Source organism: Rhodococcus sp. NPDC059968, assembly GCF_042738615.1.
Lineage (GTDB): Bacteria > Actinomycetota > Actinomycetes > Mycobacteriales > Mycobacteriaceae > Rhodococcus_F.
Genome location: NZ_JBHWUE010000052.1, coordinates 1 through 55,343, shown reverse-complemented (window position 1 = coordinate 55,343; position 55,343 = coordinate 1). Strand labels below are relative to the sequence as shown.

57 protein-coding genes and 2 pseudogenes (1 of these 59 running past the window's edge) are annotated in these 55,343 nt (G+C 68.1%); 33 read left to right on the top strand and 26 right to left on the bottom strand.

Annotation, left to right across the window (positions count from 1 at the left end; genetic code table 11):
* The 5 genes from ACFWAY_RS32955 to ACFWAY_RS32935 all read left to right on the top strand — a co-directional run.
* Window positions 1-2,507: the 3' portion of a molybdopterin-dependent oxidoreductase gene (locus ACFWAY_RS32955; protein ID WP_378453333.1), read on the top strand. 1,639 nt of this gene lie to the left of the window's left edge; the window shows 2,507 of its 4,146 coding nt (coding positions 1,640-4,146); the start codon falls outside the window, past its left edge; it ends in the stop codon at window positions 2,505-2,507.
* A gap of 86 nt (window positions 2,508-2,593) precedes the next feature.
* Window positions 2,594-2,998: a molybdopterin-binding protein gene (locus tag ACFWAY_RS32950; RefSeq protein WP_009476721.1), complete on the top strand. Its 405-nt coding sequence runs from the start codon at window positions 2,594-2,596 to the stop codon at window positions 2,996-2,998.
* Entirely contained in the window at window positions 2,995-3,804 is an 810-nt protein-coding gene (gene modA / locus ACFWAY_RS32945; protein WP_378513497.1) for a molybdate ABC transporter substrate-binding protein, read from the top strand. Before ACFWAY_RS32950 ends, modA begins: the two co-directional genes overlap by 4 nt.
* Window positions 3,801-4,607, top strand: coding sequence for an ABC transporter permease (locus tag ACFWAY_RS32940; protein WP_005263520.1), 807 nt, complete (start codon window positions 3,801-3,803; stop codon window positions 4,605-4,607). Before modA ends, ACFWAY_RS32940 begins: the two co-directional genes overlap by 4 nt.
* Complete coding sequence (locus ACFWAY_RS32935; protein WP_378453335.1) at window positions 4,604-5,683, top strand: sulfate/molybdate ABC transporter ATP-binding protein; 1,080 nt, start codon at window positions 4,604-4,606, stop codon at window positions 5,681-5,683. Before ACFWAY_RS32940 ends, ACFWAY_RS32935 begins: the two co-directional genes overlap by 4 nt.
* Window positions 5,684-5,704: 21 nt before the next feature.
* On the opposite strand, the gene ACFWAY_RS32930 is transcribed toward ACFWAY_RS32935, so the two are convergent.
* Window positions 5,705-7,249, bottom strand: coding sequence for a DUF4185 domain-containing protein (locus ACFWAY_RS32930; protein WP_378513506.1), 1,545 nt, complete (start codon window positions 7,247-7,249; stop codon window positions 5,705-5,707).
* Between the two features lie 212 nt (window positions 7,250-7,461).
* On the opposite strand from ACFWAY_RS32930, the pseudogene ACFWAY_RS32925 reads away from it, so the two are divergent.
* Window positions 7,462-7,710 (top strand): annotated as a pseudogene (locus ACFWAY_RS32925) (hypothetical protein); the annotation flags it as partial.
* Window positions 7,711-7,874: 164 nt separating this feature from the next.
* A complete protein-coding gene (locus tag ACFWAY_RS32920) occupies window positions 7,875-8,285 on the top strand; it encodes a PaaI family thioesterase (protein WP_378453336.1) in 411 nt (136 codons plus the stop codon).
* An 8-nt stretch (window positions 8,286-8,293) separates the two neighbouring features.
* Here the strand turns inward: ACFWAY_RS32920 and ACFWAY_RS32915 are convergent, their stop codons facing one another.
* Window positions 8,294-9,592: an MFS transporter gene (locus ACFWAY_RS32915; protein ID WP_378453337.1), complete on the bottom strand. Its 1,299-nt coding sequence runs from the start codon at window positions 9,590-9,592 to the stop codon at window positions 8,294-8,296.
* Between the two features lie 10 nt (window positions 9,593-9,602).
* Entirely contained in the window at window positions 9,603-10,544 is a 942-nt protein-coding gene (locus ACFWAY_RS32910; protein WP_378453338.1) for an NAD-dependent epimerase/dehydratase family protein, read from the bottom strand.
* A gap of 145 nt (window positions 10,545-10,689) precedes the next feature.
* On the opposite strand from ACFWAY_RS32910, the gene ACFWAY_RS32905 reads away from it, so the two are divergent.
* From ACFWAY_RS32905 to ACFWAY_RS32895, 3 genes are all read left to right on the top strand, one after another.
* A complete protein-coding gene (locus ACFWAY_RS32905; RefSeq protein WP_378453339.1) occupies window positions 10,690-11,385 on the top strand; it encodes a TetR/AcrR family transcriptional regulator in 696 nt (231 codons plus the stop codon).
* A gap of 67 nt (window positions 11,386-11,452) precedes the next feature.
* Complete coding sequence (locus ACFWAY_RS32900; protein ID WP_009476712.1) at window positions 11,453-12,058, top strand: YqgE/AlgH family protein; 606 nt, start codon at window positions 11,453-11,455, stop codon at window positions 12,056-12,058.
* A gap of 87 nt (window positions 12,059-12,145) precedes the next feature.
* Window positions 12,146-12,322, top strand: a complete 177-nt coding sequence (locus ACFWAY_RS32895; protein ID WP_179220060.1) for a hypothetical protein — start codon at window positions 12,146-12,148, stop codon at window positions 12,320-12,322.
* Here ACFWAY_RS32895 and ACFWAY_RS32890 read toward each other — a convergent pair.
* Entirely contained in the window at window positions 12,310-13,092 is a 783-nt protein-coding gene (locus ACFWAY_RS32890) for a Mut7-C RNAse domain-containing protein (RefSeq protein WP_378453340.1), read from the bottom strand. The genes ACFWAY_RS32895 and ACFWAY_RS32890 overlap by 13 nt on opposite strands.
* 9 nt (window positions 13,093-13,101) lie before the next feature.
* Window positions 13,102-14,388, bottom strand: a complete 1,287-nt coding sequence (locus ACFWAY_RS32885; protein ID WP_378453341.1) for an MFS transporter — start codon at window positions 14,386-14,388, stop codon at window positions 13,102-13,104.
* Between the two features lie 68 nt (window positions 14,389-14,456).
* Between ACFWAY_RS32885 and ACFWAY_RS32880 the strand changes: the two genes are divergently transcribed.
* Complete coding sequence (locus ACFWAY_RS32880; RefSeq protein ID WP_378453342.1) at window positions 14,457-15,134, top strand: FadR/GntR family transcriptional regulator; 678 nt, start codon at window positions 14,457-14,459, stop codon at window positions 15,132-15,134.
* 32 nt (window positions 15,135-15,166) lie between these two features.
* On the opposite strand, the gene ACFWAY_RS32875 is transcribed toward ACFWAY_RS32880, so the two are convergent.
* Both ACFWAY_RS32875 and ACFWAY_RS32870 read right to left on the bottom strand, forming a co-directional pair.
* On the bottom strand, window positions 15,167-16,138 hold the full coding sequence (locus tag ACFWAY_RS32875) for a DUF1648 domain-containing protein (RefSeq protein WP_378513496.1): 972 nt from the start codon (window positions 16,136-16,138) through the stop codon (window positions 15,167-15,169).
* A 22-nt stretch (window positions 16,139-16,160) separates the two neighbouring features.
* Complete coding sequence (locus ACFWAY_RS32870) at window positions 16,161-16,562, bottom strand: SdpI family protein (RefSeq protein WP_005249154.1); 402 nt, start codon at window positions 16,560-16,562, stop codon at window positions 16,161-16,163.
* Between the two features lie 115 nt (window positions 16,563-16,677).
* On the opposite strand from ACFWAY_RS32870, the gene leuS reads away from it, so the two are divergent.
* Window positions 16,678-19,542, top strand: a complete 2,865-nt coding sequence (gene leuS / locus ACFWAY_RS32865) for a leucine--tRNA ligase (protein WP_378453344.1) — start codon at window positions 16,678-16,680, stop codon at window positions 19,540-19,542.
* A gap of 43 nt (window positions 19,543-19,585) precedes the next feature.
* Here leuS and ACFWAY_RS32860 read toward each other — a convergent pair whose 3' ends face one another.
* Window positions 19,586-19,816 carry a hypothetical protein gene (locus ACFWAY_RS32860; protein WP_378513495.1) on the bottom strand — a complete coding sequence of 77 codons (231 nt, stop codon included), beginning with the start codon at window positions 19,814-19,816 and terminating at the stop codon, window positions 19,586-19,588.
* Window positions 19,817-19,895: 79 nt separating this feature from the next.
* Here ACFWAY_RS32860 and ACFWAY_RS32855 point away from each other — a divergent pair, with 79 nt between their 5' ends.
* The 4 genes from ACFWAY_RS32855 to ACFWAY_RS32840 all read left to right on the top strand — a co-directional run bounded on the left by ACFWAY_RS32855 (window position 19,896) and on the right by ACFWAY_RS32840 (window position 21,934).
* The gene (locus ACFWAY_RS32855) at window positions 19,896-20,342 is read left to right on the top strand and encodes a hypothetical protein (protein ID WP_378513494.1); all 447 of its coding nucleotides are present in this window, start codon (window positions 19,896-19,898) and stop codon (window positions 20,340-20,342) included.
* A gap of 54 nt (window positions 20,343-20,396) precedes the next feature.
* On the top strand, window positions 20,397-20,846 hold the full coding sequence (locus ACFWAY_RS32850) for a DUF5990 family protein (RefSeq protein ID WP_378453346.1): 450 nt from the start codon (window positions 20,397-20,399) through the stop codon (window positions 20,844-20,846).
* Window positions 20,847-20,969: 123 nt separating this feature from the next.
* Entirely contained in the window at window positions 20,970-21,479 is a 510-nt protein-coding gene (locus tag ACFWAY_RS32845; protein ID WP_378453347.1) for a DUF5994 family protein, read from the top strand.
* Window positions 21,476-21,934 carry a DUF5994 family protein gene (locus tag ACFWAY_RS32840; protein ID WP_378453348.1) on the top strand — a complete coding sequence of 153 codons (459 nt, stop codon included), beginning with the start codon at window positions 21,476-21,478 and terminating at the stop codon, window positions 21,932-21,934. Before ACFWAY_RS32845 ends, ACFWAY_RS32840 begins: the two co-directional genes overlap by 4 nt.
* A gap of 3 nt (window positions 21,935-21,937) precedes the next feature.
* Here the strand turns inward: ACFWAY_RS32840 and ACFWAY_RS32835 are convergent, their stop codons facing one another.
* Window positions 21,938-22,885: a DMT family transporter gene (locus ACFWAY_RS32835; protein WP_378453349.1), complete on the bottom strand. Its 948-nt coding sequence runs from the start codon at window positions 22,883-22,885 to the stop codon at window positions 21,938-21,940.
* 36 nt (window positions 22,886-22,921) lie between these two features.
* A complete protein-coding gene (locus ACFWAY_RS32830; RefSeq protein WP_378453350.1) occupies window positions 22,922-23,551 on the bottom strand; it encodes a TetR/AcrR family transcriptional regulator in 630 nt (209 codons plus the stop codon).
* Window positions 23,552-23,805: 254 nt separating this feature from the next.
* Here ACFWAY_RS32830 and ACFWAY_RS32825 point away from each other — a divergent pair, with 254 nt between their 5' ends.
* The 7 genes from ACFWAY_RS32825 (at window position 23,806) to ACFWAY_RS32795 (ending at window position 31,855) form a co-directional block, all read left to right on the top strand.
* Window positions 23,806-24,639, top strand: coding sequence for an SDR family NAD(P)-dependent oxidoreductase (locus ACFWAY_RS32825; protein ID WP_378453351.1), 834 nt, complete (start codon window positions 23,806-23,808; stop codon window positions 24,637-24,639).
* Entirely contained in the window at window positions 24,636-26,708 is a 2,073-nt protein-coding gene (locus tag ACFWAY_RS32820; RefSeq protein ID WP_378453352.1) for an acetate--CoA ligase family protein, read from the top strand. Before ACFWAY_RS32825 ends, ACFWAY_RS32820 begins: the two co-directional genes overlap by 4 nt.
* A gap of 21 nt (window positions 26,709-26,729) precedes the next feature.
* The gene (locus ACFWAY_RS32815; RefSeq protein ID WP_378453353.1) at window positions 26,730-27,929 is read left to right on the top strand and encodes an acyl-CoA dehydrogenase family protein; all 1,200 of its coding nucleotides are present in this window, start codon (window positions 26,730-26,732) and stop codon (window positions 27,927-27,929) included.
* A 4-nt stretch (window positions 27,930-27,933) separates the two neighbouring features.
* The gene (locus ACFWAY_RS32810; protein WP_378513493.1) at window positions 27,934-28,662 is read left to right on the top strand and encodes an enoyl-CoA hydratase/isomerase family protein; all 729 of its coding nucleotides are present in this window, start codon (window positions 27,934-27,936) and stop codon (window positions 28,660-28,662) included.
* A 74-nt stretch (window positions 28,663-28,736) separates the two neighbouring features.
* Window positions 28,737-30,149, top strand: coding sequence for an MFS transporter (locus tag ACFWAY_RS32805; protein WP_378453355.1), 1,413 nt, complete (start codon window positions 28,737-28,739; stop codon window positions 30,147-30,149).
* A 159-nt stretch (window positions 30,150-30,308) separates the two neighbouring features.
* On the top strand, window positions 30,309-30,683 hold the full coding sequence (locus ACFWAY_RS32800; RefSeq protein ID WP_005262400.1) for a nuclear transport factor 2 family protein: 375 nt from the start codon (window positions 30,309-30,311) through the stop codon (window positions 30,681-30,683).
* Window positions 30,684-30,751: 68 nt separating this feature from the next.
* The gene (locus ACFWAY_RS32795; RefSeq protein WP_378513492.1) at window positions 30,752-31,855 is read left to right on the top strand and encodes a DUF6777 domain-containing protein; all 1,104 of its coding nucleotides are present in this window, start codon (window positions 30,752-30,754) and stop codon (window positions 31,853-31,855) included.
* A 22-nt stretch (window positions 31,856-31,877) separates the two neighbouring features.
* Here ACFWAY_RS32795 and ACFWAY_RS32790 read toward each other — a convergent pair whose 3' ends face one another.
* The gene (locus tag ACFWAY_RS32790; RefSeq protein ID WP_378453357.1) at window positions 31,878-32,687 is read right to left on the bottom strand and encodes a CPBP family intramembrane glutamic endopeptidase; all 810 of its coding nucleotides are present in this window, start codon (window positions 32,685-32,687) and stop codon (window positions 31,878-31,880) included.
* A gap of 184 nt (window positions 32,688-32,871) precedes the next feature.
* Between ACFWAY_RS32790 and ACFWAY_RS32785 the strand changes: the two genes are divergently transcribed.
* Together ACFWAY_RS32785 and ACFWAY_RS32780 are read left to right on the top strand one after the other, a co-directional pair.
* Window positions 32,872-34,017, top strand: coding sequence for a TIGR03364 family FAD-dependent oxidoreductase (locus ACFWAY_RS32785; protein WP_378513491.1), 1,146 nt, complete (start codon window positions 32,872-32,874; stop codon window positions 34,015-34,017).
* A gap of 41 nt (window positions 34,018-34,058) precedes the next feature.
* A complete protein-coding gene (locus ACFWAY_RS32780) occupies window positions 34,059-34,760 on the top strand; it encodes a phosphonatase-like hydrolase (RefSeq protein WP_378453359.1) in 702 nt (233 codons plus the stop codon).
* 22 nt (window positions 34,761-34,782) lie between these two features.
* Here ACFWAY_RS32780 and ACFWAY_RS32775 read toward each other — a convergent pair whose 3' ends face one another.
* Entirely contained in the window at window positions 34,783-35,538 is a 756-nt protein-coding gene (locus tag ACFWAY_RS32775) for a GntR family transcriptional regulator (protein WP_378513490.1), read from the bottom strand.
* A gap of 122 nt (window positions 35,539-35,660) precedes the next feature.
* Here ACFWAY_RS32775 and ACFWAY_RS32770 point away from each other — a divergent pair, with 122 nt between their 5' ends.
* Window positions 35,661-36,686, top strand: a complete 1,026-nt coding sequence (locus tag ACFWAY_RS32770) for an alpha/beta fold hydrolase (protein ID WP_378513489.1) — start codon at window positions 35,661-35,663, stop codon at window positions 36,684-36,686.
* Here ACFWAY_RS32770 and ACFWAY_RS32765 read toward each other — a convergent pair.
* The 3 genes from ACFWAY_RS32765 to ACFWAY_RS32755 are packed head-to-tail and all read right to left on the bottom strand — an operon-like array spanning window position 36,604 to window position 38,632.
* Complete coding sequence (locus tag ACFWAY_RS32765) at window positions 36,604-36,933, bottom strand: hypothetical protein (protein ID WP_378513488.1); 330 nt, start codon at window positions 36,931-36,933, stop codon at window positions 36,604-36,606. The genes ACFWAY_RS32770 and ACFWAY_RS32765 overlap by 83 nt on opposite strands.
* Window positions 36,930-37,775 (bottom strand): DUF692 domain-containing protein, encoded by an 846-nt coding sequence (locus tag ACFWAY_RS32760; RefSeq protein ID WP_378513487.1) that lies wholly within the window; start codon window positions 37,773-37,775, stop codon window positions 36,930-36,932. Before ACFWAY_RS32760 ends, ACFWAY_RS32765 begins: the two co-directional genes overlap by 4 nt.
* Window positions 37,772-38,632, bottom strand: a complete 861-nt coding sequence (locus ACFWAY_RS32755; RefSeq protein ID WP_378513486.1) for a TIGR04222 domain-containing membrane protein — start codon at window positions 38,630-38,632, stop codon at window positions 37,772-37,774. The genes ACFWAY_RS32760 and ACFWAY_RS32755 overlap by 4 nt, the downstream gene beginning before the upstream one ends.
* A 149-nt stretch (window positions 38,633-38,781) precedes the next feature.
* Here ACFWAY_RS32755 and ACFWAY_RS32750 point away from each other — a divergent pair, with 149 nt between their 5' ends.
* Window positions 38,782-39,432, top strand: coding sequence for a maleylpyruvate isomerase family mycothiol-dependent enzyme (locus ACFWAY_RS32750; RefSeq protein WP_378513485.1), 651 nt, complete (start codon window positions 38,782-38,784; stop codon window positions 39,430-39,432).
* A gap of 3 nt (window positions 39,433-39,435) precedes the next feature.
* Here the strand turns inward: ACFWAY_RS32750 and ACFWAY_RS32745 are convergent, their stop codons facing one another.
* The 5 genes from ACFWAY_RS32745 to ACFWAY_RS32725 form a co-directional block, all read right to left on the bottom strand.
* Window positions 39,436-39,777, bottom strand: coding sequence for a hypothetical protein (locus ACFWAY_RS32745; protein ID WP_378453364.1), 342 nt, complete (start codon window positions 39,775-39,777; stop codon window positions 39,436-39,438).
* Between the two features lie 153 nt (window positions 39,778-39,930).
* On the bottom strand, window positions 39,931-40,599 hold the full coding sequence (locus tag ACFWAY_RS32740; RefSeq protein WP_378453365.1) for an SDR family oxidoreductase: 669 nt from the start codon (window positions 40,597-40,599) through the stop codon (window positions 39,931-39,933).
* 55 nt (window positions 40,600-40,654) lie between these two features.
* Window positions 40,655-41,065: a TIGR03668 family PPOX class F420-dependent oxidoreductase gene (locus ACFWAY_RS32735; RefSeq protein WP_378513484.1), complete on the bottom strand. Its 411-nt coding sequence runs from the start codon at window positions 41,063-41,065 to the stop codon at window positions 40,655-40,657.
* Window positions 41,065-41,646 carry a hypothetical protein gene (locus tag ACFWAY_RS32730; protein ID WP_378513483.1) on the bottom strand — a complete coding sequence of 194 codons (582 nt, stop codon included), beginning with the start codon at window positions 41,644-41,646 and terminating at the stop codon, window positions 41,065-41,067. The genes ACFWAY_RS32735 and ACFWAY_RS32730 overlap by 1 nt, the downstream gene beginning before the upstream one ends.
* Before the next feature lie 47 nt (window positions 41,647-41,693).
* Window positions 41,694-42,314 (bottom strand): LysE/ArgO family amino acid transporter, encoded by a 621-nt coding sequence (locus tag ACFWAY_RS32725; RefSeq protein WP_378453368.1) that lies wholly within the window; start codon window positions 42,312-42,314, stop codon window positions 41,694-41,696.
* 72 nt (window positions 42,315-42,386) lie between these two features.
* Here ACFWAY_RS32725 and ACFWAY_RS32720 point away from each other — a divergent pair, with 72 nt between their 5' ends.
* The 3 genes from ACFWAY_RS32720 (at window position 42,387) to ACFWAY_RS32710 (ending at window position 44,733) form a co-directional block, all read left to right on the top strand.
* On the top strand, window positions 42,387-43,262 hold the full coding sequence (locus tag ACFWAY_RS32720; protein ID WP_378513482.1) for a LysR family transcriptional regulator ArgP: 876 nt from the start codon (window positions 42,387-42,389) through the stop codon (window positions 43,260-43,262).
* 45 nt (window positions 43,263-43,307) lie between these two features.
* A complete protein-coding gene (locus ACFWAY_RS32715; protein ID WP_378453451.1) occupies window positions 43,308-44,306 on the top strand; it encodes a PHP domain-containing protein in 999 nt (332 codons plus the stop codon).
* 61 nt (window positions 44,307-44,367) lie between these two features.
* The gene (locus ACFWAY_RS32710) at window positions 44,368-44,733 is read left to right on the top strand and encodes a hypothetical protein (protein ID WP_378513481.1); all 366 of its coding nucleotides are present in this window, start codon (window positions 44,368-44,370) and stop codon (window positions 44,731-44,733) included.
* Between the two features lie 2 nt (window positions 44,734-44,735).
* Here ACFWAY_RS32710 and ACFWAY_RS32705 read toward each other — a convergent pair whose 3' ends face one another.
* Together ACFWAY_RS32705 and ACFWAY_RS32700 are read right to left on the bottom strand one after the other, a co-directional pair.
* Window positions 44,736-45,545 (bottom strand): MBL fold metallo-hydrolase, encoded by an 810-nt coding sequence (locus ACFWAY_RS32705; protein WP_378513480.1) that lies wholly within the window; start codon window positions 45,543-45,545, stop codon window positions 44,736-44,738.
* Between the two features lie 41 nt (window positions 45,546-45,586).
* Window positions 45,587-46,354 (bottom strand): thiazole synthase, encoded by a 768-nt coding sequence (locus ACFWAY_RS32700; RefSeq protein ID WP_378513479.1) that lies wholly within the window; start codon window positions 46,352-46,354, stop codon window positions 45,587-45,589.
* A 199-nt stretch (window positions 46,355-46,553) separates the two neighbouring features.
* Here ACFWAY_RS32700 and ACFWAY_RS32695 point away from each other — a divergent pair, with 199 nt between their 5' ends.
* Window positions 46,554-46,763: a hypothetical protein gene (locus ACFWAY_RS32695; RefSeq protein WP_378513478.1), complete on the top strand. Its 210-nt coding sequence runs from the start codon at window positions 46,554-46,556 to the stop codon at window positions 46,761-46,763.
* A gap of 20 nt (window positions 46,764-46,783) precedes the next feature.
* On the opposite strand, the gene ACFWAY_RS32690 is transcribed toward ACFWAY_RS32695, so the two are convergent.
* From ACFWAY_RS32690 to ACFWAY_RS32675, 4 genes are all read right to left on the bottom strand, one after another.
* Entirely contained in the window at window positions 46,784-48,952 is a 2,169-nt protein-coding gene (locus ACFWAY_RS32690) for a tetratricopeptide repeat protein (RefSeq protein ID WP_378453452.1), read from the bottom strand.
* 38 nt (window positions 48,953-48,990) lie between these two features.
* Complete coding sequence (locus ACFWAY_RS32685) at window positions 48,991-50,001, bottom strand: glutamate ABC transporter substrate-binding protein (protein WP_378453375.1); 1,011 nt, start codon at window positions 49,999-50,001, stop codon at window positions 48,991-48,993.
* Window positions 50,001-51,347 (bottom strand): hypothetical protein, encoded by a 1,347-nt coding sequence (locus ACFWAY_RS32680; protein ID WP_378513505.1) that lies wholly within the window; start codon window positions 51,345-51,347, stop codon window positions 50,001-50,003. The genes ACFWAY_RS32685 and ACFWAY_RS32680 overlap by 1 nt, the downstream gene beginning before the upstream one ends.
* A gap of 141 nt (window positions 51,348-51,488) precedes the next feature.
* Entirely contained in the window at window positions 51,489-52,892 is a 1,404-nt protein-coding gene (locus ACFWAY_RS32675; protein ID WP_378513504.1) for an amino acid permease, read from the bottom strand.
* A 647-nt stretch (window positions 52,893-53,539) separates the two neighbouring features.
* Here ACFWAY_RS32675 and ACFWAY_RS32670 point away from each other — a divergent pair.
* Entirely contained in the window at window positions 53,540-55,087 is a 1,548-nt protein-coding gene (locus ACFWAY_RS32670) for an amino acid permease (protein WP_378513477.1), read from the top strand.
* A gap of 38 nt (window positions 55,088-55,125) precedes the next feature.
* Window positions 55,126-55,343 (top strand): annotated as a pseudogene (locus ACFWAY_RS32665) (pyridoxal 5'-phosphate synthase lyase subunit PdxS); the annotation flags it as partial.

The following is a 55,343-nucleotide window of genomic DNA, read 5'->3' as shown; positions in this document are numbered from 1 at the left end:
CGAGCCCGCCCGGCAACCGCACCGATCGCAACCCCCTCCGCTACCTCAACGACGGCGTGAGCCAGAACCTGCTGTCGGCTCCCGACGGTTCACTCCCCCGGCTCGCGTTCGCCACCGCGAGCGGTAAGGCCGCGTTCTTCCCGCGCCCGCACATGCTGCCCGCCGAGATGCCCGACGACGACTACCCCTTCGTCCTCAACACCGGTCGCCTGCAGCACCAGTGGCACACTATGACGAAGACGGGCAAGGTGGCCAAGCTCAACAAGCTGAACTCAGGCCCGTTCGTCGAGATCAATCCCGCTGATGCGCAGAAGCTTTCGATCGCCGACGGCGACAAGGTGGAGGTGGCGTCCCGGCGCGGCCGCGCGGTACTTCCCGCCGTCGTCAGCGACCGCGTCCTCGCCGGAGGCTGTTTCGCCCCGTTCCACTGGAACGACTCGTTCGGCGAGTACCTCAGCATCAACGCCGTCACCAACGACGCCGTCGATCCGACGTCCTTCCAGCCGGAGTTCAAGGCGTGCGCCGTGTCCCTGTCCCGGGTGGCCCCGGTGTCGGTGCCGGAGATCCCGGAAACCGGTGGGGCGCTCACCCTGGCGCAGGGTTCGCCCGCCGCCGAGATGAGTCGCATCCTGGGCCTGGACGACTCCGCCTCCCCCACCTTCGACGAACACGAACGCACGTACCTCGCCGGGCTGCTGTCGGGGCTGCAGTCCACCGAGATCCAGGGCGTTCCGGTCCTTCCGCGAAGCGCACCGATCTCCGGGTCCAAACGGGTGTGGCTGGACGGTCTGATGGCGGGGCTGTTCTCCCGTTCCCATGTTCCGCAGAGTGCCGTGGTGCCGGACGCGAGTTCCGCGAACGCTGAATCGGTCCAGCACCCCGTGGTGGTGGTGTGGGCGTCGCAGACCGGCAACGCCGAGGAGTTCGCCGCCGAATGTGCCGAACAACTCGAGGCGGCCGGGCACGGCACCCGCCTGATGAGCATGGACGACTACGACGTCGCGGGCCTCGCCGACGTCCGCGACCTCCTGATCATCACCAGCACGTTCGGGGACGGCGACGCCCCCGACAACGGCAGCAGCTTCTGGTCCGCGCTCAGCAGCGACGAGGCCCCGACGCTGTCGCAGACCAGGTACGCCGTACTGGCTTTCGGCGATTCCAACTACGACGACTTCTGCGGGCACGGTAGGCGGATCGACGCCCGGCTGGAGCAGCTGGAGGCGAAGCGCCTCACCGAGCGTGTCGATTGCGAACCGGACTACGAGGATCAGGCACGCCAGTGGCTGACCCAGGTCCAGAAGCTTGTCCGGGAGCGTGCGGCGGCCGGCGGTGCGACCGTGGCGGCGGCCGCATCCGCGCCGGCGAGGCCCGCCGCGAAGAAGGCGGCGACGTTCACGCGGAAGTCCCCGTTGGTCACGCGCTTGACGAAGAACATTCCGCTCAGCGCGGCGGGATCGTCGAAGGACGTGCGGCAGTTCGGTTTCGAGGTGAGCGATCCGGAGTTCTCTTATGATGCGGGCGACGCTCTCGGTGTCTGGCCGACCAACAGCGACGCCGTCGTCGACGAGTGGCTGAAGGTCACCCGGTCGATCCCGGACACGCCCGTCACATTGTCGGACCTGCCGGAGATGACGCTGCGCGAGGCGTTGCGCACGAAGCTCGAGATCACGAAGGTGACCCCAGAGCTGCTCCGGTTCGTGCAGAGCCGCACCCAGGACACCGAGCTGGCGCGGCTACTGCGCCCGCAGAACAAGATCGCGCTCCAGCAGTGGCTGTGGGGGCGGCAGTCGATGGACGTGCTGGCGGAGTACGGGGTCGACGCCGACGCCGACGAGTGGCTGAGCGTCCTCAAGCGCCTCCAGCCGCGGTTGTACTCGATCTCGTCGAGCCCCAAGGTCGACCCGGGTGAGGTGCAGCTGACCGTCTCCGCGGTGCGCTACGACCACGAGGGCAAGAACCGCTCCGGGGTCTGCTCGACGTTCCTCGCCGATCACTGCGACGAGGCGGACGTGCCGATCTTCGTGCAGAAGTCGGCGCACTTCCGTCCCCCGCAGGCCGCCGATGCGCCGATGATCATGGTCGGTCCCGGCACCGGCATCGCTCCGTTCCGCGGATTCCTGCACGAACGCCGGGAATTGGGTCACACGGGCAAGAACTGGATGTTCTTCGGTGAGCAGCACGAGGCTACCGACTTCTACTACCGCGAGGAGATGGAAGCTATGCACCGCGACGGATTTCTCACCCACCTCGATGCAGCGTTCTCCCGGGACCAGCGGCAGAAGATCTATGTGCAGGACCGCATTCGCGAGCACGGCGCCAAGCTCTGGGGCTGGATGCAGGAGGGCGCGTCCCTGTACGTCTGCGGCGACGCCAGCCGCATGGCGAAGGACGTGGACGAGACGGTCCGTGAGGTCGTCCGCACCCACGGGCGCCTGGACGAGGAGGACACCGAGCTGTACATGAAGCAGCTCGCGACCGACAAGCGTTACGTGCGGGACGTGTACTGATCCGCATCTGCGGAAAGACGCACTTGATCGGTCCGTATTTGCCGACATAGGATGTCGGTCATGACGCATGCGCGGGCAATCCCCGGATGACGGGCATCCGGATACGACAGGCCGCAGAACTGCTCGGCGTCAGCGACGACACGGTCCGGCGGTGGATCGACAACGGCAGCCTCGCAGCGGAGAAGGACGAGTCGGGCCGCAAGGTCGTCGACGGCCCCGCCCTCGCCGAGTTCGCGCGCGCCAACGCGTCGAAGTCGCCCGACCTGCTCGGATCGGAGTCCTCGGCGCGTAACCGATTCACCGGCATCGTGACCGCGGTGGTGATGGACAAGGTGATGGCCCAGGTCGAGATGCAGTGCGGGCCTTTCCGCGTCGTCTCCCTGATGAGCAGTGAAGCCGTCCGCGACCTCGGGCTCGAGCCCGGCAAGGTCGCGGTAGCCGTCGTCAAGTCGACCACGGTGATCGTCGAAACACCTGGAGGAATTTCATGAAGATGTCCTGGCGGCGGGCCACGACGGGGACTGCTGCGGCTGCACTCGGTCTCGGTCTTCTCACCGGCTGCGGTTCGAACGACGACAGCAGCGCCTCGGGTTCGGCCGAGTCGACGTCCGCCTCCGCGTCGGGTGGCGACATCACGGTGTTCGCCGCGGCGTCACTGAAGGGCACGTTCACGGAACTCGGCCAGATGTACGAGACCGCGAACCCCGAATCCCACGTGGAGTTCAGCTTCGCGGGTTCCTCCGACCTCGCCGCACAACTCGACCAGGGCGCCTCGGCCGACGTGTTCGCGTCCGCCGACACCAAAAACATGACGAAGGTGGTCGACGCCGGCCTCGTCGAGGGCACTCCCGTCGACTTCGCCACCAACACGCTGACCATCGTCACGGCACCCGGAAATCCCAAGGGCATCACGTCCTTCGCGGACCTGAACCGTGAGGGGACGCTGGTGGTCACGTGTGCCCCGCAGGTTCCGTGTGGTTCCGCGACGCAGAAGGTCGAGACCGCGTCGGGTGTCGACCTCACCCCGGTCAGCGAGGAGTCGTCGGTCACCGACGTGCTGAACAAGGTGACGGCCGGTCAGGCCGACGCCGGACTCGTGTACGTCACGGACGCGGCGGGCGCGGGCGACAAGGTGACGGCCGTGGCCTTCCCCGAGGCCGCGCAGGCAGTGAACACCTATCCCATTGCGACGCTGTCCGCTTCGAAGGCACCGGACGCGGCGCAGGGCTTCGTCGACCTCGTCACGGGACCCGACGGTCAGGCAGTGCTGGCGAAGGCAGGATTCGCCCAGCCGTGATCCGGGCGGCGCGCGTCAGAGTCCCGTCCGGGCTTCCGGGCTGGATCTTCGTTCCGGCGGCGTTGGGCGGACTGTTCGTCGTCCTGCCGCTGTTCGCGATGCTGGCGAGCGTCGACTGGTCGCGGTTCTTCCAGCTGGTCACGTCGGAATCCTCGCTCGCGGCACTGGAACTGAGCCTGCGGACCGCCGCCCTGAGCACCGTGCTGTGCGTCCTGCTGGGTGTTCCGATGGCGGCGGTGCTGTCGCGCAGCAGTTTTCGAGGACTGCACGTGCTGCGGTCGCTGGTGCTCCTGCCGCTGGTGCTTCCACCGGTGGTCGGGGGCATCGCCCTGCTGTACACATTCGGCCGGAAGGGCCTGATCGGGCAGCACCTCGAGGTCGCGGGCATCCACATCGCGTTCACCACCACGGCCGTGGTGCTCGCTCAGACGTTCGTCGCGCTGCCGTTCCTGGTGGTGAGCCTCGAGGGTTCGCTCCGGACTGCGGGCAGCCGGTACGAGCACGCCGCCGCGACGCTCGGTGCGAGCCCCACCACGGTCTTCCGGCGGGTGACGCTTCCACTGGTGCTGCCCGGCCTGGTGTCCGGGGCGGTGTTGTCGTTCGCACGGGCGCTGGGCGAGTTCGGTGCCACGCTGACGTTCGCGGGCAGTCTGCAGGGCGTCACGCGAACTCTGCCGCTAGAGATCTACCTGCAGCGTGAGACCGATGCCGATGCGGCCGTCGCGTTGTCGCTGGTGCTGGTCGTGGTCGCGGTGCTCATCGTGGTCGGCTCGCGGGGCTGGGCGTCGAGGGCCGCGCTGTGACCGGCCTGAGCGTCGAGGCGCGGGTGGATGCGCATGGCGTGGAGGTGGGGTTCGACCTCGGCGAGGGTGAGGTGCTGGCGGTGCTCGGGCCGAACGGCGCCGGCAAATCGACGGCACTCTCGGTGGTCGCCGGCCTGGTGCGCCCGGATGCCGGTCGGGTCGAACTGAACGGTCGCGTGCTCACCGACACCACCCGGGGCGTCGCAGTCCCCCCGCACCGGCGGGGTATCGCGCTGCTCGCGCAGCAGGCGCTGTTGTTCCCGCATCTGACGGTGGCCGCCAATGTGGCGTTCGCCCCGCGCAGTGCAGGCCGGGGACGTCGGGAGGCGCGGGCGATCGCCGAGAAATGGCTGGACGCAGTGGATGCGACGCAGTTCGCGGACCGCCGTCCGCACGAACTGTCCGGGGGGCAGGCTCAGCGGGTCGCGGTGGCGCGAGCCCTCGCGGCCGAACCTCGAGCCCTTCTGCTCGACGAACCCATGTCAGCCCTCGATGTTGCCGCGGCGCCCGCCCTGCGCGTGCTGCTCCGGCGGGTGCTGCGGGAAGGCGACCGGACCGCGGTCGTGGTCACCCACGACATCCTCGACGCGCTGGCGCTGGCCGACCGTGTGATCGTCATGGAGGGCGGGCAGGTCGTCGAATTCGGTTCGGTGCGGGACGTGCTGACGCGTCCCCGCAGTGCGTTCGCCGCGCGGATCGCCGGGCTCAACCTCGTTCCCGTGTTCGGGGCGCAGGACGGCTTCGAGACCGAGACCGGTGTTCGGCTGCACGGTCTGCCCGACGCAGATTTCGTGCCGGGTGCGCCGGCGGTCGCGGTGTTCGCTCCCCATTCGGTGGCCGTCCATCGGCGCTCTCCGGAAGGTAGTCCGCGCAACGTCTTCCAGGTGTCCATCTCGGAGATCGAGGTACGGGGGCCGACGGTCCGGGTGCGCGCCGCCGAAGCCGGAGGCCGGTTCGAACTCAGCGCCGACGTGACGGCGGCGTCCGTCGCGGAACTCGATCTGGTGCCGGGGCTGGACGTGTTCTTCGTCGTCAAGGCCACCGAGGTCGCCCTCCATGCCGTGCGTACTTGTTAACCGCGGGCGGTTAACAAGTACTCACGGGTGCAGGGACGCGTGCATCAGGTAGACGTTGTAGCTGTCCCACTCCGAGATCGTGAAATACAGATCCTTGTCCGTCGACCACGGATGCATGAAGCCGCCGTACGCCATCGGGTACTCGGCCGTGTCGACGAGCGTCGCACCGTCCGACCACGCACCCTGCGGGCTCGACGACTGCCGCAGGATGATCGAGCCGCCGATCGGCTCGAGGTAGCTCATCAGCCAGGTGCCGGCGGCCGCGTCGTAGCGGACCGACAGTTCACTGGCCACTCCACCGACGATGGGGGTCGCGAGGTGCTGGGACACCGGGGTCCACGTGCCGTCCGACCAGTACTGGTACGACGTGGTGTTGAGGACCTGATCGACCGGCACCCTGGCCAGTCCGATGGTGCCGATGCGCCCGTTGGGGGTGCCGAACATGTACACGTAGTCGCCCTGCGGCACCATCGCGGACACTTGGAAGCGGGCGCCGAAGATGTTGTCCCACTTGGCGTGCTGGTCCTTGGTCCAGGTCTGCCCGTTGTCGTCGGAGTAGGCGATGCCGCCGTAGTTCGTGTACCACATGCCGGGGACCATGCTCCAGCGCTTCACCGACATGTAGCTGAGGTACTGACGCTCACCGATCGCGAACCCCGACGTGGGGATGGTGGTGGTCTCGAAGTTGTTGATGTGCCTGCTGTCGATGATCTCGGCGGCATGGCACCGGCTGTCCTGGACCATGCTGTCGATGGTCATGCCGTCGGACAGGTCGGTGTCGGTGCTGTGGCCGAGAACGTTGCTCCGCCAGTCCTCGCCGAAGGCGCCCGGCGGAGCCCAGTCCTTGCCGAACGTGTCGCCGAACGCGACCGCGACCTCGCCGGGCTTCGTCTCCCAGGTGATGCCGAGGTCGGTGCCGTCGACCTGCCAGCGCTTGTCCGTGCGGTTCCCCGAACCTCGGCCCGTCAGCTGCGACACCAACCGGACGTCGCCGACCTCCGGCTTCGCGACGGCTGCAGTGAGGGAACCACGCGCGGCCGGGTTGATCTCGACGGGTGGCGCCGCCTGCGGTTCGGGTCCGGGGCCGCCGGGAACGGGGATGGGAATGGTTTCGGGACGCGGATCGATCGAAATCTTCGGGATGGCCAGCGCACTCGAGCCGGACGAATCCGAAGACACCGCGGAGCCGGAAGAGCCGGAAGAGCCTGCAGAACCCGAGGACCCGGGCTCGGCCTCCGGTTCGTCGACCGGATCGGTGAGGTCGGGGCACGGGTCCGCGCACGGGTCGGCGGGAAGGTCCTGGGCGACACGCGTCTGATCGGCGGTCGGTCCGGGGACCGGCACCGGCACGAAGTCGGGGTACGGGATCGGGATGCTCACGGTCGGGGGAATGGGCGGAAGCAGTGGGCCGCCGCCAGGACTCGGAGGCTCCTTGGCCGGGTTGAACCCGGTCTCGCCGCAGGCGTTCACGGGCAGCCACGGAGTGGTCTCGGCCGCGGCGGGGGCGGCGGCGAAGCCGATGGTCGCGGCCACGACGGCGGCGACGCACAGCGGCACTCCGGCCACAGACCATGACTTCTCGACCACGGGACCCCTCCAGATCGGTGGTCGGAGTAATGGTGGACCGACCTGCACGTTCGGGTTGAAGATAACACCCGGCGACTGCATCCTCAGCGCACGAGCCCGGCCCGTCCGGTCACAGTGCGGTCTCACTGGCGCAGAAGAGAAAATCGGGCGCAGGTGGAACCGGATCCGATTCCGCTGCGTCCTACCTCTATATGGATCCTCTCGAGTATTCGTTCGGAACCGGTGCCGACGCCCCGACGGCGTGGACGTCACCCGCCGATCTCGACCTGGGGCCGTCCGGCGGTGTCGACGCCGTGCGGTTGGATTTCGACGGCGACGGCCTCCTCGACGACGCGATGTGGGATTCGGACGGAGACGGCGTGGCCGATCGGTCGGTGCTCGACTACGACGCCGACGAGGAGGCCCGCTACTTCACCGACCCTTCCGGCAACGGGACGTGGAATGTCGAGATGACGATGGCCGAACCACCGGTGATCGCGGCGGTGCACACGTGGCGTCCCGATCCGGTGATCGGGACCGCCGGAACCATTGACGTCAGGGCCGAAGCCGGGCAAGGTGGGTTGGGATTTCAAACTGACCGAGTGTTCGACGAGGGGAACGCATCATGACCGATCTGACCCGGGAGGCGGCGAGCGCCTTCGTCGCCGCTGCCGGCCTGGAACTCGACGAGGTGTCGGGGACGAAGGTCGTCGGCCACATCGACCTGTCCGCCGACCACCACACACCGTGGGGGGTCGTGCACGGCGGCGTCTACACGACGGCGGTCGAGTCGGCCGCGAGCATCGGTGCGAGCACTGCCGTCGCCGACCGTGGTGAGTTCGCGGTGGGTGTGCACAACGGCACCGACTTCCTGCGGGCCCGCACCGAGGGGCGGGTCGACGTGGTCGCGGTGCCCATCCAGCAGGGCCGGGTGCAGCAGTTGTGGTCGGTGGTGATCACCGCGGCCGACACCGGCAAGGAGGTGGCTCGCGGTCAGGTCCGACTGCAGAACGTGCCCATGCCGGGATCGAAATAGGCTGACTCTCAGGCGGGTTCGCGTCGGGAGTTGAACAGGACGCCGAGCAGTCCGAGGCCGTAGACCGCGCCACCCGCGAGCACCAGTCCGAGTGATCGGCCGTCGGGGGCGATCACCAGGGACGCCGCGGCGATCGATGCGATGAAGGCCACATTGAACACCGTGTCCTGCAGTGCGAACACCTGTCCCCGGCGGTCGTCCTCGATCTCGATCTGCATCGCCGCGTCTCCGGTGAGTTTGATGGACTGCCCGGCGAATCCGAGGAGCAGCGCGCCGCACAGCAGCGACGCCTGCGTCAGCGTCGCGACGAGCGTGCACTGCACGACGAGGGCGAGGATCAGGCCGCCGACGATGGTGCGGGACCGTCCGACCCGCGGGATCAGGAACGGTGTCGAGATCGCGGCCAGCAGCATGCCCGCGGCGGTGGCGCCGACGGCGACGCCGAAACCGGCCAGACCGCCCGGCAGGGCGCTGACGGTGGCGGTGTCGCGGAGCACCAGAACCATGATCAACGTATTGACACCGAAAACGATCCGGTGCGTGCCTATTCCGATCATCGCGGTCGTGACACCCGGTGACTGCCACACGGCGACCGCCCCGTTGCGCAATCCGGCGGCGACGGCGCGAACCGCCCCATATGTGGGCTTCTCGTCGGCGTGCGGGCCGAGCAGCCGATGGTGGAAGCGCGACGCCGCGAATGCGGCCACCGCGGAACCGCAGGCGGCTGTCGCGACGGCGATGCCGGAGCCGCGGTCGCCTGCGCCCACGAGGGAGATGATGGCGACCGATGTCGCGGCTCCGAGTGCGGCGACGACGGAGCCGGCGGTGGCGAGCACCGAATTGGTGGCCACGAGCCAGGACCGGTGCACCACTCGCGGCAGCGCCGCCGAGACTCCCGCGAGAACGAACCGGCTCACGCCGATGGCGGCGAGGGCGAGGAGGAGGAGAGCGGACTCGCCGATTCCGGTCTCCAGCAATACGGCGGTCAGCAGAATCAGCAGTCCGCGCAGAACATTCGCCCACAGCAGCACGGCGCGGCGGTCCCAGCGGTCGAGGAGCGCGCCCGCGTACGGTCCGATCACCGAGTACGGGAGCAGCAGTACCGCGAAACCGGCGGCGATCGTGACGGGATCCGTTGCGCGCTCCGGGTTGAACAGAATCGCGCCGCCGAGTGCCGTCTGGAACATGCCGTCGCCCAGCTGACTGGCGAATCGCACCGTCGCGAGACGGGCCAGCCCGGGCGACCGCCGGAGGGTGTACGCCGTTCTGCGCCACGCCTCGCGCCGGTCGCCGAGCTGTTTCGCCATTCACAGGACCCTATCCGGCGGCCGCGACCGACCTGTCCTGCCACCACCGGACGGTCTCCTCGGCGGCCCGGTCCAGCGGGGTCGGGGCCAGTCCGAGCCGGGCCTCGCTCTCGGAGGAGTCCATCACGAACGGCTCCTCGAACTGGTACAGCATCTCCGCCAGCTCGCGGCTCCCCTGGTGCACGAGCCCGCCGCCGCGGATCACCCAGCCGGGCAGGGTGCCGACCTTCGGGACGGGAACCCCGGCGGCCTTGGCGTAGGCCTCGACCATCTGCCGCTGGGTGACGGCCGGGACGGTCGGTGCGTGCAGCACCGAGTTCCACAGCGCGGGGTCGTGGGCGGCGGCGATCATCGCGGCCGCGAAGTCGGGAACGTACGTGAACGAGTGGGGCAGGTCGGCGGAGCCGAGGACGCGCATCGTCTTGCCCGCGAGGACGACGGGCACCATGCGCTCGCCTGCGTGCGCGTTCAGCACCTGCGGTCCGAAGAAGTCGGACGCGACGACGCTCACGGTGGGAGTCGAGGACTCGGCGCGGGCCTTCAGCAACCGGGTCCGGATGCCGCGCTTGCCGGAATCGGCCGACCGCGGAGTGTGCTCGGTCATCGGCTGCTGCGACGTGTCGTACGAGTAGAGGCTCTCGGGGAACACGACGACGGCGCCGACGTGCCCGGCGGCCTCGAGCACGGTCTGCTCGGCGGCGGGGAGTTCGCGCTCCCACGCGTCGGCGCTGTAGGCGGCATGGATGCAGTGGTAGACGGCGACGGCTCCGTCGAATGCCTCACGCAGCGCGTCGGCGTCGGAGACGTCGGCCTTCCGCCGCTCGATCAGGGGATGGTCCGGGCCGCTGCCCGAGCGCGTGAGGACCCGCACCTGCCGTCCCTGTTCGGCGAGCTGCCGGGCGACGGTCCAGCCGACGGGTCCTGCTCCGGTGACGATCTCGATGTTCGACATTTCCGCTCCTGCTGTATGAGTCGATATCGGTGATTCGAGAGCACTGCTCTCTGTCCGATTCGAGAATGCTCCCCTTTGACCGCATTGTCAAGAGCAATGCTCTCGTTTGTTGACACCGCTCTCTGAAATTGCCACGCTGGACCCCATGCCAGGAACACCACGAGAGCGCGCCCGCGAGCAGACGCTGCAGGACATCACGAGGATCGGACGCGAACAGCTGGCCGCGGTCGGTGCCGCGGCCCTGTCGCTGCGGGCCGTCGCCCGCGACCTCGGCGTCGTGTCGTCCGCCGTCTACCGGTACGTCAAGAGCCGCGACGAGCTGCTGACGTTGCTCGTCGTCGACGGGTACAACGAACTCGGTGACGCCGTGGAGGCGGCCGTGGCGTCCGCAGCCGAACCGCGGGAACAGTTCCTGGCGCTCGGCCGCGCGGTGCGCGACTGGGCGCTGCGCGAGCCCGCCCGCTACGGATTGCTGTTCGGCAGCCCCGTTCCCGGCTACCACGCGCCCGGCGAGCAGACCACGACGCCGGGGACGCGCGTGATCTACGCCCTTGTCGGGATCTTCGACAACGCGTTCCGGGCGGGTAAACTCGAGGCGGCCGCGGCGGCGCCCATCGACGACGAGCTCGCGGCAGACCTCGACCGCATCCGCGCCGAACTCGGACTCACCACCCCCGACCATCTGCTCGCCCGCGGGGTGCTGGTCTGGTCGGCTCTGTTCGGGGCGGTGAACTTCGAGGTGTTCGGGCAGTACGGCGCCGATACGTTCACCACACCGGGGGCAATGTTCGAGCATCACCTCGCGGTTCTGGCCGAGACGGCGGGCCTGCCCGCGGCGTAAAGCGGCGAACCGGACGCAGGTCGCGTCCTCCGTCACATCGCATCCGCCGCGGTGGGATGATGTTCAGGTGGCGCACGCAGAAGAACCCGAAGATCGAACGGCGTCGACGGAACCGGTGGTCCGGCCCGGCAGCCTGTTGGTCTCGTCCACAGATCTCGTCGAACCCGCATTCCGTCGCACCGTGATCTATGTGATCGAGCACAACGACGCCGGCAGCCTCGGCGTGGTCATCAACCGTCCCAGCGAAACCGCGGTGCACGACGTGCTGCCACAGTGGGCGCCGCTCGCCGCGCGCCCGTCCGCGCTGTACGTCGGCGGTCCCGTCAAACGGGACGCCGCACTGTGCCTGGCGACGCTGCGCACCGGCGCGCAGGCCGACGGGGTCGCGGGTCTGCGCCGGGTCCACGGCCGCGTGGTGATGGTGGATCTCGACTCCGACCCCGAGGTCATCGCCCCGCTGGTGGAGGGCGTCCGGATCTTCGCCGGCTACTCGGGTTGGACGTACGGCCAGCTCGACTCGGAACTCCAGCGCGACGACTGGATCGTCATCTCGGCGCTCGCGTCGGACGTGGTCGCTCCCGCCCGAGTCGACGTGTGGGCGCAGGTGCTGCGCCGGCAGCCGCTCCCGCTCGCCCTGCTCGCGACTCACCCGATCGACGTCGAGCGGAACTAGCCGACACACCCCGCGCACGTCCCTGGACTGTCGGGGACGGGTGGTATCAACAGAGGTGGGGAACGAGAAGTGAGGAGGACAGCACACGTGATCGACACCTGCCACGGAACATTGATCGTGCACACGCTCTACGGGGCAGAATGCACGGACGAGTCGTGCGTCGAGTTGTCCGAGGTCCGGCACGCACTGATCATCGACTGCGACGAATTCGGCGATTGCGCGTGCTCGGCGGAGTTCGCCGAGCAGCTGCGTCACGCATCCTGAGAATCCACCTCGAGCCTCACCCCGACCTCCGACAGGCGTCGGCGCAGCTTCGGAAGATGACTGCCCGGCCAGTACAGCTGCGCACAGTCCCGGCACCGGCTGAACTCGTGTTCGTTGCCCGCGACGCCCGGCGGCGCCTCGGCGAGCGCCTCGGCACGGGGAACCGGCGCGAGAAGTCCGTTGCAGCGCGCGCACCGCGTGAACGGCGAGATCCGCGACCGAAGGTCGAAGCGGTCCAGCACTTCCCGCAACTGCCGACGTGGGTCTGTTTCGTGCAGGAACGCGCCGTGGGTGAGCGCCGACCTCTTGAGTAGGCCTGTGTCCCGGGTCAGGACGATGCGATGCTCGGACAGGGAGATGTCCACCAGTTCCGGGTCGGCGAAGTCGTTGCGGTAGCGGGTGTCGAAGCCCAGCAGGCGGAGGTAACGGGCAAGTCGGCCGAGATGCACGTCGAGGACGAACGTCGGGTCCCGCAGCGGTCGGGGGCGCAGTTTCGTGACACCGGTCAGATCGAGTCGCTCGAACATCGGGTACACCGCGACGCGTTCGCCGCCGCGCAGCAGGTGCGCGAAATCGACCGACACCTCGTCGACGAGGATCAGATCCACCTCGGTGTGCGGGACGCCCAGCGCCTCGATCCGGTCCTTCACCGACGGGGTGCCGTCGAACTCGTGCTCGAAGGTGTGCTTGCGCCGCACCGGCGGCAGAAAGTCGTTCAGCTCCTCGTAGAAGCGGAACTCGCAGTGACGAAGTGGCTCGGGCATCGGCATTTCACGTCCTCATGCCACAGTACTGGCTGCCTCGGCCCGGTCCCCACCCTTCGTGCGGACGCTCAGCACCGCGAGGACACCGCACAGGACGGCGCCGATGATCGCGAGTTCGATGATGGCAACGTGCATGCCCTGCACGGTGATGGCGATGCCCGCGCAGATGGACGGCACGGCGAGACCGACGTAGCCGACGGTGAAGAACGCGGCGAGAGTCCCGCCCTGGGCGTCGGGGGCGTGCTCCGCGGCGGCGGCACCCACGGCGCGCATCGCTCCGGCGAACGAGAGTCCGTGTCCCACACCAACGATGACCGTCACGACGCACAGCAGGGCGAGGGACGGCACGAAGTCGACGACGAGCAATCCGATCATGCCTGCGCCGACGGCGCCGATGCCCAGGGTTCTGCAGAGTACGGTTCCGAGCCGGTTGGCCACGAGTTGCGCTGTCACCGAGCAGATCATGACCAGTGCGGCGGCACCGCCGGCGACCACGAGGTTGCTCACGCCGAGCAGGCCGATGATCCACGTCGGGACCACCGACTGGAACAGGCCGACGGCGCCCCACGCCAGCGCGACGCCGAGGGAGGACAGCCAGAACACCTGACGGATGGGGGCGGGGACGTGCGGGACCTGGAACAGCTGGGTGGGTCGTGACTGCCCGGCGGTGGGTGCGGGGAGCAGCAGAACCATGATCAGCGCAGGCAGGAGCGCCAGCGCGAACAGCACGTACGGCAGGACCAGGGCGTGCGGCAGGTACTGCGCGACGGCCCCGCCGAACAGTGGGCCCAGCGAGGCTCCGAGCGCGGTGGTGAGGGTGGCGGCAAGACCAGCGCGGCGGAGGTTTCGGGCCGGTTCGTGCTCGATGAGGGCGGCGGACCCAGCGGCCGAACACGCACCGACGGCGATGCCCTGGGCGATTCGGCCGAAGAACAGCCAGATGGTCGAATCGGCGAACGCGAGGACCACGGCGCCCAGCAGGCTGAAGGAGATGGCGGCCAGCAACACGAAACGGCGTCCCAATGCGTCGGACAGCGGGCCGAAGAACAGCAGCGAGGGAAGCAGTCCGGCGACGTAGACGGCGAAGATCAGCGTCTGGACCAGCGGGGTGAATCCGAACTCGTGGCGGTAGAGCGAATACAGCGCCGTGGGGATGTTGGCGCCGAGGAGCAGCACGACGAGGAGATAGTTCAGGCCGTGGAAGTGGCGGCTGGTGGTGCGGGCGGTGGAGGTCGGGACGGTGTCGGCGTGAGCGGTTGACGTGGACGTGTGGGGTCGCCTCCTCGGGCTGTCCGAATACATGGGACGTCCTACGTAGTTTAGGCGGGCCGGTCGTGAGGCGCGAGCCGGTGAGGTGTGAGGATGAGTACATGACAGTGGTTCGGCGCGAGTCCGCGTATCAGCAGTCCCTGGACTGGATGCGTGGTCGGATCGCCCAGGGCGACTGGAAGGTGGGCGAGCGCATCCCGACGGAACCCGAGCTGATGACGCTGCTCGGGGTCGGCCGCAACACCGTCCGCGAGGCCATCAAGACGCTGACGTCGACGGGCATCCTCGAGATCCGGCGGGGGTCCGGGACGTTCGTGCGGGCACGCACCGACATCGGCGGGCTGCTCGGGCGGCAGGTTGCGGTCGCCGAGATGCTGAACGTCTTCGAGGTCCGGCGGGCGCTCGAGACGGAGGCCGTCCGGCTGGCGTGCGGTCGCCGCACCGACGACGACCTGCGATCCCTGTCCGCGCTACTCGACGAGCGGCAGCGGACGACGGATCAGCCGTCCCGGTTCGCGGACGCCGACCTCGCGTTCCACCTCGGGGTCGTGGAGGCCGCGCACAATCCGGTGCTGTCCGACCTGTTCGCCGGGATCCTCGAACCCACCCGGGCCACCTACGACTTCACCGAGGGCGTCCACCCCCCGTCGCTGACGACCGACGACCATCGTGCCGTCGTCGACGCGATCGCCGCCCGCGACGAGGACGCCGCGGTCCGGGCCGCACTCGGCTACCTCGATCGCGTGCTCGATGCGGTGCACCAGGCCTCCCGTCCGTGAGTGGTTAGCGAATCCCTGCACTCCCGGGCCACTCACGGGCGGCGGAGCCGCCTGTCGGCGAACGTGTTGAGCGCACCGGCCATTTCCTCGGCCCGTGCGCTGGTGACGGTCAGCCGGTCGCCGCACGCGGTCGTGACGATCACGGCGGGACCAGTTCTCGTCACGACGCCGTAGTTCCGTCGGCCCTTCACCTTGAGTCCCCAGCCGCCGAAGTGGTCGAACGGCTTGATCACGTCGACGCGGGCGCCCTCGATCTCGTCGACGCCGTACCGCAGGGCGGTCATGCCCATGTTCACCACCCGGATGCCGGACCGATCGACGATCACCCGGAAGCGGAGCAGGCTCACGATCAGCAGCCCGACCGGAACGAACACCGCGAGCGGCCACCACCCGTCGACGAGCTGGCAGACCGCGAGAGCAGGTGCGACACCGAGCAGCAGGAGCAGCACCAGCGAGCCGACGGTGCCGAAACCGACCGTGTCCGCGACCGTCGCCGGATCGTCGGCGCGCGGCAACCGGGGGTCGGGCGGACTGGTGGCGGAGACCCGGGGTCGGTAGTCGCGCAGCAGGGCGGCGCCGAGCAGGCCGATAACCGCGCCGATCACGACGCCGAGGCCGAGCGACCACAACGGAAGCTCGGTGTCCGAGGCGTCGGTGACGTCGAGTTGGACGTAGAGCATCACCACCTGCACCGTCAGGATCAGACCGACCACGGACAGTCCGACGACGAGCATCGTGCGGCGCATCATCAGCATCGCCTGGGCCAGGGCGGCGATCGCGGCACATCCGCCACCGAACAGGACCGTCACCAGGGCAAACGTCCAGGCGCTGGACATCGGGGTGGCGAAGCCGTCGGGTGAAGTCGTGGTCCAGTGGGTTGCGATCTCCGCCGGAAGTCGCGGTTCCCAGACCTTCGTCAGGATCACCCCGGACAAGGCGGCGACCACCGGCAGCAGGAGGCCGAAGACCGCGCCTGCGGGGTCGACGACGCGCGAGGATTTCACCGGACGGGCCGTCGCCAGCCGGTCAGGACGGCTGGCAGGCGCCCTTCAACGAGCACGCACCGCAGGAACTGCCGCACCCGCCGGTGTCGGCAGCGGGCACCGCCGCGGCGGCACGGGCACCGAGCGATCCGCCCGTCGCCGCGGTGAGAGCGGCAGCGACGACGCTGACGAGGACGGCGCCGATTCCGAAGACTCCGCCGATCAGGATTCCGGCGATTCCGCCGATGACGAGGAGGCCGGCCGCGGCGAGCAGGGTGGGCCCTGCGACCTTGTTGGCCAGCGCAAACGTCTGATCGTCGCGCATCGTCTCGGGGGTACGGACACCCGCCCACCGGTTGCGCGGGAGGCGCTCGGCGAGGCCTGCAACGGCGACACCGGAGACAGCGACGGCGAGCACGAACAGCACGACGGAGGCAATCAACACGAGACCAGGATACGGCGGACCCGGACGCGCAGGTGAGCCCGGGTGGGGTGAGGCTCTACCCTGGTTGACGGTATCCCCCTAATTCAGAATGTCAGCCAAGTAGATAGCGACCACAGTGACCGAGCACGTGCAGCCCGCCAACCCGTCCGACGCGACCCCGCAGCACCGCTACACCGCGGAGCTCGCCGGCCAGATCGAGCAGCGCTGGCAGGACCGGTGGAGCGAGGAGGGCACGTTCAACGCGCCCAACCCGGTCGGTCCCCTCGCCGGCGACGTTCCCGCGGACAAGTTGTTCGTGCAGGACATGTTCCCGTACCCGTCGGGGACGGGTCTGCACGTGGGCCACCCGCTCGGCTACATCGCCACCGACGTGTTCGCCCGCTATCACCGCATGCAGGGCCACAACGTGCTGCACACCCTCGGCTACGACGCGTTCGGTCTGCCCGCCGAGCAGTACGCGGTGCAGACGGGCACGCACCCGCGGACCACCACCGAGGCCAACATCGGCAACATGAAGCGGCAGCTGCGCCGCCTCGGGCTCGGCCACGACGAACGCCGGACGTTCGCGACCACCGACACCGACTTCTACCACTGGACGCAGTGGATCTTCCTGCAGATCCACGATGCGTGGTTCGACAAGGAGGCGGGCAAGGCCCGGCGTATCTCGGAGCTCGAGGCCGAGTTCGTGTCGGGTGAGCGGTCGTTGGAGGACGGACGGGACTGGGCGTCGCTGTCCGTGTCCGAGAGGGAGGCCGTCCTCGACTCCTACCGCCTCGTCTACCACTCCGATTCGATGGTCAACTGGTGCCCCGGTCTGGGCACCGTGCTTGCGAACGAAGAGGTCACCGCCGACGGTCGCAGCGACCGCGGCAATTTCCCCGTGTTCCGTAAGCACCTGCAGCAGTGGATGATGCGCATCACCGCGTACTCGGACCGCCTGGTGGACGACCTGGAGTACCTGGACTGGCCCGAGAAGGTCAAGACCATGCAGCGCAACTGGATCGGGCGCTCGCACGGTGCGCAGGTGCAGTTCCGGGCAGCGGTCGAGCGAAGCGAGGGTGAATCTGCTGCTCATGAGATCGAGGTGTTCACGACGCGGCCGGACACGCTGTTCGGCGCGACATACGTGACGCTGGCGCCGGAGCACGAACTGGTGGACGAACTCGTCGCAGCCGAATGGCCCGAGGGTGTGGATGCGCGCTGGACCGGCGGTGCCGCAACTCCCGCCGAAGCGGTTGCGGCATATCGGAAGTCGATCGCGGCCAAGTCGGATCTCGAGCGTCAGGAATACAAGGAGAAGACGGGTGTCTTCCTCGGCACCTACGCCGTGAATCCGGTGAACGGGCTCGAGTTGCCGGTGTTCATCGCCGACTACGTCCTCACCGGGTACGGCACAGGCGCCATCATGGCCGTCCCGGGTCACGACCACCGTGACTACGAGTTCGCGACCGAGTTCGGTCTCGACATCGTCGAGGTGATCTCCGGCGGCGACCTCACCAAGGACGCGTACACCGGCGACGGCACCATCGTGAACTCCGATTTCCTGAACGGGATGAGCGTCGCCGACGCGAAGAAGGCGATCACCGAGCGTCTGGAAGCGGACGGCACCGGCAAGGGCACCATCCAGTACAAGCTGCGCGACTGGCTGTTCGCGCGCCAGCGGTACTGGGGCGAGCCGTTCCCGATCGTGTACGACGCCGAGGGCAACGCCCATGGCCTGCCGGAATCATCTCTGCCGGTGGAGCTCCCGGAGGTCGAGGACTACGCACCCGTGTCGTTCGACCCCGACGACGCGTCCTCGGAGCCCTCTCCCCCGCTGGCGAAGGCCGTCGACTGGGTCAACGTCGAGCTCGATCTCGGTGACGGACTGCAGACGTACCGCCGCGACACCAACGTGATGCCGCAGTGGGCGGGCAGCTCGTGGTACCAGCTGCGGTACATCGACCCCACCAACCCGGACGTGTTCTGCGACAAGGAGAACGAGCGGTACTGGACGGGTCCGCGTCCGGAGATCCACGGACCCAACGATCCCGGCGGCGTCGACCTGTACGTCGGTGGTGTCGAGCATGCGGTGCTGCACCTGCTGTACTCGCGGTTCTGGCACAAGGTGCTGTTCGACCTCGGCTACGTCAGCTCGAGCGAGCCGTACCGCCGCCTGTACAACCAGGGCTACATCCAGGCGTACGCGTACACCGATGCGCGCGGCGTGTACGTGCCTGCCGACGAGGTGGAGGAGAAGGACGGCAAGTTCTTCTACCAGGGCGCCGAGGTCAACCGCGAGTACGGGAAGATGGGCAAGAGCCTCAAGAACTCCGTCTCGCCGGACGAGATCTGCGAGGAGTACGGCGCCGACACGCTCCGCGTGTACGAGATGTCGATGGGCCCGCTGGACACGTCCCGTCCGTGGGCGACGAAGGACGTCGTCGGTGCGCAGCGGTTCCTGCAGCGCGCCTGGCGTGTGGTGGTCGACGAGGAGTCCGGTGCGCTGCGCGTCACCGACGACGCCCCGACGGAGGACACGCTGCGTGCGCTGAACAAGGCGATCGCCGGTGTCGGCGAGGACTACACGGCCCTGCGCGACAACACGGCCGCGGCCAAGCTGATCGAGTACACCAACCACCTCACCAAGGCGTGCCCCGGCGGTGCGCCCCGCTCGGTGGTGGAGCCGCTGGTGCTGATGCTGGCACCGCTGGCCCCGCACCTCGCGGAGGAGCTGTGGTCGCGGCTCGGGCACGAGAAGTCCCTGGCCCACGGCCCCTTCCCGGTGGCGGAGGAGAAGTGGCTGGTGGAAGACACCGTCGAGTATCCGATCCAGGTCAACGGCAAGGTCCGCAGCCGCGTGACCGTCGCCGCCGATGCCCCGCGCGAGGAGATCGAGAAGATCGCGCTGGCCGACGAGAAGATCGTGGCGCTCCTCGACGGCCAGGAGCCCCGCAAGGTGATCGTCGTCCCCGGCAAGATGGTCAACATAGTGCGCTGACGCGCCCGTGAGTACTTATTAACCGCCCGTGGTTAACAAGTACTCACGGCAAGATCGTCGTATGACCGTTCTCAAAGCTGTGATGGCTCCCCGCGACGGGACGGTGGTCGACGGGTTCAGTGAGGTCGACGTCTACGACCTGCCGACCGTGTGCACCGCGGACGTCACCGGCATCTATCTCAGGTGGGACGTCGATCAGGAATTTCTCGCCGAGCAGCGGGAGTTCCTGAACGCGTTCGTGGTCCGCGGCGGCCGGATCGTCGTCAACGGGCACGTGCAGCGGATCTTCCTGGACGGACTGACCCGTTGGCGCAAGCTCGAGTTCCGGGGCCCCGGACCTGGGCTTGACGCGGGTGACGGAGCACCCCGTGTGGGCCGGCACCGATCCGAAGGCGTTTCTCTACGCGATCAACGACTGTCTCGGGCGGGGCGCCACGGTGGTCGTCTTCGGCGAGACCAACTGCGGGGACTGGCTGCCCGGTGTCCGCGAGGACCGCCTCCCGACCGTCTTCTGGTGGTGGCGCACCGGCGAAGATCACCGACTTCGTCTGCGCTCCCCCGACCATCCGGCGTGGGACTACCTCTTCGAACGCGCGGTGATCTGGCACTACCACGGCGTCCTGGAGCCGCCGGACGGCGCGGTGAGCCTGGTCGATCTGCACACCGAGGACGGGAAGCGCGACGGCTCGATCCTCTTCATCGGCGAGACCACCGCGGGACGGCTGCTCGTGACCACGATGGACCCCGTGTACCACCACGGGTCCGGATTCATGCCCGGCGCAAGCGCTCCGCGCCCGTGAGTACTTATTAACGACCGGCGGTTAATAAGTACTCACGGGTGGTTTGATACATGGGTGCAACTCGTGATCGAGGCAACCGACCTTCCCGGATCGTTGTGTCCGCCGGGGGCGAATTTCCCCGGCTACGACAACATTCACGTGGCCGTCCAACGCCGGGGTGCACCCGGAGATCTGCTCGGTCTGCATCCGGGGGACACGACCACCGCGCGCTGGGTTCTCGACTGCAAGACCACCCCGACGCCGACGGGTCTCGACATCACCGGACCGTACGTGCAGGGCCGTCCGGGGGCGCGATTCGTCTACCTGTCGTGGGGGACGGTCGACGCCGACGGCGGATTCGACATGTTCCGCCGGGCGAAGTTGATGTGGGACGCGGTGGATCCGGCGACTGCGGAAGCGGCGTCGGCGGCCGGTCGCATCACGGCGCGACTCGGGCTCACCGATGCCCGGGGGAATCCACTGTGTGCTGCGGTCCGTCCGCCGTTGATCGAGTGGTCGGCGTAGCCGATCGTCGTAACCCCTGCGCGTAGGGTGAGGGTATCGGCGGCACTTCGCACGCGAACGCCCAAGATCGCGTCGCCGCCGACAGAGATATCGACCGCCCGCGGTCGAGGCGGGAGCGTCGTCATGACGCTACAACAGGATCGCAACTTTCCCGGTCGTCTTCACGGTGCCCATACGCGTGGCGGCCCGGGTCAGTCGCCGCGACTACGGTTGAAGCCCGAAGCGCCCGGTGCGGGCACCGTGGACGGTGCCTGGTGGCCCCGGTCCCGCGACCTCGCCGTGGAGATTCCGGATCTGGTTGCGCTGGTGTCGATTCGAGTGGGTATCGTCGATCGGGTCGTGTACGACATCAAGGCCTGGCTTCCTGCTCCGCGCCGGATCACGGTCGCGGGGCGATCGGTGCATCTCGACGGCTACGACTACCAGCCGCTCAACACCCTGTACGTCAGCGGTCTGAAGCGGACGAGGCTGACGCTTCTGGTGGTGCCCCCCGGGGCCGACGCCGGCTATGCCGACTCGACGATGCACACGGCGGCCAATCCCAACAGTGCCCTGACCGCCGACGAGCTGCTGATGTCGGGCATCAGGGGCGGCCTCGACAGCACCTCGAGCGCGAAGGGACGTGGACGATGACGCACGACGAAAACATCACGCACTCCGGCCGTGGGCTGGGACTGTCTCAGCCGACGCCCGACGGTGAGCAGCCTTTCGACGCTCCCACCCGGACTCCGAGACTGCTCCTGCGCGCTCGCGGCGAGGTGTCGGAAGGCGTCGACGGAGCGTGGTGGCCTCGAACCACCAACCTCACCACCGAATTGCACGACCTGATCAGCGCGCTGACGGAGCGAGTCGGAACGACCGAACGCGTCGCCTTCGACTGGAACTCACTGAGCATCTCGCAACGTGGCATCGATCGCCGCGACGGAATTCAGGTGTCCGGGCCGGATCCGGACCAGCCGCTCGACATCATGTACGTCTTCGGTACCGACGGACGTCGGCTCGACATCTTGATCGTCGGACCCAACACCGACGCCGACAACGCTTTCGAGGCGATGCAGAGGGCAGTGGGTCTCGCTCCGGATCAGTAAATGCTATCGGCTCTCGGCCCCGTGTAGGGCCGGCGGCCGATCGACGTGACGGGGACGCTTCTCCCGCATCCACGGCAGCGCTGCGGACGCGATCAGGACGACGGCCATCCCCGCCCACTGCACCGGGGACAGTTGCTCGCCCAGCAGGATCTGCGCGGCCAGCACCCCGACCACCGGTTCGAGCAGTCCGAGGAGGCTGACCGAGGCCGCACCGAGTGCTCGCACCGCGATGAAGGAGCAGCCGATCCCGATGGGCATCAGCAGGAGCCCCTGGAACAGGATGGACCCCCACCCGCTGGGTGCGAAGGTCCAGGACTGTCCGTCGACGACGGCGATCGTGCCGGTGGCGATTCCGGCGCCGAGTGACGCCAGTCCACCGGCGGCGACGGGGCTGACCTGGTGTACCCATCGTTCCCCGACCACCAGATACAGGGCGTACCCGGCCGCACTGAGGAGGGCGAGTATCGCCCCGTTCAGGGCGACGGTGGAGCTGCCCGCGCCTGCGACGAGGGCGATGCCGCCGGACATGGCGAGGGCCAGCACCAGCTGCCCGCGGTGGATCCTGTTCCGGGTGAGCACCCATACCAGCGCCATCACGAAGAGTGGGTAGATGTGGACGATCACGACCGCGATCTGAGCGCCGGTAACCCGCACTGCGGCAAAGAAACACAGCAGCTGGATACCGAACAGCGGGCCGCAGACGCAGCACAGTCCGACGGCGGACTTCCAGGTCACGCCCGTCAATCGTCCGGTGGACCAGGCCAGGAGTAGCAGGAGTGCGGCACCGACCAGGCTGCGGAGGCAGACGAGGACGGCCGGGGACACGCCACCGGCGTAGCCGATCGCGGCGAACGTCGGGGTGAGTCCGTACGCGACCGCCGAGGCCGCGCCGCATCCCCAGGCAACGGCACTGCCGCCGCGCGGGCGCCGTGCGGTGGTGCTATCGCCCATCGAGCCGAAGCTGCCGAGCGGTCTGCAGTGGTCGGGTCACCATGTCCGCGGCGCGACGAGTTCGTCGTGAACGAACTGCACGAGAACCTCTTTCATGGCGGCGACGGTCATGTTCGGTGCGCCGGTGAGTACCTGTATGGCGGTCCCGTCGGTGAGCGCGGTCAGCCGCTGCGCGATGGTCTCCGGGTCGACGTCGGTGCGGAAGATCTCCTGGCGTTGTCCGCGCCGGACGATCTTGACGACGGTCTCGTGCCAGCGCGCATAGTACGTGTTGTGGAACGGGCGGAGTTCGGGTCGAAGCGTGGCCTCGGCCCAGAACTGCAGCCAGATGGACCACTCGTCGCGCAGCGGCCCGACGCGGGGCAACTGCATGTCGATCAGGCGGAGCAGCCGCTCGTGGGCGTTGTCGATCGCCTTGAGTTCGCGGCTCTGCCGGTCGAATGCGTTGTCGATGGCGTGGCGGAGGGCCGCGGTCAGGACGTCGCTCTTGCCGGGGAAGTAGTAGTGCACCGCCCCGGTGCTGGTGCCGACGACCTGTGCGATGTCGGAGATGCGGACCGAGTGGTATCCGCGCTCGGCGATCAGCTGCGCCGCGGCATCGAGTATCGCCGTTCGGCGCGCGTCCTCGGTGAGTTGAGCGGTCACTGTCCCTCCTTCGATAGCCATCTGACTGATCCATCAAATCATACGCTTCAAACTGACGCATCAGTCAGACCCGCCAAGCCTCGATCGAAAACGGGCGACTCCGGATATTTTCATACATAACATCAGTTCAAGGCGCCTAGATCAGCAGGGAGGGCATTCGGACGTCGAGTCAGTTTCCGGCAAACTCTTGACATATGTGGGCTGCATCACGGTATAACTGATGCATCAGTCAGACCCACGTGGTCGGAACGGCAGCGACGAGAGGCGAACGCTCGATGGAATGTGAGAACCCAGGTGGAGGCGCCGGGCAGGTGCTGCGCCCCGACGTCCATCGCGGGCGGGTGGCACTGATCACCGGTGGAGGCACCGGGATCGGACGCGCGATCGCACTGGACATGGCGAGGTGTGGAGCCGACGTCGTCATCAGCGGCCGCCGGTCCGAGCCCCTCGAGAAGACCGCCGCCGAGATCGAGTCGCTGGGTGCCCGGGTGCTCGCCGTGCCCGCCGACATTCGCGAAGAACAGCAGGTGACCGATCTGGTCGACCGCGCCCTCGACACGTTCGGCCGGATCGACATCCTGGTCAACAACGCCGGCGGCCAGTTCGCGGCGCCGGCCGAGGACATCACGAGCAAGGGTTGGCGCGCCGTTCACCGCCTCGCGGTCGATGCCACCTGGGCGGTAACCCGGGAGGTAGCCGTTCGCGCGATGATTCCGCAGCGGTCGGGCTGCATCTTCTTCATGGCGTTCTCGCCGCGTCGCGGAATCGCATCGATGGTCCATGCCACCTCGGCCCGCGCGGCCCTCGAGAACCTCGCTTCCGGACTGTCGCTGGAGTGGAGCCGGTACGGAATTCGGTCGATCTGCATCGCCCCCGGCACCATCGCGACGGAGGGCATGGAGGGCAACTACACCGAAGAGGCCCGCGCGCAATGGACGTCCGCGGTTCCGCTCGGACGTCTGGGTACGGCCGAGGATGTTTCCGGAGTCGTCACGTTCCTCGCCTCGCCCGCAGGCGGTTACGTCACCGGGACCACGCTGGTGATCGACGGCGGTGCCGACGCCTGGGGTACGGGTCATCCCGCTCCGAAGGTCGAGGAGACGCGATGAGCACGATCGCCGACCGCGACCTCACGGCCCTGTTCGATCCCCGGTCGGTCGCCGTCCTCGGTGCCAGCAACGACGAGACGAAGTACGGCAACTGGATCAGCGTCCAGGCGCTCCGCATGAAGGGCAACCGGTCGGTCCACCTCGTCAACCGGCGCGGCGAGCGCATCCTGGGACACCCCTCGCTCCGGAGCCTGTCGGAACTCGACGAACGAGTCGATCTCGTCGTCATCACCGTTCCGGCACAGGGTTTCGAGGAGGCCGTGGACGACGCCCTCGCTGCGGGCGCCACCGCGATCGTCGGTGTCACCGCCGGTTTCGCCGAACTCGGCGCTGCCGGAAAGGCTGTGCAGGATCGGGTCGTGGAGCGGGTGCGGGCAGCCGGAGCCGTCCTGCTCGGGCCGAACTGCCTGGGTGTGCTGGATTCGAGCACCGCGCTGACGCTGGCCTCGAACCCGCTTCCCGCCGGCCGGGTCGCGCTGCTCTCCCAGAGCGGCAACATGGCACTCGAACTCAGCCAGTTCCTCGAGTCCCGCGGACACGGGTTCTCCCGGTTCGCCTCGCTCGGGAACCAGGCCGACCTCGGCGCCGCCGACCTCATCCGCTCCTGCGTCGAGCACGACGACACCGATCTCATCGCCGTGTACTGCGAGGACTTCGGTGACGGGCGGGCGTTCGTCGACGCCGCCGCCCAGGCTTCGCGGGCCGGTAAGCCGGTTCTGCTGCTGACAGTGGGTGGCAGCGAGGCATCCATCCGCGGGGCGCAGTCGCACACGGGATCGCTGACGTCCGACAGCGCGGTCATCGACGCGGCCTGCCGGGCCGCGGGGGTGTACCGGGTGTCGAGTCCACGGCAGCTCGCGGACGTGGCGGCCACTCTCCTCGGCTACGGACCTGCGGAGGTGCGCCGGGTCGGTGTCATCGCGGACGGCGGCGGGCACGCAGGCGTCGCGTCCGACGTGGTCGAGGCAGCCGGTCTCGCGGTACCGGAGTTCACCGCCGACATCAGCAGCGCACTGCGCGCCCTGTTGCCACCGTCCGCCGGGGTGACCAACCCGGTCGACCTCGCCGGCGCCGGGGAACAGGACATCACCTCGTTCGTCTCGGTCCTCGACACCATCCTGCAGAGTCCGGCCGTCGACTCCGTCCTGCTTACCGGATATTTCGGCGGCTACGGAAGTTACGGCGAGAACCTCGCGCGATCGGAGATCGACACCGCCCGTGCGATGGCGGAGACGGCGCGCACCCACGGCAAGCCGGTCGTCGTGCACACGATGCATCCCGACAGCGCCGCGGCCCGCGTCCTGGCCGACGGCGGAGTCCCGGTCTTCCGGGCGGTGGAGGACGCCGCCGGTGCGCTCGGAGTCATCGCCGAAACCGCTGCACCGCAGCATCATGCGGGCCCCTCGAGCGAGCCGGCCGAGCCGGTCACCAGCGACGCGTACTGGGATGCGCGCGAACTCTTCCGCACTGCGGGCGTCGAATTCCCCGAAGCGCAACTTGTGCGGACCTGCGCCGAGGCGGTGGCAGCCGCCGACACCGTGGGGTACCCCGTGGTTCTGAAGGCGATGGGTCTGCTGCACAAGTCCGACTCCGGCGGAGTGGCACTCGGCTTGGAAACCGCGCAGCAACTCGCCGACGCTTTCACGCGGATGGACGACTCGCTCGCGGCGCCCGCCTACTGCGTGGAGGGCATGGCGGACCTGAGTGAGGGGGTCGAACTCATCGTGGGAGTCCAGACCGACCCGCGGTTCGGTCCCGTGGCGATGGTGGGTCTCGGCGGCATCTTCACCGAGGTCCTCGCCGACGTCGCGTTCGCGCTGGCGCCCGTCGATGCGGAGACCGCACACGGCCTGCTCGACAACCTGCGGGCGTCCGCTCTTCTCCGAGGGGTTCGCGGCAGGCCCCCGATCAATTTCGACGCGGCTGCGGACGCCATCGCCGCCGTCACGGCCGTGGCCACCGCACACCCCGAGATCGCGGAACTCGAGATCAACCCACTGTTCGTCACTCCGAAGCAAGCCCTCGGACTCGACGCACGCATCGTCCTCAGCTCATCGAACACCAACTGACACAAGGAAGTTCTTTTCATCATGGAATTCGCATACAGCCCCCGCCTCGCCGACCTCAAGGAGCGCGCACGCGCCCTGACCGACACGATCATGCAGTTCGAGGACGAGTGCGAAAGAAACAACGGAATTTCCGACGAATCCCACGCCACCATCAAGGCGGCCGTCCTCGCATCGGGACTGCAGGCGATCAACACCCCCGTCGAATACGGCGGGGCCGGACTGACGGTGCTCGAGCAGGCCGTCGTGCAGGACGAACTCGGTAAGCTCACCAACGCGCTGTGGGACACGGTGTGGCGGCCCGCCAACCCCCTGACCCACGCGACCCCCGAACAGCGGGAGCGCTACCTGATTCCCGGTGCCCGCGGCGACCGCCGCGACGCCGTCGCGATCTCCGAGGCCAACGCGGGCTCGGACTTCTCCGCGGCGTGCACCACCGCGACACCCGACGGCAACGGCGGGTACATCATCAACGGAGAGAAGTGGTTCGTCACGGTCGGTGACGTCGCCGACTACCTCATCGTGCTGGCCAACGTCGAACCCGACCACGCCGCAACGATTTTCCTGATCGACGTCGACACACCGGGTGTGAAGATCAAGCACATCCCGCGCTACACGCACACCTTCGTCTACGAGCACCCCGAGTTCACGTTCGAGAACGTGCGCGTCGGAGCGGACGCCGTGCTCGGTGGTATCGGACAGGGTCACGACCTCACCCGCGACTGGTTCACGGAGGAGCGGCTGATGATCGGCGCACGCACGATCGGTGCCGCCGAGCGGGCGCTGACCCTGGCCGTCGACTGGGCGCGGGAGCGGGTGCAGGGCGGCGAGCCACTGATCAATCGTCAGCTGATCCAGGGCATGATTGCCGACTCCGTCGTGGACATCACCACCAACCGGGCACTCACCCATCAGGTGGCGTGGGAATTCGACCAGGCCGATCCGAATGACGCCGACCTGCGAAAGACGCTGCACGCCAAGGCCGCGACCGTGAAGCTGGCCGCCTCCGAGGCGTCGAACCGGGTGGCCGACCGGGCCGTCCAGATCTTCGGTGGGCGCGGCTACATCCGCGACTACCCCGTCGAGCGGCTGTGGCGCGAACTGCGCGTCGACCGCATCTGGGAGGGCACGTCGGAGATCCAGCGCCTGGTCATCGCGAACGAGGCCAACAAGCGGGGTCTCGACAACCTGCTGTCGTTCCGCTACGAGGCCGGGGAGAAGTAGCACGATGCCGACCGAGAACGCCGGGACCGTCGATGTGCACCGCGACGGCGACGTCGCCGTCGTCACGCTGAGGCGGGAACAGAAGCGGAACGCGCTGTCCACGCACATGGAAGCCGAACTGCTCGGCGCACTGGGGTCACCCGAGGTGAAATCCAGTCGTGCGGTGGTCCTCACCGGCGGTGACTCGGTGTTCTCGGCCGGCGCGGACGTCACCGAACTGGGGGAGATGACCCCGGAGGCGATCGCCGAGTACTACCGGACGTCCGGGTCGGTGTACGAGGCGCTCGCGGCTCTCCCGCAGCCCACCGTGTCCGCGATCACCGGCTACTGCCTCGGCGGCGGGCTCGAACTGGCTCTCGCCACCGACATCCGCGTCGCCGATCCGGCCGCGGTGTTCGGGTTCCCGGAGATCGGAATCGGGATCCTCCCCAGCTCCGGTGGGGTCACCCGCATCACCCGCATCGTCGGGGCCGGCCGTGCCCGCGACCTCGTCCTGCGCGGACGTCGCTTCGATCACACGGACGCCGAACGCTGGGGCGTGGTCAGTGAGATCGCGCCTCCCTCCGAGCACGTGAAGCAGGCGCTGAGCATCGCGCACGAACTCGCGGCGTATTCGCCACTGGCGCTGAGCATCACCAAGCAGGTACTGGACGTCAGCGTCGACGCCCCGCACCACGCCTCGCTGCTGCTCGAACAGCTCGCCTACTCGGCGCTGAACAAGACAACCTCTTAGCGGTACCGGCCGAGTGCGGCCGACTCGACCGCCACCCCCGGGGTGACGGCACCAATCTACGTAGTGGAGACGACATGAGTTCCTTCGACGTGATGGACAGACCCGCCAAACGCGGGTTCCACACCAAGCTCCTGATCGCGTGCTGTGGCGGACCATTCCTGGACGGGTACGTCATGAGCATCATCGGCGTGGCCCTGCTCGGGGTGACCGAGCAACTTCACCCGACGACAGCCGAGGCAGGATTGATCGGTGCGGCCTCGCTGATCGGTATCTTCTTCGGCGCCACCGTGTTCGGCTTCCTCACCGACCGGATCGGCCGGGAGAAGATGTACGCCCTCGACCTGGTGGTGCTGGTCGTCGCGTGTGTTCTGTCGGTGTTCGTCCAATTGCCGTGGCAGCTCATAGTCCTGCGCTTCGTCATCGGCGCGGCCATCGGTGCCGACTACCCCATCGCCACCTCGCTGCTCACCGAGTTCACCCCCACCAAGAAGCGCGGCGCCATGGTCGGGATGTCGGCCGTCGCGTGGTCGGCGGGCGCGGTTGCCGCGTACGTGGTCGGTGCGCTCGTCGTCGGTATCTCCGGCGGCAACGACCACTGGCGCCTGCTACTCGCGTCCAGTGCGGTTCTGGGTCTGATCGTGATTCTCGTGCGCCGCGGAATCCCGGAGTCGCCGCGCTGGCTCCTGAAGAACGGCCGGGTGGCCGACGCCGAGGCCGTGGTCGAGAAGATCTACGGGGAGAAACTCGACCTGAGCAAGGTCACGGTCGAGGACACGGCGGAGAGGCCGAAGGCCGACATCCGGATCTACTTCCGGGGTCAGTACCTTGCCCGGCTGATCATGTGCAGCGCTTTGTATCTGGCGGTCGTCACCCCGCTCTACGCGTTGCTGACGTTCCTGCCCACGATCCTGTCGGGCTTCTCGATCTCCGGTGACGGTTCCGCGGGGCTCATCGTCGAAACCGTCATCATCGGGCTCATCGTCGCCGGATCCATCCCCGCGCTGTTCCTGGTCGAGAAGTGGGGCCGGCGCCCGATCGCAGTGGTCCCGCTGGCACTGATGGTGATTCCGCTGGCCGGGCTGTGGTTGTGGGCGGACGGTCCCCTGTGGTTCGTCGTCGCCGCCTTCTGCGCGTACGCGTTCATCTCCGGCGGTCCGAGCATCCTGGTGTGGATCTACCCCAACGAACTCTTCCCCACCGAGTTCAGGGCGACTGCGGTGGGAATCGCCACTGCGGTGAGCCGGTTCGGCGCCGCGACGGGCACGTACCTGCTGCCGCTGAGTATCTCGGCGCTGGGCACGGGCACCACGATGCTCTTCGGTGCGGTGCTGACGGCGATCGCCTTCGGGATCTGCTTCTTCATGTCTCCGGAGACGAAGGGGAAGTCGCTGGAAGAGGTGTCCTCCGTAACCGCTGCTGCACCGGCGATGGGGACGACCGCTCCCCGGCTGGCGAAGCTGGAGGAGGCGGCCGCGCCGCGAACCTGACGAACTGTTCCCTCCCCGCCCCTGCCGACTTCCACGTCGGCAGGGGCGGACCCCTGTGCGGACATGTCCCGCTGCCTGGGAGAAGGGGCTCCCCACCGGGCAGGTGCTGCGTTACTCTCACGGCTAGAACACGTTCTATTCGACTGAGGAGTTCGCATCATGGCACCGTCCGCAGAAGACATCCGCAAGACCGTCGAGAGGTACATCGAGGCGGTGGCCACCGGGACCGCCGACGACGTCGTCGCGCTGTACGCCGAGGGTGCCACCGTGGAGGATCCGGTGGGTACCGAGCCGCGGACCACGGTGGAATCGTTGCGGGAGTTCTACGGGGTGATCGAACCGCTGAAGCAGACCGGCGAGCTCCTGACGCTGAAGATCGCCGGCAACTCGGCCGCGTTCCACTTCTCCCTCGTCACCGACCTGGGTGAGCAGAAGCTCGAGATCGCGCCGATCGACGTCATGACGTTCGACGACGACGGCAAGATCACGTCTATGAGGGCCTTCTGGTCGCAGGAAGACATGATCACGAGCTGACCGACTGCCGGGCCCGGCAACCACACCGCAATTCGGCCCGGCTGATCAGCGACTGTGCTTACCATGGCGTGGTGGCCACCGACGTCGCCGGGCAGGTCGCACGGCGTGCCCGACGCAGCGCAGTCGTTCGAGCCGGTACGCGCCCCGGGCGCGCACCGCGTAGCTGGCTGGCGGTCGCCGGCGCCCTGACCGCCACGGTGCTCGTGGCGTGTTCCTCGGGTTCCGGGGCCCACCCCGATCCGGTCGACCTGGACCGGGCCACCGACAACGGGCAGCTTCCGTGGACGGAAGTACTGCTTCCGCCGCAGACGCCGACGACGGTTCCGTTCGGTCCGCCCGGCACCGACCTGCCGAGCGAGCCCCGCGCCGCCGGGATCCGGGTGATCGGCGACCGTGCCGGCCTCTACGGCGGAAGCCCCGACCGGGTGCTCTGCGACCGGCAGCGGCTCGTCGACGACCTCGAGCAGGATCCGGCGAGGCTGCAGGCCTGGTCGAGTGTGTTCCAGGTCGACGACGTGCGGAATTACGTCCGCACCCTGACGCCTGTGCTGCTCCGTGCGGATACCCGCGTCACCAGTCACGGCTTCGACGACGGCCATGCCACCGCATTCCAGTCCGTGCTCGAGGCGGGGACCATCGTGCTGATCGACGACCACGGCGTTCCCCGCGTCCGATGTGTGCGCGGAAGCCCATTGCTCTCCCCGGTGGTGAATCAGGACGCGGAAGTGCAGGGCGATCCGTGGCCGGGCTTCCAGCAGGACAGGTTGTACGTCGTGCAGCCCTCCAACCTGGCGATGACCGAAGTGACCGTGGTGGATCTGATGACCGGTGGACTGTCGCCGGTGCCGATCGGTTCCGGCCCGCAGCAGCCGGTGGAGCGCCCGAATCCGGTGGCACCCGTGGAAGCCCAGGCGCCGGTGGTGGATTCGCCGCCCGCGGTGGTGCAGCAAGCTGCTCCCCGTCCCGCGCCGGCTCCCTCCCCGGAACCTCTGCCTCCGCCCCCGCCTCCGCCCCCGCCTCCCCCGCCGCCACCTCCCCCGCCGCCCGCACCCGAGCCGCAGGTGAACTACCCGCCGCCTGCCCCTGCCCCTGCGCCGGTGCCCGCACCGCCGCAGCAGATTCAGGTGCAGATACCGGGTCTGCCGCCGATCGTCATCCCGATTCCCAACTGAGGGTCGGCCGCGGAGAACTCGGCTACAGGGTGACGAGCGCGGCGTTGAGCACGATGGCCTGGGTGAAGAGAGTCCAGTCGTTGATGATGTGCGCACCCGTCGAGACCCACAGGTTCTTGGTCCGGATGTAGGCAAGGGTGAGGATGAGTCGTGCCCCGCCGATCACGATGAAGGACTGAGCGAAGTTCCAGTCGTAGGTTTGCAGATGGGCGGCGCCGAACCACACCGCACTGAGCAGCCAGGCCAGGACGATCGCGGTCTTGCGGGACAGTTCCGCCTTGGCGAACAGGAAATACATCAACGCGAGGAACGGGACGATGGTGAAGACTTCTTCACCGACCAACTGGATCCCGGTTCCCACGTAGAACGCGACTGTGTCGAGCACGCCACCCTTGCCCGCACCCTCGACGGCCTCGTTGGACGCCACCCCGAACAGGGCCTGCACGATCAATGCCAGCACGGACGTGACGACGAGGTTGAGCACGGCGAAGCCGATCATCGTGAGGACGTCCCGGCCGTGCACCTTTCGGAACAACGCTGTCCAGTGCCCGCGCGTCACCATCGCCAGCACGACGATCGGGATACCGACGAACAGGATGCGCGGAATCAGCGCGACGATGTTGCCGGGCTGCGGGATGAGGATCAGGGCCGCGAAGCCGACTGCGACCGAGGCCCAGGCCAGGATCCACTGCCGCACCGACAGCGTGGTGGGCGTCCCGTTGTAGAACGGGAAGTCGGCGTCGTCGCGGCGCTCGATCAGGGGGCCGAAGCGGTCGTTCGACGACGCCGGTTCGTGGACGGGAACGGCACTCGGGCCGGAAGCACCACTCATCGATTCGCTCCTCTGCGGGTGGGTGGACTCAGGCGGTAATCGTCGCAGTAACCCCCGGCCGCGATCACCAGACGCGCGCCGGAACGCGCAACGGACGGTTAACGGACGGAAACTTATATATACGTGTAGTAAATTCCACCTACTTGTATTGACATGTTGGGTGGGTGCGTTCACAGTGGGATTCGTGACAAATCAACGACGCTACGACGTGGTGGTTGTCGGTGCCGGAATCGTCGGCCTCGCGCACGCATACCACGCATTCCATCGAGGCCTGTCCGTGGCGGTGATCGACCATGCCGACCGAGTTGCGGGCGCTTCGGTCCAGAACTTCGGCCACGCCTGCATCACGGCCCAGTCGGGTGTCGCCCGCGTCTACGCCCGAGCGGGCCGGGAGCACTGGCTCGACCTGGCACGCAAGGCCGGGTTCTGGTCCGCCGAGTCCGGAACATACTGCGTGGCACGGCATGACGACGAGCTGGCAGTCATGACCGAGTTCGCGGACATACGCGGACCGGCCGAAGTGGAACTGCTGTCCCGAGACCGGATCCTCGGCGCGTTACCCATCGTCGGCGCCCGGGTCGTCGGGGGCATGTACATGGCCGACGACCTGCAGGTGAACCCGCGGGAGGCGGCCCCCGCCATCGCGCAGTGGCTCGAAGCGTCGGGTGTCGACTTCTTCTGGCGCACCGCCGCAACCGGATTCGAGACCGGAGTCGTCGGCACCTCACGGGGCGATCTTCACGCGGGGACGGTGTTCGTCACCGTCAACTACGACATCGACCGCCTGTTTCCGGAGCCGGCCGAGCGCAGGGGGCTCCTGCGGTGCCGGCTCCACATGATGCGCGCGAGAATCCCGCTGTCCGCGCCGTTGCCCGCGCCGCTGTTCACCGGCTGGTCGCTCGTGCGGTACAGCGGTTTCGAGAATCTTCCCGCGACGGCGGCGCTCGCCGCGAGGCTGCGCGACGAGTACCCCGACTACGTCGACCTCGACCTCCACCAGATGTACACACCGCAGCCCGACGGTTCGATCCTGCTGGGCGACACGCACATCCGCGAGGTCTCGGCGGAGCCGTTCCAGTCGGAGAAGGGGTTCGAGGTGCTGATCCGTGAAGCCGCCGCCCTCTTCGGAGTCTCGGACGTCACCGTCACCGAACGCTGGCAGGGCGTGTACAGCTCGGCCCCCGATTCCGAGTTCCTGATCGAGGAGCCGATCGACGGCGTGCACATCGTCACCGTGACCACCGGGATCGGCATGACCACCGGCATGGGCCTGGCGAAGGACCGCATCGACCACATCTTCGGCCGCGACACCGTGCCCGTAATGGCATAGCAGCACAACCGCACTCACCGAACACCGAGAGGAAAACGACAATGGGAACACATCACCGGGACATCAGCCTCGTGGTCTTCGACATGGCAGGCACCACCGTGGAGGACAGCGGGCTGGTCCAGCAGTCCTTCCTCGCCGCGGACGCGCATGCCGGACTGTCGAAGACCGACGAAGACCGCCGGCGGATGCTCGAATACGTCTCCGACACCATGGGCCAGTCCAAGATCGTCGTGTTCCGCCATCTCAGTGGCGGAAACGAGGAGCAGGCGCAAGCTGCGAACAAGGAATTCGAGCGCTGCTACTCGCAACTCGTCGACGACGGCCGGTGCAGCGCGATCCCCGGCGCCGAGGAACTCTTCGGCTCGCTGCGGGAGCAGGGCATCAAGACGGCGCTCACCACCGGGTTCGCGCACGAGACGCAGATGTCGATCGTCCGCGCGCTCGGCTGGCAGGACGTCGCCGACGTCGTGTTGTGCCCCGGAGACGGCGTCCGCGGCCGCCCCTTCCCGGACCTGGCGCTGACCGCGTTGATGCGAACCGGCGCCCCGTCCGTGCAGTCCATGGTGGTGCTCGGCGACACCACGTCGGACGTCACCACCGGCCTCCGCGCCGGAGCATTCGCCTCCGTGGGAGTGCTCACCGGCGCCCACGACGCCACCCAGCTGTCCGAGGCCGGGGCCACCCACGTTCTCGACAGCGTCGCGGACCTGCCCGGTCTGCTCGCCGAACTGCGCAACGCCTGATCGATCGGATGCCGGCGGCCGGTCAGGCTCCGTTGCCGTCGTCCGGCGGAAGACGGGGGTCGATGGTGCGGGCGTTCACGATGCTGAAGGCGACGAGGTCGGGACGGTACCGATCGTCCGCGTACTCGAATGTGTCGCCGTTCTGATCCCGCGAAGTCCGACGTTCCCGAAGCAACGGGCTGCCGGGGTCTATGCCGAGATTTTCGGCGTCGACCTCGGTTGCGGCGACGGCGTCGAGCACGTGCTCCATCGATTCGAAGCGGACGCCGCGGGAGGTGAGGTAGTCGGTGATCGATCCGGTGTCGATGTCGATGTCGAACAGCAGGGAGCCGACGCGTTCGGTGAACGTGCTCCGCTCGATCATCGTCGGTTCGCCGTCCAGCAGTCGGACGCGGAGCACCTCGACGACGAAGTCGTCCGGGGTCGATCCCAGTGCGCTGGCGGCAGGTTCGGACACGCGGCGACGTGAGATCTCGAGCGTGCGGCTCCCCGCGGCGCGGCCGGTGCGACGCGCCCACTGGGAGAACGGTGTGAACGTGTCCAGGGTCTGCGTGATGTCGTGGCTCCGCACCACAGCCGGTTTCCCTTGGGACAGCAGGATGAGCCCCTCGTTCTTCAACGTCGCCAGAGCCTGGCGCACGGGACCGCGCGACACCTCGAACTCCGCGCACAGCATGCTCTCGCTGGGCAGCGACTCACCCACCGCGTACTGCCGCTGCATGATGCGCTGCCGGAGCTGGAGTGCGACGAACTCATGGCGGGAGCGTGCCTCCACCATTGCGCATCACTCCACTTCCCCGGTCGGTCGACGGTCGCCACTGCGAGTCAGGTGCATTCTAATGGTGTCGTCGCTACGCTACATTGCGAGAACACGTTCCGGCCGGTGGAGGGATGCGGAGCATGGCGTCGTCGACGGAGCGGGTGATCACGGTCGACGGATTCCGTTGGCAGATTTCGGAACTGGGTGACGGACCGCCCGTCGTCCTGTGCCACGGGTTCCCGGGCCTCGGCTACAGCTACCGGCATCAGATGCGTGCCCTCGCGGCTGCCGGGTACCGCGCGATCGCCCCGGACATGCCCGGATACGGCGGCACCGACGTGCCCCGCGACATCGACGACTACACGAACGAGCGGGTGTCGGACGCGCTGATCGCTCTGCTCGACGCGCTCGGTCACGAGCGTGCCGTGTTCGTCGGCCACGACTTCGGCGCACCGGTCGCCTGGACCGTCGCACTGCGACACCGCACGCGCGTGTCCGGGCTGGTGCTACTGGCCGTCCCCTACGCGCCCGACCGGTTCCCGCTGCGACCGTCGGAGCTCTATGCGTCGATGGCGCGCAAGCACTTCCTGCACATCCACTACTTCCAGGAACCGGGTGTCGCCGACCGCGAACTCGACGCCGATCCCCGCGGATTCCTGCAGCGGCTGTTCTACGCGTTGTCGGGCGACTATCGCTATCTGGACATCTGGCAGCATCCCTCGGAGGGCAACGGGTACCTGGACGTGCTGCCCGACGCCCCACCCCTGCCGTGGTCGTGGCTGACGGAGGCCGAGTTCGACCATTACGTGGAGGTCTTCACCCGGACGGGGTTCACCGGCGGCCTGAACTGGTACCGGGCGTACGACGCGAACTGGGAACGCTCCGGGAATCTTGCCGGAGCCCACATCGAGGTGCCGACGCTGTTCGTGGCCGGTGCGCACGATCCGGTCATCGCGATGAGTGGTGCGCAGGCCCTCGATCGGATGCGCGACACCGTCCCCGACCTGCGCGGACTCCATCTCGTCGAGGGCGCCGGGCACTTCGTCCAGCAGGAACGGCCAGAAGAGGTGAACGAGCTGCTGCTCAGGTTCGTCGCGGGCCGAACAGACGGCGACGACGGCGACTCCGCGCAGGCAGTTCACCGATCGCCGCGAGGTACGCGGTGAATGCCTCGGCGTCCGCGTGGGTGTTCACCTTCGGCCTGCCCTCGGCCCAGGCGGCGAACAGCGCGAAGAATCGGTCGCCGAGGGCCCTGCTGACGTGGGGAAGGTGACCGCCCACTTCCCCGGAACGCTTGCGGAGCAAGGCCTTCGATGCGGTGTCGATCGCGTCGCGGTCGAATCCCTCCGGCAGTTCCCCCGCCGCGACGAGAGCCCGGACCAATGCCGCCTGCCGCTCCGCCAGCCCCGTCACGGCAAACTCCACACGGCGTCCCCGGTGACCCGGTCGAAGCCGGCCGCATCCGCGATCGCACCCAACTCGTCGAACAACTCCCGGGCGGGCGGGTAGTTCCCGTCGCGCTCGAGCATCATCGCGGGGGCACCTTCGGATGCCCACTGCCGGACCAGGTCCAGCACCTCGCCGGGCACCGGGTCGGTGTGGGTGTCGTGATACGCGCCGTCCCGTTCGGATCCCCCGGCGACGTGGCAGTACGCCACACGTTCGAGGGGGAGGCGCCGGAGTTCCTCGCCGGCGTCGCGGCCGCGGTTGCGGGCGTTCGCGTAGACGTTGGCGACGTCCAGCAGCAGGTGGACGCCGGTGCGTTCGACGAGTTCGGCGAGGAACTCACCCTCGGAGTATTCGTCGTCCGGCCAGTCGAACAGGGCTGCGATGTTCTCCACGGCCAGGGGCACCGGCAGGCACTCCTGCGTGCGCCGGATGTTGCGCACCAGCACGTCCAGCGCTTCCGCGGAGCGCGGCACCGGCAGCAGGTGCCCGGCCTCGAGGCCGCCCGCCCGCACGAACGCGACGTGCTCGCTGACGAGCGGTGCACCGAGCGCGTCGGCGCACCGCGCGAGATGGTCGATCCGGTGCCGCTCGACGGCGTCGGCGCCACCCAATGACAGCGAGATGCCGTGCGGGACGAGGGGAACGCCCAGCGACCGCAGTTCGTCCGGAACGCCGACCCCGCGTCGGCGGGCGGGCAGCGATTCGGCGATCACCTCGCAGAACCGCAGGCCGTCGAGTCGGTCGATGATCCCGCAGATCTCCGGCCGCCAGCCGATGCCGAGGCCCGGCTCGATCAGGGCGGTCATCCCCCGCACCCCCCACCACCACACCCACCGCCGCCTCCGCAGGAACTGTCGCCCCCACTGCTGCCACCGTCACCGCTGCCGCCGTCGGCGATACCCGCCGCGTTCGCGAACCCGGGGGAGAACAAGCCGACGGCCCCCATCCCGAAGAGTGCCGTCGACAGCGCGATCGGCGTCGGACCGTATGCGGTGAGCGACGGGCGCATCCGCGGCGCGAGGTACGAGTGTTCGCGGCGCAGGCGATGCAGCTCCGCCGTCCCCTGGCGCGTCCTGCGGCCGGTCCGTCGAATCAGCTCGCGTGCGGCCGAGAGCAGCACCACCGCGACCAGCAGGAAGCCGATCGGCTTGCCCGCGGCGAATCCGGCGACGAGGCGTGCGACGCCGACGGCCAGGACGACGAGGATCGGGAGGGTCGCCCGGCGATTCCACGCCTTCTGTTCCGGTCCGGCGAGCAGCCCCTGTGCGACCAGGGTGGCCCGCAGCTGGTCGAGTGGGGCCTGCAACCGGCCCGGGAGCCGAAGGTTGCCGAGGGCGCTGCGCCCGGAGACGAGTTCGTCGTAGACGGTGCGCGTGAACGATCCGAGGGCGTTGTCGGCGACTCCCCACGCCCGCAGGATCGTCCCGTCGACGGAGATGAGGTCTGCTCCCCGCAGCAGGGTCAGAGATGCGGCGATGGCGCGATCGTCGCTGGTCAGCATCCCGGCCTGCACCGGATCGAGGCGAACACCGGCTGTTGGGGCGGGCCCGGTGCCTCGGGACCGGAGGAATACCGCCAGCCCGACTGCAAGCACGGCGGCGGCGACGTAGATCACCAGAAAGGTCTCGCTCGGTATCCCCCACGTAGCGGATTCGTTGTACATCACACACCACCTTTCAACCGCGTTGTCCGACAGTCGATCTCAGTATCAGTACGATTGTCCGATTTGCACCCGCCGGAAGCCGATCGTCATCGTTCCGTTATCGAGATCCTGCGGATTCGCGGTCGGGGGCATCGCCTAGCATCGTCAACATGACGTCGCCGCGTGCAGCACTGTCGTATGCCGAACTGCTCGATGCGGTTGCCGCATCGCACCGGACGGTGGAGGCGACGCTGGAGGGGTTGACCGACGATCAGGCGCGGGAGCCGTCGTTGCTGCCGGGGTGGAGCCGGGGGCACGTCGTCACGCACCTGGCGAGGAACGCGGACGCGCTCAACCGGTTCGCCGTCGGGGTGATCACCGGCGAGGCCGCGCCCGAAATGTACCCGGGCGGTCCGGCCGCGCGGGCCGCGGCGATCGAGGAGGGGGCCGGACGTCCGGCCGAACTGCTGGTGGCCGATTTCCGCTTCGCGGGGCGGCGGGTGATCGAGTCGCTACGCCGGATCACCGAAGATCTGTACGAGACGCCGGTGAACTGGCGTCAGCGGGTGCCTGCGCGGCAGGTGCCGGTACTGCGGTGGCGCGAGCTCGAGATCCACCACCTCGACCTGGGTCTCGACTACTCGGCGGCCGACTGGCCGGAACTCTTCGTGGAGCACACGCTGGAGTCGGAGCTGCCCGAGCTGGCGGCCCGGCATCCGGATGTCGGGGTGCCGGAACTTCCGCGCACCGAACTGCTGGCGTGGGTTATCGGGCGCCCCACGCGGGAGGGTCTGCCGCCCGTGCCCGCGTGGCCGTTCTGATCGTCAGGCGTACTCGACGTTCTCGAACGTGTCGGCGTCGTCGAGCGCGTCCCAGATGATCGCGTAGCGCTTGTGGGTCATCTCGTCGGCATCGGCGAGCAGGGCGTCGAACAAGGACTTCGGGCTGTCCTGCCACGTCTGAACCAGGCCCGCGACCGCCTGCGGCGTGAACAGACCGGACCGCGCTGCCGCCTCGATCCACTCGTCGAAGTCGCCGCCGTGAATCCGCTCGACTGCTTCGCGATCGACCTCGCCGTCACCGAGATCGAGAGTGAACATCGTCGCGAAGACGTCGCCGTCGACCGCGACGACGGTGTCGCTGTGCATACGCTGGTCGGTGTTCATCGTGGGGATACCTCCTGGGAGTCAGCTCGTTGAACCTGACTCACGTTTGCGACCTCTGCTGATGAGAAGAACTGTAGGGCGACTAATTGTGAGCAGCTTAAAGCCTTTCTGTGAGATCAATCTGTGATGTATCTCACGCAGGTTTCTTCGCTGTCAGCGCACCCTCAGCACGACTTCTGTGGGGTGCGCATCACCCGGTGTCTCTACCGCGTTGCGCAGGGCTTTTGCGACGGTCGACGGCTGCAGATACTTCTCCGGCCGGTACTCGTCGCCCTCGCCGGCCACGATGGCGCGCTGCATATCGGTGTCGATCCGCCCGGGGTGAATTGACGTGACGCGCAGTAACGGCTCCTCGAGGCGCAGTGCGTCACCGAACGCCCGCAGGGCGAACTTGCTCGCCGCATACGACGCCCAGCCGGCGTTCGCGCGGAGCCCGGCACCCGAGTTGATCAGGACGACGTGCCCACCCGCGGCGCGGAGGGCGGGCAGCAGCAGCCGTGTCAGTTCGGCCACCGCGATCACGTTCGCCTCGAGCGTGTGCCGCCACTGTTCGACGGTCGACTCCCCGACGGTCGCGAGGTCGGCGACGCCGGCGTTGTGGACGAGCACGTCGAGCCGCTCGATCGGGGCACACGCAGCCGCCAGCGCGTCATAGTCCGTCAGCTCGACCGGCCAGGGCGTGGCGCCCGGCAGTTCGTCGAGGATGTCGGTCAGCGCCGCGGCCGACCGGGCGCCGAGCAGGAGGTCGTGGGTCGATGCGAGTTCGCGGGCGATGGCGGCTCCGAGGCCACGGCTCGCTCCGGTGATCAGGGCTGTGGGCATGCTGTCGAGGCTATCGCCCGTGAGTACTTGTTAACGTCGGGCGGTTAATAAGTACTCACGGGCCGAAGGCACTCCAGTGGTGCCACGTCAGGTCGTGGATCGCGATCACCGGACCGTCGGGCCGGCGGTCGACGTACTGCGGATACTTCGCGGCGAGAACGTCGATCGCGGCTCCGCCCTCCGGGGAGTCGGGGGCCAGCACCTCGGCCCGACCGTCGACCCGGACCCACCACAGGTGGTCCCAGTTCTCGTCGTAGTGGTCCACGAGCAGGGTGACCGCGGGATTGGCCGCGATGTTCGTCAGGCGCCGTAATACATTGCTGCGCTTCGGTTTGTGGTCGACGCAGGAATAGATCGTGTCGGAGTCGAGCGCGAAGACGAGCGGGACGAGGTGCGGCACCGCGTCGGCCCCGACCGTGGCGAGCCGCGCGATGCGGGCGGCCGCGAATCGCGCGACGGCGTCCATCACGGTTCCATCAGGTAGTCGCCGCTCACCGGTTCGGGGAGGGCGGGAATACCCAACGGGCGCTTGAAGTATGCCCACGGGAACCACAAGGTCCCGACCTTCTGCCAGCCGTCGGCCTCGAGTTTCTGGCGGCTCGCCAGCGCCGACACGCGGGTGTGCTCCCACTGTTCCTCGGACTTGTAGACGGTGTGGAACAGGGTGCCGAACCCGACGGAGTGCCAGCCGTACGTGCCGGCGTGGTTGAGGATGCGCATCTCGTTGAACGCGGTCAGCGGGGTGAGCCGGCGGGTCCGGCCGTCGGAGTCGGTGTCGGGGGCGTCGCCGATCCGTTTGCCGAAGCGCTGTTGCGCCGCCTGCCGCGACATGCCGAGTGCGGCGCCGACCGTGTCCCAGCTGTGTCCGGCGGAGCGCGCGGCGGCGATCGAGGAGACCAGCAGTTCGTCGACCGACTCCCGTGCCTGCGAGGTGAGCCGGACGAGGGCCAGGTAGGCGGCGGGGTCGTGGTCCAGCCCCGGGTCGATCTCGGGGTCCGCCTTGGCGATCGCGTCCGACAGCAGTTGGGTGAGCGCGGCATCCGACATGTGTCAAGTATTGGTTGACAAGGGTCACCTTGTCAACCAAATGTTGACTAGCTGGTGACGAGGGTGATGCCGAGGGTGAGCATCAGCGCGGCGATCCCGGCGTCGAGCACACGCCACGCGCCGGGGCGGGCGAACACACCGTGCAGGAACTGGGCGCCGTAGCCGAGCGCGAGGAACCAGACGACGCTCGAGGTGGCGGCGCCGAGGCCGAACAGCCACCGGCCCGAATCGCCCTGGTTGTTGGCCACCGAGCCGAGCATCAGCACAGTGTCGAGGTACACGTGCGGGTTGAGCCACGTGAGTGCGAGGCAGGTGAGGATCGACGTCGCGAGGGTCGCCGATCCGACGTCCGGTGTGGCATCGAGCGTTCCGGGGCGAAGGGCGCGACGGGCGGCCAGCACCGCGTAGGAGACGAGGAATGCCGCTCCCGCCCAGCGGATCACGGTGATGGCAGCCGGTGCGTGCGCGAGTACGGCACCGATCCCGCTGATCCCGACGACGATGAGCACGGCGTCCGATACCGCGCACAGCACGACCACCGGCAGGACGTGCCTGCGCACGATCCCCTGTCGCAGGACGAACGCGTTCTGCGCGCCGATCGCGACGATCAGCGACAGGCCGGTACCGAAGCCGGCGGCCGCCGTGAACAAGGCAGGGGTGAGGTGCATGAGATCCACGCTACGAACCCCGCGACCATCAATCCAGCTAATTATCCTTCATTGCCATTACCATTGCTTCATATGGATCTGGACCTGGCTTCGCTCCGCACGTTCGCCGCCGTAATCGACGAAGGCACCTTCGACGCCGCGGCCCGGGTACTGCACATCACGCCGTCCGCGGTGAGCCAACGGATCAAGGCACTCGAGCAGCAGGTGGGACGCGTCCTGGTGCAGCGGGCCAAGCCGGTCCGGGCCACCGAGTCCGGACACGTCGTGCTCACGCTCGCCCGCCAGATGGCCCACCTCGAGCGCGAGGCCATGTCGTCCCTCAATCCCGAGGAGGCGACGACGAGCACGCTGTCGCTGGTCGTCAACGCGGATTCGCTGTCCACGTGGATGATTCCGGCCCTCGCCCGCCTGGCCCCGGAGCATCGGGCGCTGTTCGATTTGCATCGGGAAGACGAATTCCACTCGACCACCCTGCTGCGGGAGGGCACGGTGATGGCCGCGGTGACGTCCGTCCCGGAGGCGGTGCAGGGCTGCACCGTGGAAAAGCTGGGGTCGATGCGGTACCGCGCCCTCTGCAGCAGCGACTACGCCGAACGCTGGCTCCCCGAAGGCCCGACGGCGGACGCCCTCGCGGTGGCACCGATGCTCGACTTCGACCGCAAGGACGAACTGCAGTCCCGGTTCCTGCGCGGTTTCACGCTGCGCCGGCTCCAGCCGCCACGGCACTTCGTTCCCGGGTCTTCGGCGTTCTCCGACGCCGTCCGTCACGGACTGGGCTGGGGACTGCTGCCGGAATTACACACCGGCGACGACCACGGGCTCGTCGAACTCGACCCGTCCCGCCCGATCGACGTCCCGCTGTACTGGCAGCGGTGGAAGCTGGATTCGCCGATCCTCGCGGCGCTCACCACCGCGGTCCGGGACGGGGCACGCGAAGCGTTGCGGTGACGTCGGGGTGGGCGCAACACTGGAGTCATGGACGCCGACAGCCCGATGGACCCGGTGCAGGCCCTGCGAGAGACAGCGTTCTGGCTCGAACGATCGCGTGCAGAGACTCATCGCGTGAAGGCGTACCGGCGCGCGGCCGACGTGGTGGCCGAACTGTCCGAGGAGCAGCGGGGCGTCCGCCAGCGCACCGACAGCTGGAAGGATCTGCCGGGCATCGGACCCAAGACAGCGATGGTGATCCGTGAGTCGCTCGACGGCGTGCCCGTCTATCTCGCGGAACTACGGGAGAACGCGGAGCCGATCGGCGGCGGTGCGCTGCGGGCGGCGTTGAAGGGCGACCTGCACACGCATTCGGACTGGTCGGACGGCGGCAGCCCCATCGACGAGATGATGCGCAGCGCGGCCGCTCTGGGTCACGAATACTGCGCTCTGACAGACCATTCCCCGCGTCTGACGGTCGCGAACGGGTTGTCGGCGGAGCGGCTGCGTTCTCAGCTGGAGGTGATCGCCGAGCTGAACGAGGAACTGGCACCGTTCCGCATCCTCACCGGCATCGAGGTCGACATCCTCGACGACGGTTCGCTCGACCAGGATCCGGATCTTCTCGACGAACTGGACATCGTCGTCGCCAGCGTGCACTCCAAGTTGCGGGCAGAGCGCGGGGCGATGACCCGCCGGATGGTCCGGGCGGTGGAGAATCCGCTGGTGGACGTGCTGGGACACTGCACGGGCCGCCTCGTCGAAGGCGGGCGCGGGACCAGGCCGGAGTCGACGTTCGACGCGGAGCAGGTGTTCACCGCCTGCCGCGACAACGGCACCGCCGTCGAGATCAACAGCCGTCCCGAACGCCGCGACCCCCCGAGCCGTCTCATCGATCTGGCCATGGACGTGGGGTGCCTGTTCTCGATCGACACCGACGCGCACGCTCCCGGGCAACTCGCCTGGCAGGGGTACGGATGCGAGCGGGCGATGCGGTGCGGCGTCGAGGCCGACCGCGTCGTGAACACGTGGTCCGCCGACGACCTGCTGGAGTGGGCAAAGTGATGCTCGTGCGTGGCTGACGAGTGCAGGGACTCGTCAACCGCGCGCGGGCCGAAGGCCCACCGTGAGCATCCCGCTGCCCGACCCCGCTATTTCCCCTGCCGCAGGCGCCAATTCGGCTCGGGCCCGTTCCGTCAGCCGGTGGTCGCCGACGGCGGCCGCGGCGTGGGCGATCAGGCACCACAGCGCCTCGAGGAGGAGATCGCGCGGCGGTTCGGGTGCCCGGCGCAGGGCGGCCGGAAACCACCTGCAGATGCCCGTCACCGTCGTCCAGCAGGACTGGGGCAGCGTGCTCGGTTACGACGCCGCCGGCCTCTGGCGGGCCTGGGCCCCCGACCTCGTGCACGACACCCTCACCGCAGGGCATTTCATGGCCGAGGAAGCACCCGGGGAGATCGTCGACGCGCTGCGCGCCCTCGTGATGAGGTAGCGCTAGCCCCGCTCACCGGCCAGTTCCTCGAACAGGGTCGGGTCGTGGGCGGAGAAGACGCGCACCCGTGGCGCCACCTGATTGTTCAGTTCCCGGAGCCGACGATGATTGCCGCGGATCCTGGAACGGTCCACCGCGATCAGCTCTTCCATCACCCGCAGGGCGCGACCCTCGGTTCCCGGCGACACCTGTCCGGGGGCGGCGACGGTGCTGCGGTGGTAGAACGCGTCGCCCGCGTGCAGCAGCCAGCCCTTCTCGCCGGTGTCGACGGCCACCGCCGCGTGACCGCGGGTGTGGCCGGGCATCGGGACGAGGACGATGCGGTCGCCGACGCCGGCGATCGGGTAGGTGTCGGAGAAACCGAGCACGGATTCGCCCGGCCCCGAGTAGGTGTGCAGCGTGGGTACCGGGGTGAGCTGGGCGGGACGGTACCGGACCTTCTCCCGGAACGACGAACGCCCTTCCGACGCAGTTCGTTCCGCCGCAGTGGTGTGCAGGGTGGCGTTCGGGAAGTCGGCGACACCGCCGATGTGGTCGAAGTCGAGGTGGGTCGCCACGATGTGGGTCACGTCCGCAGGATTGAGGCCCAGCTTCTCGAGCCGGCGGACCGCCGTCTCCGACTCCCGGAACCGGGCGCCCGTCAGGTTCGCGAACCGGCCGACGCGTCCGGTGGGGTCGGCGACATCCGCCAGCCCGAAGCCGGAGTCGACGAGCACGATGCCGGCGTCGGTTTCACACGCCAGCACGTGGCACACCAACCGTCCGATGAGCGCCGAGGAGAACGAGCCGCAATTGAGGTGGTGTACCCGCATGGGCGTTCACGCTAGCCGAGTTGACGTTCGTGGACGCCCGATTACACCGCGACCGGAGACGATGCCTGCGCCCAGAACCGTTTCGGTATTCGCCCGGCATTCCGGGCGCGGCGCCCGGCAGCGACTGCTCCGGCCATCGCCGCGGCCATCAGCGGAGGGTCCGAAGCCCTCGTCACTGCCGAGGCGAGCAGCACGGCGGCGCAGCCGAGTTCCATCGCCAGCGCCGCATCGCTCGCGGTGCCGATCCCGGCGTCGAGAATGACCGGGACGTCGGTGCGCGCGACGATCATCTCGATGTTGCGGGGGTTGGAGATGCCGAGCCCGGTGCCGATCGGCGACCCGAGCGGCATCACGGCGGCGCACCCGGCATCGACCAGGCGCTGTGCGAGCACGGGGTCGTCGTTGGTGTACGGCAGCACGACGAATCCGTCGTCCACGAGTTGTTCTGCTGCCGCGACGAGTTCGATCCCGTCGGGCAGGAGCGTGCGCTCGTCGGCGATCACTTCGAGCTTTACCCAGTCGGTGCCCAGGGCCTCGCGGGCCAGGCGCGCAGTCAGCACGGCCTCCGTGGCGCCTCGGCAGCCGGCGGTGTTCGGCAACAACGCGATGCCCAGTCGATCCAGCAGTTCGAGCAGCCCGGTTCTTCCTGCGGCGTCCACTCGGCGCATTGCCACTGTCGTCAGTTCGGTGCCCGAGGCGACGAGTGCGTCTTCCAGTACCGAGAGGTTGGCCGCACCGCCCGTGCCCATGACGAGTCGGGACGAGAAGTCCCGGCCCGCGATCGTGAGTGCGTCGGTGTGAATGCGCATGGGTACCTCCGGTCGAGATTTCAGCGAGCACTCGAACCCTACGATCGAATCGTTTCCGACGTCAGAACCACTTGTGCGCTACGTCATAGGTCCAGATTGGACCCCTGACTCGCCGTCCATCTGGATCTTCTGGACCCGTACCAGACGGCCCAGAGTTGTGCGAGGAGCCGAACACCACGTCGTCACGATCGGAGTAGAGATGAACACCATGGTCGCGCGCAGAAACCGCACCGCGAGGTCGAGGGAGGAGGAGCGCCTGGCAACGGAACTGGAGGACGCTCGGCGCCGCATCATCGAACTCATGGGCCAGCTGGCCGAAACGGTCCGCAGCCGTGATGCTTTGAGCGACCGTATGCAGGTGATGGCGTGGAATGCCCGGTGGGGCCGCGAGCACCTCGGCCTGTTGTGACACGAGTTTCGGAGCTCACATCACAGCCACGTGGTCGGGCGGATCAGGTTGGCGAGATCCACCAGCGTGTACCGATGCCGGCGCTCGGGTGCCTTCCGGGCCAGGGCCCGGAGCGCCGACTCCGCCCCGGTGCGCAGACCGCGTTCGGTGAACGGCACGCTGAGGATCCTCGTCGTCTCGGGGACGCCGCCGGCGTGCAGCCAGTCCACGGCCACGCCGAGGACGAGTACGCGCGTCTGGAGTGCGCGACGCTCGTCGTGGGCGAGCAGTTCGACTCGCCGGGCCGCCTCCTGCAGATCCCGTTCACTCACCTCGGCGAGGGGCCGATCGTGGACGAGCATCAGCACACTCGTCAACCGGGCCTCGGCATAGTGCCGTGATGTCGGGGGAACCTCGTCGAGTGCCTCCACCGCGGCCGCCCGGTCGTCGCGGTGCTCGAGTTGCCGCGACAGTCCGAACGCCGCACTGACCGCGCCGTGATCCGTGCGCCACACTGTGCAGTAGTACTTTTCGGCGGTTCGGCGCCACCGCCCGACGTCCTCGCCGGAGCGGTATTCGCACCACATCTCGGCCGTCGCCGCGAGGGCGAGCTTCGGGGCTTCCTCGCCCGGTAGCGCGGTCAGGACGGAATCGAATCGGGCGAACGCCCCCTCGAAGTCGCCGCCCACCAGCGCACACAGTCCCGTGTGCCAGTCGACGCGCCACGTATCCTCACGTTGGTGGTCGAGGGATTCGAGAATGGTGGCGGCATCACGGGGCTGCCCGAGATCGAGGTGCGCCCGTACCTCGGCGAGCGGGATCTCGATGCTCGTCGACGCCACACCGTCGTCCGCCGCCTCCTTCGCCCTGTGCAGTGAATCGAGGAGCTCCCTCGGTCTGCTGTGCACGACGGAGAGCAGCGGGGCCGCCGGATCGTCGGGGTCCACCAGCGGAATCGGCAGTGCCCGCACGATACTCATCGCACTGATGCACTCGTCGCGACGGTGCCCGTCGACGTAGACGTCGGTGCGACTGATCGTGAGGTCGGTCCCGAACGTCGTGCGCTGCGGACTGAACCGGTGGGACAATCCCGGGTGTGGGCTTCCGGTCTGCTGGGCCCGCACCTCGCGCAGCACGCCGTCGAGTTGCGTCGACATCTCCTCGGCCGAGTTGAAGCGCCGGGCCGGATCGGGGTGGATGGACCGGAGCAGCAGCCGGTGGTAGAACTCGTACTCCGCCAGCAGCGGCGCCTCCTCGGGTGTCGGCAGGCCGTCGACGTAACAGCCCCCGGCGGTGGGCATGTCGAGGGTCAGCACGGCGAGCGTGCGCCCCACGGTGTAGATGTCGGAGGCGATCGTGGGACCGGTGGTGGCGATCTCGGGGGCTTGGTAACCCTGTGTGCCGTAGATGTATCCGTGGTCCCCGATCCTGGCGACCGCGCCCATGTCGATGAGCTTGAGCTGGTCGTAGTCGTCGCCGATCATGATGTTCTCGGGTTTGAGGTCGTTGTACACCAACCCCATCGAGTGCAGGTATCCGAGCGCGGGCGTGACCTCGAGGAGGTAGCGGATGGCGTGCTCCACCTGCAGCATCGGCTTCGGTTCGTCGGGCCCGGCGTCCTCCTTCAGTTCGGTGAGCAGGTCGCGGAGGGTTCTGCCCCGGACGTACTCCATGACGATGTAGCCGACGGGATTGCCGTCCATCCCGGGGTGTTCGACGAAGTTGTAGATCTTGACGATGCTCGGATGCGTCACCTCGGCGAGGAACCGGCGCTCGGCGAGAGCCACCTCCTGGGCCACGGGGTCGCCCGAGTGCAGCAGGCCCTTGAGGACCACCCAGCGGTCGCTGACGTTGTGGTCGAGCGCGAGGTAGATCCAGCCGACGCCGCCGTGGGCGAGGCACCCCAGGACCTCGTACTGACCCGCGACCAGTTCGCCCGCCTCGAGTTGCGGGGCGAACGAGAAGACGGTGCCGCAGTGGGTGCAGACCCCCTCCGTGTCTCCCGGCCGCGCGGCGGTGGAACGCCCGACGGGGCGCTTGCATCGGTCGCAGTAGCGTTTGTTCTCCGCCAGAACGGGATTGGTCAGGAGCTTCGACAGGTCGGAGGTGTGGACGGCGTCCGGCACCGTACGTGACGACGGGACGTCGTCCTCTTCGTCGTCCGCGAACGGATCGAACCGCACACCCCTGGTGGATTGCGGGTCGTCCATCGGTGTTCGCCTGGTTTCGTCGCTCACTCGGTGTCACCTCAGTCCCGGTAGGTAGGGGCGGGTGGTCCGGCGGCAGGGCCGAGAACCGTCAGCCAGTTGTCGTAGATCCTCGTCCAGGTTCCGTCCGCACGCATCCGATCCAGCGTGCCGTTCACGAAGCGCACCAGATCGTCATTGTTCTTGTTGACCCCGATGCCGTACGGCTCCGACTCGAGCGGCGGGCCGACGATCTCCAGGTTCGGATCCTGGGCGGCGAGCCCGGCGAGGATGGAGTCGTCGGTGCTCGCGGCGTCCGCCTGCCGCTGCTGGAGGACCACGAGGCAGTCGTCCCAGTCGGGTACCGCCACGATCGTGGCCTCGGGCTGCACTCGGCGAACGGTGTCCAGTGAGGTGGTGTCGCCGACGGAGCAGACGCGCTTGCCCGCCAAATCTTCCGGGCCGGAGATACCGGATCCCTTCGGCACCAGCAGCCGTTGATAGGCCTGGAAGTACACGGTGGAGAAGGCGACACGCTCGGACCGTTCACACGTGATCGACGTGCTCTTGACCACGAGATCCACGTCCTCGTTCTCGAGGGCGTCGAAGCGGTCACCGGACGTGAGCAGTCGGAATTCGACCCTGGAGGGGTCGCCGAACAGGTCCCGCGCCATCTCCCCCGCAACGTCGACGTCGAACCCCATCAGCATGCCGGTGGTCGGATCCCGGAAACTGAAGAGGTTGGTGTTCTGATCGATTCCGACGACGAGGCGGCCGCGGGCGGTGATCGCGGCCAGCGAGCTCCCCGGCGCCCTTACGTCCGGTGTGGCGGCGGGGCGGAGACTGGCGAGCGCGCCGCAGGAGCCGGGTGCGGGTGGCTCCTCGGGCACGTCGCCGGTGGGCAGAAGGATCTCGGCCCCACTCGTCAACGGCACTTCCGAGTAGTCGCCGCGGACGGTGGGAGTGAGGGGCTGCGGGGTGGCGCATCCGGCCGCGAGGACGGCGACCACGGCAGCGGAGAAAAGGAGGGCGCGCGGGCGCGTCCGCCGTCTCGGTCGAATCACCCGCGTCATCAGTGGTACTCGTTCAGTCTGGGCCAGATCCCCCCACCGACGGCGAACCCGCAGAGCACGCCGATCACCATGCTACCCACCGCGAGCAGCGACAACGAGCGATATGCGTCGGCCATCCCGTCGAGTTCCTCGCTGCGGAACCGGTCGATGCCGTCCTGCAACGACTTGTCGAGCGCTGCGAAGGTGGCGGGAGACGCCGAGTCCGCGGGGCCGATCGCGATGGCCGTCGCCCCCGGGTAGTCCCCCACGTCGAGCTTCTCCTGCAGCATGATGTGCGCGCGCCGCCAGTCGCCGAGTGCGGTCACGGCGGCATCGATCGGCGGTGTCGTCGCCAGACCGTGATCGCCGTCCTGCAGCCCCCCGAGGATGTCGGCGAGTTCGGCCGACCGCCGGGCGTAGTCGGCCTCGGACTCTTCGTCGGAGCCGCGCTGCAGCAGCGCGAGGGTCTCATCCGCCCGGGCCTGCTGGGCGAGGATCCGCGCCTGAGTGATCGTGCCGAGTGGTTGCGCCCCTTCGGTTCTCGCCCGGTCCGTGGCCGCGGTGGAGACCAGGGTGGCGGCGGCCAGCCAGATCAGGAGGGTAGCGGCGAGGAGGGAGGCGAGGACGAGGCCGGGATTGACGCGACGTTTGCTCTTGCGCGCCAGGTACACCTGCGCGAGGACGAGCGCGACGAGCAGGGCGACGGCGACGGCGAACGCGGCTCTCGGGAGCCGCCCGGTGAGGACCTGGGTGTCGGCGACGGACCTCGACTGCTCCGAGTAGAGACTCTCGGCTGCGGGCAGGATCGTGTCCTGCATCATCGAGGAGGCGTCGCTGAGATAGGCGACGCCGACCGGGTTGCCCGACCGATTGTTGGCGCGGGCCGTGGCGATCAGGCTGGTGTAGTCGGCGAGGTTCCGCGACACCTCGGACAGCAGCGCGAGGGCCGCGGCGTCTGTCGAGGCGACGCCGTTCGACGCGGTGACCAGCGCGTTCGACGCGTCCCCGATCGCCTGGTTGTACCGATTACGGACGGCGATCGGCTCGACACCGCCCGAGATGAAGGACGTGGCGGCCGCGGCGTCGGCGATGGACAGCGAACTGTAGAGCCGTTCGGCCGCGTAGGTGAGGGGTTCGGTGTGCGTCCGCAGGGTCTCGATCCGCTGTTGCCGGGCGCCGATCGCCGCCGAGGTGATCGCCCCGGTCGCGAGCGCGGCGGTCACGAGGGCGATCCCCAGCACGGACAGTCGTCCCGGGGTCGAGACGAGGAATTCCCGCCACGGCCGGCTTCGGGATTCGGGCTCGACGAGCAGGGACTCGTCCAGCGAGTGTTCTTCGGTGACGGCATCGTCTCCGCGGTGGAACACGGTGTCCTCCTCCGCCGAGGTCTTCTGCAAGTGTGCCCCGATTCCCGGCGGGTCGTGCCGGAAAAGCCGATGTCGCATCGGGACCACACAGAAGGACAGGGACCGCTGGTGCGGTCCCTGTCCTTCGGTACGGCGGATGCGTCAGGGCTGCTCGCGGGTGACGACTCCGACGAGTTGTTCCGCGTCGGAACCGTCGGCGGGCGAGGCTGCGGGCGGGGTGACGGTGTCCAGGCGTTCGGCGCTGGTCCGACTGCGTCGGCGCACCTCGTACCCGATCAGGATGAAGGCCAGAGTCACCACACTCAGCCAGAACTGCGAACGGGTGGTGGGGAGTACGGCCATGGCGGCGATCACGGCTCCCATCAGGGCGATGGTCGCGTAGCTGAGCCAGGGGAACAGCCACATCTTCAGGCTGAGGGCCTCGGGATCTCGCGCCTCCAGTTTCCTGCGGAGCGCGACCTGGGAGATCGCGATCATGAGGTAGACGAAGAGCGCCACGGCGCCGTACGAGTTGACCAGGAACGAGAACACGAGATCCGGGGAGACGAACGCCGCGATCACCGACGCGTAGCCGATCACCGTTCCGGCGAGGATCGCCCGCCGCGGTACGCCACCGCCGGACAGGCGGGTGAACATGTGCGGGGCGTCGCCGTTGCGGGTGAGCGCGAAGAGCATCCGCGAGGAGGTGTACAGCGCCGAGTTCAGGCAGGACAGCACCGCGGTGAGGATGACGACGTTCATGATCGTGGCGACACCGGGAATGTGCAGGGCGGAGAGGGCTGCCGCGTAGGGGCTGACTCCGACGGCCTCCGTACTCCACGGCACGATTGCGACGACCACGAAGATGGAACCGACGTAGAAGGTGATGATCCGGACCACGATGGAGCGCATCGCCCGGGCGACCGCTTTCTTGGGTTCCGCGGACTCGGCGGCCGCGATGGTCACGATCTCGGCACCGGTGAAGAAGGCCACGCAGGGGACGACCGCGGCGAGCACCGCGCCCCAGCCGAGCGGAGCGAATCCGCCGTGGCTGACGAGATTCGCCACTCCGGGGGTCGAGTCCGGCCACAGTCCGGTGATCCACAGTGCGCCCAACCCGAGGAAGAGGACGATCGCGATCACCTTGATCGACGAGAACCAGTACTCGAATTCGCCGAATGAACGTGCCGAAACGAGATTGGTGCAGGTCAGGATCACGAGAAGGCAGAGGCTGAGGATCCACAGCGGCGCGGACGGGAGGTAGAGCTGGAGTATTCGGCCGCCGGCGATGGCTTCGACGGCGACGACGATGACGAAGAAGTACCAGTACATCCAGCCGACCGAGAAACCGGCGCGATTGCCGAGCGCTTCCCTGGCGTATACGTAGAACGATCCGACCACCGGCCTGGCCACCGCCATCTCTGCCAGCATCCGCATGATCAGGAGGGTGATGACCCCGGCGATGAGAAACGACACGATCGCCGCCGGGCCTGCGCTCTCGATGACGACGCCGCTGCCGACGAACAATCCGGCACCGATCACGCCGCCCAGGGCGATGAGGTTCATGTGCCGTTTCTTCAGGCCCTTTCCGAGGCCGGTGTCCTCGGATTGAACCGGGGGTGGTGTTGAAGTCACGTTTTCCTCCACTGTGCGCTGACCGGAATCGTCAGGTCGCCATCGCGATCCGGGGTCGGATCGTCGGGCGGTTGGAACGGAGAACAGTGCCGGCGGAGATACGGGAGACGATCCACCGCGAACTGAACTGTTGATGTGATGCACAACACTGTATGGAGGGTCCGGTGGGCAGCACAGTGCCAGTTCGACGGCACGTCTGAGGACCAGTTCGTTACCACTGGTCACAGGGTAGGGGTGCTCGCACGGCCGCGAAGGTGCGCAGCAGGGCCGGGGGATCCAGATGTGCCGCGAAACCGCGCCGCTGGCGTGTGCGGACGTCGCCCTTCTGGGGAATTTCGCCGTCATCCCAGTTCAGAGGGCATTCTCGGCCGGCGATTCCGCTGTCGAACTGGCCCCTTCGCTTGCGAGGTAACTGGCTCTGGGCGAGCTCCGGGACCAGTCGTAGTGTGAGGTGAACACTCGAATAAGTGATGTGGATCACACACGATTGGGTTGCTGAACCGGTGGGTGTCCGCATCGACGTACGACCGACGAGGTCGTGTCAGGTGAGGGCCCCGGCAGCGCCTTCTGGAGGAAATGTGGACAGTACCGTTCCCGGACACACCGACAGTTCAGGCCTGGGTAAGGGCCTGAAACGCAGGCACATGAATCTCATCGCGCTGGGCGGGGTGATCGGCGCCGGTCTCTTCGTGGGCAGCGGTGTCGTCATCGGCGGCGCCGGTCCCGGCGCGATCATTTCCTTCCTCATCGCGGGCATCATCACGTTGCTGATCATGCGGATGCTGGCCGAGATGGCGGTGGCCAGGCCGGTGGTCGGATCGTTCTACGTCTACGCCCGCCAGGCTTTGGGGCGCCGCGCCGGCTTCGCGACGGGGTGGATGTACTGGTACTTCTTCGTCATCGTGGTCGCGGTCGAGGCCATCGCCGGTGGCCGCATCCTGCAGCTCTGGCTGCCGATGGTCCCGCTGTGGCTCCTGAGCCTGGGGCTGATGCTCCTGCTGACGGCCACCAACATGGTATCCGCCCGCTCCTACGGCGAGTTCGAGTACTGGTTCTCGTCGATCAAGGTCGTGGCGATCGTTCTGTTTCTCGGGATGGGCGCCCTCTGGATCACCGGGCTGTGGCCCGATTCGACGCCCGGACTCGGCAACCTCGTGAACCACGGCGGATTCACCCCGCTCGGCTGGGGCGCGGTGCTCGCCGCGGTCGTCCCCTGCGTCGCCTTCTACACGGGCGCCGAGATCGTGACGATCGCCGCTGCCGAGTCGGAGGAGCCGAAGCGTGCTGTCGCCCATGCCATGCGGTCGATCGTGGTGCGGATCGTGACGTTCTACGTCGGTTCGATTCTCGTGGTCGTCACGATCCAACCGTGGAACACCGAGAGCGTGGGTGTGAGCCCGTACGCCGCGGTGCTCGAGGTCCTGGGAATTCCCGGTGTCGCGACGATCATGAACTTCATCGTCCTCACGGCGGTCCTCTCCTGCCTGAACTCGGCGCTGTACACCACGTCCCGAATGTTGTTCGCGCTCACCCGCAACGGCGACGCCCCGAAGTTCTTCACGACACTGTCCCGCAACGGCGTGCCGCGCCGTGCGATCCTGCTCGGCACCACCGTCGGATACGTGTCCGTCGCCTGCACCTACGTGTGGGGCGACGTCGTCTTCGGATTCCTCGTCAACTCGTACGGCGCCGCCGCGCTCTTCGTGTACCTCCTGATCGCCATCTCCCAGGTGGTGCTCCGACGTCGACTCGAGCGCGAAGACCCCGCCGCACTGCAACTGCGGATGTGGTTGTTCCCGTGGCTCAGCTACGCCACCATCGCCCTGATGGCCACCGTCATCCTCGCGATGGCGTTCCTGCCGACCACCCGCTCCCAGTTCCTCATGAGCGGTCTGACGTTGATCGTCATCCTGATCAGCTACGAGGTTCGGAAGTTGCTCGGCAAGGGCGGTCGCGACGACGAAGCACTGTCCGGTGCTCCCCCGATCGGTTCCGCGGACGAGTCGGTCGCGGAGGCCGAGAAACGCATCGAGTCCGTGGAGACGCTCGGCGGCTCGGACATCGAACTGCTGGCCGCGGCGCAACGGAAGCCGAACACCCATCGTCACCAGAGGAGACAGTCGTGAACAATTCCGCCGTCGGTACGGCACGCGTCAAGCGTGGCATGGCCGAGATGTTGAAGGGCGGGGTCATCATGGACGTCGTCACCCCCGACCAGGCGAAGATCGCCGAGGACGCCGGTGCGGTCGCGGTGATGGCGCTCGAGCGGGTGCCCGCGGACATCCGGGCGCAGGGTGGGGTGTCCCGGATGAGTGATCCGGACATGATCGACGGCATCATCTCCGCCGTCTCCATCCCGGTGATGGCCAAGGCCCGGATCGG

What these genes read in the sequence shown, in the direction of transcription:
- ACFWAY_RS32810 (WP_378513493.1), top strand. Translation starts at nt 27,934, where the DNA reads ATGCCGACCGAGAACGCCGGGACCGTCGATGTGCACCGCGACGGCGAC.
- ACFWAY_RS32675 (WP_378513504.1), bottom strand. Translation starts at nt 52,892, where the DNA reads ATGAACCTCATCGCCCTGGGCGGCGTGATCGGTGCCGGATTGTTCGTC.
- ACFWAY_RS32745 (WP_378453364.1), bottom strand. Translation starts at nt 39,777, where the DNA reads ATGAACACCGACCAGCGTATGCACAGCGACACCGTCGTCGCGGTCGAC.
- ACFWAY_RS32825 (WP_378453351.1), top strand. Translation starts at nt 23,806, where the DNA reads ATGGAATGTGAGAACCCAGGTGGAGGCGCCGGGCAGGTGCTGCGCCCC.
- ACFWAY_RS32820 (WP_378453352.1), top strand. Translation starts at nt 24,636, where the DNA reads ATGAGCACGATCGCCGACCGCGACCTCACGGCCCTGTTCGATCCCCGG.
- ACFWAY_RS32715 (WP_378453451.1), top strand. Translation starts at nt 43,308, where the DNA reads ATGGACCCGGTGCAGGCCCTGCGAGAGACAGCGTTCTGGCTCGAACGA.
- ACFWAY_RS32890 (WP_378453340.1), bottom strand. Translation starts at nt 13,092, where the DNA reads ATGCCGATGCCCGAGCCACTTCGTCACTGCGAGTTCCGCTTCTACGAG.
- ACFWAY_RS32750 (WP_378513485.1), top strand. Translation starts at nt 38,782, where the DNA reads ATGACGTCGCCGCGTGCAGCACTGTCGTATGCCGAACTGCTCGATGCG.
- ACFWAY_RS32790 (WP_378453357.1), bottom strand. Translation starts at nt 32,687, where the DNA reads ATGAGTGGTGCTTCCGGCCCGAGTGCCGTTCCCGTCCACGAACCGGCG.
- ACFWAY_RS32920 (WP_378453336.1), top strand. Translation starts at nt 7,875, where the DNA reads ATGACCGATCTGACCCGGGAGGCGGCGAGCGCCTTCGTCGCCGCTGCC.
- ACFWAY_RS32840 (WP_378453348.1), top strand. Translation starts at nt 21,476, where the DNA reads ATGACGCACGACGAAAACATCACGCACTCCGGCCGTGGGCTGGGACTG.
- ACFWAY_RS32685 (WP_378453375.1), bottom strand. Translation starts at nt 50,001, where the DNA reads ATGACGCGGGTGATTCGACCGAGACGGCGGACGCGCCCGCGCGCCCTC.
- ACFWAY_RS32755 (WP_378513486.1), bottom strand. Translation starts at nt 38,632, where the DNA reads ATGTACAACGAATCCGCTACGTGGGGGATACCGAGCGAGACCTTTCTG.
- ACFWAY_RS32770 (WP_378513489.1), top strand. Translation starts at nt 35,661, where the DNA reads ATGGCGTCGTCGACGGAGCGGGTGATCACGGTCGACGGATTCCGTTGG.
- ACFWAY_RS32780 (WP_378453359.1), top strand. Translation starts at nt 34,059, where the DNA reads ATGGGAACACATCACCGGGACATCAGCCTCGTGGTCTTCGACATGGCA.
- ACFWAY_RS32835 (WP_378453349.1), bottom strand. Translation starts at nt 22,885, where the DNA reads ATGGGCGATAGCACCACCGCACGGCGCCCGCGCGGCGGCAGTGCCGTT.
- modA (WP_378513497.1), top strand. Translation starts at nt 2,995, where the DNA reads ATGAAGATGTCCTGGCGGCGGGCCACGACGGGGACTGCTGCGGCTGCA.
- ACFWAY_RS32705 (WP_378513480.1), bottom strand. Translation starts at nt 45,545, where the DNA reads ATGCGGGTACACCACCTCAATTGCGGCTCGTTCTCCTCGGCGCTCATC.
- ACFWAY_RS32905 (WP_378453339.1), top strand. Translation starts at nt 10,690, where the DNA reads ATGCCAGGAACACCACGAGAGCGCGCCCGCGAGCAGACGCTGCAGGAC.
- ACFWAY_RS32735 (WP_378513484.1), bottom strand. Translation starts at nt 41,065, where the DNA reads ATGGACGCCGTCGCGCGATTCGCGGCCGCCCGCATCGCGCGGCTCGCC.
- ACFWAY_RS32725 (WP_378453368.1), bottom strand. Translation starts at nt 42,314, where the DNA reads ATGCACCTCACCCCTGCCTTGTTCACGGCGGCCGCCGGCTTCGGTACC.
- ACFWAY_RS32695 (WP_378513478.1), top strand. Translation starts at nt 46,554, where the DNA reads ATGAACACCATGGTCGCGCGCAGAAACCGCACCGCGAGGTCGAGGGAG.
- ACFWAY_RS32730 (WP_378513483.1), bottom strand. Translation starts at nt 41,646, where the DNA reads ATGTCGGATGCCGCGCTCACCCAACTGCTGTCGGACGCGATCGCCAAG.
- ACFWAY_RS32845 (WP_378453347.1), top strand. Translation starts at nt 20,970, where the DNA reads ATGACGCTACAACAGGATCGCAACTTTCCCGGTCGTCTTCACGGTGCC.
- ACFWAY_RS32775 (WP_378513490.1), bottom strand. Translation starts at nt 35,538, where the DNA reads ATGGTGGAGGCACGCTCCCGCCATGAGTTCGTCGCACTCCAGCTCCGG.
- ACFWAY_RS32830 (WP_378453350.1), bottom strand. Translation starts at nt 23,551, where the DNA reads ATGGCTATCGAAGGAGGGACAGTGACCGCTCAACTCACCGAGGACGCG.
- ACFWAY_RS32760 (WP_378513487.1), bottom strand. Translation starts at nt 37,775, where the DNA reads ATGACCGCCCTGATCGAGCCGGGCCTCGGCATCGGCTGGCGGCCGGAG.
- ACFWAY_RS32915 (WP_378453337.1), bottom strand. Translation starts at nt 9,592, where the DNA reads ATGGCGAAACAGCTCGGCGACCGGCGCGAGGCGTGGCGCAGAACGGCG.
- ACFWAY_RS32910 (WP_378453338.1), bottom strand. Translation starts at nt 10,544, where the DNA reads ATGTCGAACATCGAGATCGTCACCGGAGCAGGACCCGTCGGCTGGACC.
- ACFWAY_RS32720 (WP_378513482.1), top strand. Translation starts at nt 42,387, where the DNA reads ATGGATCTGGACCTGGCTTCGCTCCGCACGTTCGCCGCCGTAATCGAC.
- ACFWAY_RS32815 (WP_378453353.1), top strand. Translation starts at nt 26,730, where the DNA reads ATGGAATTCGCATACAGCCCCCGCCTCGCCGACCTCAAGGAGCGCGCA.
- ACFWAY_RS32740 (WP_378453365.1), bottom strand. Translation starts at nt 40,599, where the DNA reads ATGCCCACAGCCCTGATCACCGGAGCGAGCCGTGGCCTCGGAGCCGCC.
- ACFWAY_RS32950 (WP_009476721.1), top strand. Translation starts at nt 2,594, where the DNA reads ATGACGGGCATCCGGATACGACAGGCCGCAGAACTGCTCGGCGTCAGC.
- ACFWAY_RS32690 (WP_378453452.1), bottom strand. Translation starts at nt 48,952, where the DNA reads ATGGACGACCCGCAATCCACCAGGGGTGTGCGGTTCGATCCGTTCGCG.
- ACFWAY_RS32805 (WP_378453355.1), top strand. Translation starts at nt 28,737, where the DNA reads ATGAGTTCCTTCGACGTGATGGACAGACCCGCCAAACGCGGGTTCCAC.
- ACFWAY_RS32885 (WP_378453341.1), bottom strand. Translation starts at nt 14,388, where the DNA reads ATGTATTCGGACAGCCCGAGGAGGCGACCCCACACGTCCACGTCAACC.
- ACFWAY_RS32700 (WP_378513479.1), bottom strand. Translation starts at nt 46,354, where the DNA reads ATGCGCATTCACACCGACGCACTCACGATCGCGGGCCGGGACTTCTCG.
- ACFWAY_RS32800 (WP_005262400.1), top strand. Translation starts at nt 30,309, where the DNA reads ATGGCACCGTCCGCAGAAGACATCCGCAAGACCGTCGAGAGGTACATC.
- ACFWAY_RS32880 (WP_378453342.1), top strand. Translation starts at nt 14,457, where the DNA reads ATGACAGTGGTTCGGCGCGAGTCCGCGTATCAGCAGTCCCTGGACTGG.